At 69.2% G+C, this 55521-nt stretch carries 55 protein-coding genes and 1 pseudogene (1 of these 56 cut by a window edge); 29 read left to right on the top strand and 27 right to left on the bottom strand.

Going from position 1 to position 55521, the window contains the following annotated elements:
* Nucleotides 1-510: the 3' portion of a TetR/AcrR family transcriptional regulator gene (locus ACFOWZ_RS20800; RefSeq protein WP_382374844.1), read on the top strand. 108 nt of this gene lie to the left of the window's left edge; only the last 510 of its 618 coding nucleotides appear in the window; its start codon lies beyond the left edge, outside the window; its stop codon occupies nt 508-510.
* Here ACFOWZ_RS20800 and ACFOWZ_RS20795 read toward each other — a convergent pair.
* The 4 genes from ACFOWZ_RS20795 to ACFOWZ_RS20780 form a co-directional block, all read right to left on the bottom strand.
* Entirely contained in the window at nt 461-1126 is a 666-nt protein-coding gene (locus ACFOWZ_RS20795) for a hypothetical protein (RefSeq protein ID WP_382374842.1), read from the bottom strand. The genes ACFOWZ_RS20800 and ACFOWZ_RS20795 overlap by 50 nt on opposite strands.
* 243 nt (nt 1127-1369) lie before the next feature.
* Nucleotides 1370-2233 carry a sucrase ferredoxin gene (locus ACFOWZ_RS20790; protein WP_382374840.1) on the bottom strand — a complete coding sequence of 288 codons (864 nt, stop codon included), beginning with the start codon at nt 2231-2233 and terminating at the stop codon, nt 1370-1372.
* Between the two features lie 98 nt (nt 2234-2331).
* A complete protein-coding gene (locus ACFOWZ_RS20785; protein WP_382374838.1) occupies nt 2332-2655 on the bottom strand; it encodes a hypothetical protein in 324 nt (107 codons plus the stop codon).
* A complete protein-coding gene (locus ACFOWZ_RS20780; protein ID WP_382374836.1) occupies nt 2652-3239 on the bottom strand; it encodes a PadR family transcriptional regulator in 588 nt (195 codons plus the stop codon). Before ACFOWZ_RS20780 ends, ACFOWZ_RS20785 begins: the two co-directional genes overlap by 4 nt.
* Before the next feature lie 49 nt (nt 3240-3288).
* Between ACFOWZ_RS20780 and ACFOWZ_RS20775 the strand changes: the two genes are divergently transcribed.
* Together ACFOWZ_RS20775 and ACFOWZ_RS20770 are read left to right on the top strand one after the other, a co-directional pair.
* On the top strand, nt 3289-3987 hold the full coding sequence (locus ACFOWZ_RS20775; protein WP_382374834.1) for an SDR family oxidoreductase: 699 nt from the start codon (nt 3289-3291) through the stop codon (nt 3985-3987).
* Nucleotides 3988-4063: 76 nt separating this feature from the next.
* Nucleotides 4064-4693 (top strand): class I SAM-dependent methyltransferase, encoded by a 630-nt coding sequence (locus ACFOWZ_RS20770; RefSeq protein WP_382374832.1) that lies wholly within the window; start codon nt 4064-4066, stop codon nt 4691-4693.
* Here the strand turns inward: ACFOWZ_RS20770 and ACFOWZ_RS20765 are convergent.
* The 4 genes from ACFOWZ_RS20765 to ACFOWZ_RS20750 are packed head-to-tail and all read right to left on the bottom strand — an operon-like array spanning nt 4690 to nt 7876.
* Entirely contained in the window at nt 4690-5046 is a 357-nt protein-coding gene (locus tag ACFOWZ_RS20765; protein WP_382374830.1) for a VOC family protein, read from the bottom strand. The two genes, ACFOWZ_RS20770 and ACFOWZ_RS20765, sit on opposite strands and share 4 nt — an antisense overlap.
* 12 nt (nt 5047-5058) lie before the next feature.
* A complete protein-coding gene (locus ACFOWZ_RS20760; protein WP_382374828.1) occupies nt 5059-5985 on the bottom strand; it encodes an isopenicillin N synthase family dioxygenase in 927 nt (308 codons plus the stop codon).
* Between the two features lie 41 nt (nt 5986-6026).
* A complete protein-coding gene (locus ACFOWZ_RS20755; RefSeq protein ID WP_382374827.1) occupies nt 6027-6776 on the bottom strand; it encodes a ZIP family metal transporter in 750 nt (249 codons plus the stop codon).
* Nucleotides 6777-6790: 14 nt separating this feature from the next.
* Nucleotides 6791-7876 carry an epoxide hydrolase family protein gene (locus ACFOWZ_RS20750; RefSeq protein ID WP_382374825.1) on the bottom strand — a complete coding sequence of 362 codons (1086 nt, stop codon included), beginning with the start codon at nt 7874-7876 and terminating at the stop codon, nt 6791-6793.
* Between the two features lie 52 nt (nt 7877-7928).
* Here ACFOWZ_RS20750 and ACFOWZ_RS20745 point away from each other — a divergent pair, with 52 nt between their 5' ends.
* The gene (locus ACFOWZ_RS20745) at nt 7929-8873 is read left to right on the top strand and encodes a helix-turn-helix transcriptional regulator (RefSeq protein ID WP_382374823.1); all 945 of its coding nucleotides are present in this window, start codon (nt 7929-7931) and stop codon (nt 8871-8873) included.
* A gap of 180 nt (nt 8874-9053) precedes the next feature.
* On the opposite strand, the gene ACFOWZ_RS20740 is transcribed toward ACFOWZ_RS20745, so the two are convergent.
* The gene (locus ACFOWZ_RS20740; protein ID WP_382374821.1) at nt 9054-12002 is read right to left on the bottom strand and encodes an NACHT domain-containing protein; all 2949 of its coding nucleotides are present in this window, start codon (nt 12000-12002) and stop codon (nt 9054-9056) included.
* Between the two features lie 29 nt (nt 12003-12031).
* Nucleotides 12032-12580 (bottom strand): cadmium resistance transporter, encoded by a 549-nt coding sequence (locus ACFOWZ_RS20735; protein ID WP_382374819.1) that lies wholly within the window; start codon nt 12578-12580, stop codon nt 12032-12034.
* Nucleotides 12581-12675: 95 nt separating this feature from the next.
* Here ACFOWZ_RS20735 and ACFOWZ_RS20730 point away from each other — a divergent pair, with 95 nt between their 5' ends.
* Nucleotides 12676-13548, top strand: coding sequence for an SDR family NAD(P)-dependent oxidoreductase (locus tag ACFOWZ_RS20730; RefSeq protein WP_382374817.1), 873 nt, complete (start codon nt 12676-12678; stop codon nt 13546-13548).
* 9 nt (nt 13549-13557) lie between these two features.
* The gene (locus tag ACFOWZ_RS20725; protein WP_382374815.1) at nt 13558-14118 is read left to right on the top strand and encodes a TetR/AcrR family transcriptional regulator; all 561 of its coding nucleotides are present in this window, start codon (nt 13558-13560) and stop codon (nt 14116-14118) included.
* A 174-nt stretch (nt 14119-14292) separates the two neighbouring features.
* Here ACFOWZ_RS20725 and ACFOWZ_RS20720 read toward each other — a convergent pair whose 3' ends face one another.
* Nucleotides 14293-15099, bottom strand: coding sequence for an LLM class flavin-dependent oxidoreductase (locus ACFOWZ_RS20720; protein ID WP_382374813.1), 807 nt, complete (start codon nt 15097-15099; stop codon nt 14293-14295).
* 36 nt (nt 15100-15135) lie between these two features.
* Nucleotides 15136-15642, bottom strand: a complete 507-nt coding sequence (locus ACFOWZ_RS20715) for a DinB family protein (protein WP_382374811.1) — start codon at nt 15640-15642, stop codon at nt 15136-15138.
* Nucleotides 15643-16265: 623 nt separating this feature from the next.
* Between ACFOWZ_RS20715 and ACFOWZ_RS20710 the strand changes: the two genes are divergently transcribed.
* From ACFOWZ_RS20710 to ACFOWZ_RS20690, 5 genes are all read left to right on the top strand, one after another.
* Nucleotides 16266-17243, top strand: a complete 978-nt coding sequence (locus ACFOWZ_RS20710) for a tyrosine-type recombinase/integrase (protein WP_382374809.1) — start codon at nt 16266-16268, stop codon at nt 17241-17243.
* 129 nt (nt 17244-17372) lie between these two features.
* Nucleotides 17373-18194, top strand: a complete 822-nt coding sequence (gene ku, locus ACFOWZ_RS20705) for a non-homologous end joining protein Ku (RefSeq protein WP_382374807.1) — start codon at nt 17373-17375, stop codon at nt 18192-18194.
* The gene (gene ligD / locus ACFOWZ_RS20700) at nt 18195-19640 is read left to right on the top strand and encodes a non-homologous end-joining DNA ligase (RefSeq protein WP_382374805.1); all 1446 of its coding nucleotides are present in this window, start codon (nt 18195-18197) and stop codon (nt 19638-19640) included. It begins immediately after the preceding gene.
* The gene (gene ligD / locus ACFOWZ_RS20695; RefSeq protein ID WP_382374803.1) at nt 19630-20502 is read left to right on the top strand and encodes a non-homologous end-joining DNA ligase; all 873 of its coding nucleotides are present in this window, start codon (nt 19630-19632) and stop codon (nt 20500-20502) included. The genes ligD (ACFOWZ_RS20700) and ligD (ACFOWZ_RS20695) overlap by 11 nt, the downstream gene beginning before the upstream one ends.
* Before the next feature lie 33 nt (nt 20503-20535).
* Complete coding sequence (locus ACFOWZ_RS20690; protein WP_382374801.1) at nt 20536-21609, top strand: GrpB family protein; 1074 nt, start codon at nt 20536-20538, stop codon at nt 21607-21609.
* Here ACFOWZ_RS20690 and ACFOWZ_RS20685 read toward each other — a convergent pair.
* The gene (locus ACFOWZ_RS20685) at nt 21548-22531 is read right to left on the bottom strand and encodes a helix-turn-helix domain-containing protein (protein ID WP_382374799.1); all 984 of its coding nucleotides are present in this window, start codon (nt 22529-22531) and stop codon (nt 21548-21550) included. The genes ACFOWZ_RS20690 and ACFOWZ_RS20685 overlap by 62 nt on opposite strands.
* Before the next feature lie 52 nt (nt 22532-22583).
* Between ACFOWZ_RS20685 and ACFOWZ_RS20680 the strand changes: the two genes are divergently transcribed.
* The 4 genes from ACFOWZ_RS20680 to ACFOWZ_RS20665 all read left to right on the top strand — a co-directional run bounded on the left by ACFOWZ_RS20680 (nt 22584) and on the right by ACFOWZ_RS20665 (nt 27445).
* A complete protein-coding gene (locus ACFOWZ_RS20680; protein WP_382374797.1) occupies nt 22584-22979 on the top strand; it encodes a cupin domain-containing protein in 396 nt (131 codons plus the stop codon).
* A 29-nt stretch (nt 22980-23008) separates the two neighbouring features.
* Nucleotides 23009-25822, top strand: a complete 2814-nt coding sequence (locus ACFOWZ_RS20675; protein ID WP_382374795.1) for a BTAD domain-containing putative transcriptional regulator — start codon at nt 23009-23011, stop codon at nt 25820-25822.
* 499 nt (nt 25823-26321) lie between these two features.
* The gene (locus ACFOWZ_RS20670) at nt 26322-26624 is read left to right on the top strand and encodes a hypothetical protein (RefSeq protein ID WP_382374793.1); all 303 of its coding nucleotides are present in this window, start codon (nt 26322-26324) and stop codon (nt 26622-26624) included.
* A 32-nt stretch (nt 26625-26656) separates the two neighbouring features.
* The gene (locus ACFOWZ_RS20665) at nt 26657-27445 is read left to right on the top strand and encodes a hypothetical protein (protein WP_382374791.1); all 789 of its coding nucleotides are present in this window, start codon (nt 26657-26659) and stop codon (nt 27443-27445) included.
* A gap of 786 nt (nt 27446-28231) precedes the next feature.
* Here the strand turns inward: ACFOWZ_RS20665 and ACFOWZ_RS20660 are convergent.
* Genes ACFOWZ_RS20660 through ACFOWZ_RS20645 form a run of 4 tightly spaced genes read right to left on the bottom strand, consistent with a single transcriptional unit; the run spans nt 28232 to nt 33352 of the window.
* A complete protein-coding gene (locus ACFOWZ_RS20660; protein WP_382374789.1) occupies nt 28232-29809 on the bottom strand; it encodes an ATP-binding cassette domain-containing protein in 1578 nt (525 codons plus the stop codon).
* A gap of 4 nt (nt 29810-29813) precedes the next feature.
* On the bottom strand, nt 29814-30653 hold the full coding sequence (locus tag ACFOWZ_RS20655) for an ABC transporter permease (RefSeq protein WP_382374787.1): 840 nt from the start codon (nt 30651-30653) through the stop codon (nt 29814-29816).
* On the bottom strand, nt 30650-31600 hold the full coding sequence (locus ACFOWZ_RS20650; RefSeq protein ID WP_382374785.1) for an ABC transporter permease: 951 nt from the start codon (nt 31598-31600) through the stop codon (nt 30650-30652). Before ACFOWZ_RS20650 ends, ACFOWZ_RS20655 begins: the two co-directional genes overlap by 4 nt.
* A complete protein-coding gene (locus tag ACFOWZ_RS20645) occupies nt 31601-33352 on the bottom strand; it encodes an ABC transporter substrate-binding protein (protein WP_382374783.1) in 1752 nt (583 codons plus the stop codon).
* Nucleotides 33353-33397: 45 nt separating this feature from the next.
* Between ACFOWZ_RS20645 and ACFOWZ_RS20640 the strand changes: the two genes are divergently transcribed.
* Both ACFOWZ_RS20640 and ACFOWZ_RS20635 read left to right on the top strand, forming a co-directional pair.
* The gene (locus tag ACFOWZ_RS20640) at nt 33398-34225 is read left to right on the top strand and encodes a M55 family metallopeptidase (RefSeq protein ID WP_382374781.1); all 828 of its coding nucleotides are present in this window, start codon (nt 33398-33400) and stop codon (nt 34223-34225) included.
* Between the two features lie 129 nt (nt 34226-34354).
* Nucleotides 34355-35641 carry a M20/M25/M40 family metallo-hydrolase gene (locus tag ACFOWZ_RS20635; RefSeq protein WP_382374779.1) on the top strand — a complete coding sequence of 429 codons (1287 nt, stop codon included), beginning with the start codon at nt 34355-34357 and terminating at the stop codon, nt 35639-35641.
* On the opposite strand, the pseudogene ACFOWZ_RS20630 reads toward ACFOWZ_RS20635, so the two are convergent.
* From ACFOWZ_RS20630 to ACFOWZ_RS20615, 4 genes and pseudogenes are all read right to left on the bottom strand, one after another.
* Nucleotides 35633-35767 (bottom strand): annotated as a pseudogene (locus ACFOWZ_RS20630) (pyridoxamine 5'-phosphate oxidase family protein); the annotation flags it as partial. The gene ACFOWZ_RS20635 and the pseudogene ACFOWZ_RS20630 overlap by 9 nt on opposite strands.
* 149 nt (nt 35768-35916) lie before the next feature.
* Nucleotides 35917-36492, bottom strand: coding sequence for a pyridoxamine 5'-phosphate oxidase family protein (locus ACFOWZ_RS20625; protein ID WP_382374777.1), 576 nt, complete (start codon nt 36490-36492; stop codon nt 35917-35919).
* Nucleotides 36485-37138, bottom strand: a complete 654-nt coding sequence (locus tag ACFOWZ_RS20620; RefSeq protein ID WP_382374775.1) for a DinB family protein — start codon at nt 37136-37138, stop codon at nt 36485-36487. The genes ACFOWZ_RS20625 and ACFOWZ_RS20620 overlap by 8 nt, the downstream gene beginning before the upstream one ends.
* Nucleotides 37139-37143: 5 nt before the next feature.
* Complete coding sequence (locus tag ACFOWZ_RS20615) at nt 37144-37887, bottom strand: class I SAM-dependent methyltransferase (protein ID WP_382374773.1); 744 nt, start codon at nt 37885-37887, stop codon at nt 37144-37146.
* A 104-nt stretch (nt 37888-37991) separates the two neighbouring features.
* On the opposite strand from ACFOWZ_RS20615, the gene ACFOWZ_RS20610 reads away from it, so the two are divergent.
* The gene (locus ACFOWZ_RS20610) at nt 37992-39647 is read left to right on the top strand and encodes a M14 family metallopeptidase (protein WP_382374771.1); all 1656 of its coding nucleotides are present in this window, start codon (nt 37992-37994) and stop codon (nt 39645-39647) included.
* Nucleotides 39648-39676: 29 nt separating this feature from the next.
* Here ACFOWZ_RS20610 and ACFOWZ_RS20605 read toward each other — a convergent pair whose 3' ends face one another.
* Nucleotides 39677-40888, bottom strand: a complete 1212-nt coding sequence (locus ACFOWZ_RS20605; protein ID WP_382374769.1) for an FAD-dependent monooxygenase — start codon at nt 40886-40888, stop codon at nt 39677-39679.
* Nucleotides 40889-40973: 85 nt separating this feature from the next.
* Between ACFOWZ_RS20605 and ACFOWZ_RS20600 the strand changes: the two genes are divergently transcribed.
* The 3 genes from ACFOWZ_RS20600 (at nt 40974) to ACFOWZ_RS20590 (ending at nt 42863) form a co-directional block, all read left to right on the top strand.
* The gene (locus tag ACFOWZ_RS20600) at nt 40974-41513 is read left to right on the top strand and encodes a TetR/AcrR family transcriptional regulator (protein WP_382374767.1); all 540 of its coding nucleotides are present in this window, start codon (nt 40974-40976) and stop codon (nt 41511-41513) included.
* A 44-nt stretch (nt 41514-41557) separates the two neighbouring features.
* Nucleotides 41558-42016, top strand: a complete 459-nt coding sequence (locus ACFOWZ_RS20595) for a hypothetical protein (protein ID WP_382374765.1) — start codon at nt 41558-41560, stop codon at nt 42014-42016.
* Between the two features lie 82 nt (nt 42017-42098).
* Nucleotides 42099-42863, top strand: a complete 765-nt coding sequence (locus tag ACFOWZ_RS20590; RefSeq protein WP_382374763.1) for an alpha/beta fold hydrolase — start codon at nt 42099-42101, stop codon at nt 42861-42863.
* On the opposite strand, the gene ACFOWZ_RS20585 is transcribed toward ACFOWZ_RS20590, so the two are convergent.
* The 3 genes from ACFOWZ_RS20585 to ACFOWZ_RS20575 form a co-directional block, all read right to left on the bottom strand.
* Entirely contained in the window at nt 42860-43402 is a 543-nt protein-coding gene (locus ACFOWZ_RS20585) for a TetR/AcrR family transcriptional regulator (protein WP_382374761.1), read from the bottom strand. The two genes, ACFOWZ_RS20590 and ACFOWZ_RS20585, sit on opposite strands and share 4 nt — an antisense overlap.
* 355 nt (nt 43403-43757) lie before the next feature.
* Nucleotides 43758-44546, bottom strand: a complete 789-nt coding sequence (locus ACFOWZ_RS20580; protein ID WP_382374759.1) for a pentapeptide repeat-containing protein — start codon at nt 44544-44546, stop codon at nt 43758-43760.
* A gap of 10 nt (nt 44547-44556) precedes the next feature.
* Nucleotides 44557-45552: a LacI family DNA-binding transcriptional regulator gene (locus ACFOWZ_RS20575; protein ID WP_382374757.1), complete on the bottom strand. Its 996-nt coding sequence runs from the start codon at nt 45550-45552 to the stop codon at nt 44557-44559.
* Nucleotides 45553-45695: 143 nt separating this feature from the next.
* Here ACFOWZ_RS20575 and ACFOWZ_RS20570 point away from each other — a divergent pair, with 143 nt between their 5' ends.
* From ACFOWZ_RS20570 to ACFOWZ_RS20555, 4 genes are read left to right on the top strand one after another with little or no spacing between them, the layout of a single operon-like run.
* Nucleotides 45696-47009, top strand: coding sequence for an ABC transporter substrate-binding protein (locus ACFOWZ_RS20570; protein ID WP_382374755.1), 1314 nt, complete (start codon nt 45696-45698; stop codon nt 47007-47009).
* Nucleotides 47006-47980, top strand: coding sequence for a carbohydrate ABC transporter permease (locus tag ACFOWZ_RS20565; protein WP_382374753.1), 975 nt, complete (start codon nt 47006-47008; stop codon nt 47978-47980). Before ACFOWZ_RS20570 ends, ACFOWZ_RS20565 begins: the two co-directional genes overlap by 4 nt.
* On the top strand, nt 47970-48812 hold the full coding sequence (locus tag ACFOWZ_RS20560; protein WP_382374751.1) for a carbohydrate ABC transporter permease: 843 nt from the start codon (nt 47970-47972) through the stop codon (nt 48810-48812). The genes ACFOWZ_RS20565 and ACFOWZ_RS20560 overlap by 11 nt, the downstream gene beginning before the upstream one ends.
* Nucleotides 48809-50284 (top strand): argininosuccinate lyase, encoded by a 1476-nt coding sequence (locus ACFOWZ_RS20555; RefSeq protein WP_382374749.1) that lies wholly within the window; start codon nt 48809-48811, stop codon nt 50282-50284. The genes ACFOWZ_RS20560 and ACFOWZ_RS20555 overlap by 4 nt, the downstream gene beginning before the upstream one ends.
* Nucleotides 50285-50299: 15 nt before the next feature.
* Here ACFOWZ_RS20555 and ACFOWZ_RS20550 read toward each other — a convergent pair whose 3' ends face one another.
* A complete protein-coding gene (locus tag ACFOWZ_RS20550) occupies nt 50300-51526 on the bottom strand; it encodes a hypothetical protein (protein WP_382374747.1) in 1227 nt (408 codons plus the stop codon).
* Between the two features lie 558 nt (nt 51527-52084).
* Here ACFOWZ_RS20550 and ACFOWZ_RS20545 point away from each other — a divergent pair.
* Nucleotides 52085-52705: a hypothetical protein gene (locus ACFOWZ_RS20545; protein WP_382374745.1), complete on the top strand. Its 621-nt coding sequence runs from the start codon at nt 52085-52087 to the stop codon at nt 52703-52705.
* A gap of 114 nt (nt 52706-52819) precedes the next feature.
* Here the strand turns inward: ACFOWZ_RS20545 and ACFOWZ_RS20540 are convergent, their stop codons facing one another.
* Nucleotides 52820-53191, bottom strand: a complete 372-nt coding sequence (locus tag ACFOWZ_RS20540) for a hypothetical protein (RefSeq protein WP_382374743.1) — start codon at nt 53189-53191, stop codon at nt 52820-52822.
* 399 nt (nt 53192-53590) lie between these two features.
* Here ACFOWZ_RS20540 and ACFOWZ_RS20535 point away from each other — a divergent pair, with 399 nt between their 5' ends.
* From ACFOWZ_RS20535 to ACFOWZ_RS20525, 3 genes are read left to right on the top strand one after another with little or no spacing between them, the layout of a single operon-like run.
* Entirely contained in the window at nt 53591-54010 is a 420-nt protein-coding gene (locus ACFOWZ_RS20535) for a SixA phosphatase family protein (RefSeq protein ID WP_382374741.1), read from the top strand.
* On the top strand, nt 54010-55047 hold the full coding sequence (locus tag ACFOWZ_RS20530) for a M4 family metallopeptidase (RefSeq protein WP_382374739.1): 1038 nt from the start codon (nt 54010-54012) through the stop codon (nt 55045-55047). The genes ACFOWZ_RS20535 and ACFOWZ_RS20530 overlap by 1 nt, the downstream gene beginning before the upstream one ends.
* The gene (locus ACFOWZ_RS20525) at nt 55023-55361 is read left to right on the top strand and encodes a protealysin inhibitor emfourin (RefSeq protein WP_382374737.1); all 339 of its coding nucleotides are present in this window, start codon (nt 55023-55025) and stop codon (nt 55359-55361) included. Before ACFOWZ_RS20530 ends, ACFOWZ_RS20525 begins: the two co-directional genes overlap by 25 nt.
* Nucleotides 55362-55521: the final 160 nt, after the last annotated feature.

Here is a 55521-nt window from a genome sequence, read left to right as displayed (position 1 = left end):
GGCACGACGAAGAACTACTTCCCGACCCGCGAGGCGATCCTGACGGCCGCCGCGGCCCGCATGACCGCCCTGCACCGCGCCGCCGTCGACCGCCTGCGCGAGACGACACCGGCCGACATCAGCGCCTCCGACGTCGCCGAGCTCTACCCGGCCCTGCTGCGCCGCGCGGTCGCCGACGACCCGACCCAGATGCTCGCGATGGTCGAGCTGTACCTGGAGGCCGTGCGCCGTCCGGGGGTGCGGGAGGCGTTGTCCGGGATGGTGCTCGCCAACGCCGAAGCGGCCGCCGCCCTGCAGCAGGCGGCGGGCCTGCCCTCGACCGTGCGCGACACGGGCCTGCTCGACGCCTACTTCCTGGGCGTGGCGATCTCACTGCTCGCGCTGCCGCTGGACACGCTCGAGACCGTGGGCCTGGACGACCCGTACGCGTTGGGGATCGGCGTGTTCTCCGCGACCGCGCCTAGTCCGGGCGAGGCGCCAGCAGAACGGCGATCAGCAGAATCCCGGTGATCACGGCGGTCGCGAAGCCCACGACCGCGAACATCGCGAGCCCGAAGTGAACGGCGCCCTCGCCCTTCGGCGTGGTGGCGAACACCCACGCTGCCGCACCCGCGCCACCCGCCCCGGCCAGGGTGATGGCGCTCATCGCGCTGACGAGGGCTGCGCGGCGTTCGCGCTTGGCCCGGTGCTCCAGGGCGTCCGAGCGGTGCTCGAAGAGCGCGTCGTGGATGGCGAGGCTGTCGTCGGTGTCGGATCCCGAGAAGCTGATCAGCTCGTCGTCGTCGAACCGGACGGCGCACATCAGGTCGGTTCCCCGCGTGGTCACGTCGATCGCGCGGACCTGGTCCCACGTCCAGGCCTGCCGCACACCCGCCCTGACGCGGGCCAGCCCGCCCTCGTGCAGCTCGAAGGTCTCCTTGATCCGGGCGTTGCGCAGCATCACCACGGCGGCGGGCACCGAGATCAGCATCGGGTACGCGGCAGCCAGCAGCGCGAGCTCGGCGCCGCCGAAGTCGAGGACGAACGCCAGGACGATCAGCAGAGAGCAGAACAGCGACACGACCAGCGCGGCCACGCCGCCGAAGTGTCTTCGCGCGACCGGATGCGTGCTCAGCAAGGGACCCATTCGATCAACCTACCTATGGGGTCTGACACTCCCCGAGGATCGCGATCAGGGTTTCGTATGTCTCGTCGACGCTGGTGTCGGCGGTCTGGATGACGGTGGCGTCCGGGGTGAGGTAGGCGGCATCAAGGCTAGGGCCCGTGTCGAAGTCGCCCCCGAGCGCCTGCTGTTTGGCGCGAAAAGCACGTTCGGGCCGATAGATGGCCCGAACGTGCTTTTCGCGCCAAAAAAATATGTCCGGTTTGGCTAGTGGTTGACCTTCACCAGCTGGTCGATCGCGGTCGCCACGAGTGCGATGGCGATGTCGGGTGACTTGCCGCAGCTGGCGGGCCGCGGCGGCACCGGCTTCTCGGTCAGCGTCACCCGCCACTCCCGGCCGTCGGTGTGCCGCACGGTCGCGGCGTCGTGCGTCTCGCCGACGACGGTGAGCACATCGCGGGTCTCACCGAGCTGCTGCCGCACGGCGACCTCGGCGACCTGACCACGCGGGGTGAAGCAGGAGCGGCCCCGGCAGCGGTCGGCGACGATGCCCTCGGTGAGCACGCGCTCGGCCAACTGGTGGTCGAGTCGCCCGTACAGGTGACCGGTGGGCAGCAGGACGCCGGTGGGGGCGAAGCGGTGCCCGCCGGTGTGCGTGCACTCCCACAGGTTCAGCGCGGTGGCGATCGGGCGGCCGTACAGGGCGCAGCACACGTCGCGCTTGCTGTTGGTGCAGATCAGCAGCAACGGGTCGTGGACGGGCGTGCCGAACGCGGTCGAGCGGCCAGCGCCCAGTGCCTCGAAGTCGAGCTCGAGTGCTTCCTCCGGCGCGGCGAGGTCGGCCTGCTCCAGCCAGGACGCGCCGGGTTTCGTCGAGGCCAGGTACACGCGGCGCGTCGCGGGCTGGTGGTCGTCGGCGTGCTTGCCGGGGCGGCGGATCAGCAGGATGCGCACCCCGGTTCCGGCGGCGCGGCGTTGCAGTTCGGCGCCGAGGTCGGGGTCGAGGTGGCTCTCCAGCAGGGCGTCGCGGCCCCACGGGCCCGGCTGCTCCAGGCACAGCCACGCCGTCGCGGTCGCGGCCGTGCCGGCCAGCGGTTCTCCCGCGAACTCGGAGAGTATCGAGCACCTCATCTACACACTCTATACGGCCGTTCGGGTGATGGATTAGGTCACCCTTACCTTCAACGTCCTGAACGGGGTTCACGAAGATCGCCCGCTCAAAACAAGGCTCAGCGTTCGAGTTCGGCGATCCGCTGCCGCAGTGCGGTCTCGAGCCGGGCCCGGTAGCCGATGAACAGCTTGTTCGCGAGGTAGGGAGCCCAGTTGCCCTGTGGTGCGATGTTGTAGACGCGGTGCACGAGCAACGCGCCCTCAGGATGCGGGTGCAGCGAGTCCTCGCCCCGGTACCACCAGTCACCCCAGGTGGCGATCACACCGGCCTCGCGGTCGACGAGCCGGTGCGACCCGGACTCGCCGGCGTCGGCGAACAGGCGCTCACGAACGATCTCCAACGGCGCGTGCACCACGCCGGACACTTCGAACAGCAGTCTCATCGGTGCTTGTCCTCCCAGGCGGTGTACCCGCCGACGGTGCCGTCGCGGGTGGCGGTGGCGAACCAGGTGAGCCAGGCGCGTTCGGCGCGCAGCATCGCCATCCGGTAGTCGAGCTCGATCCACGCCAGCTGCGGCAGCCCGATCCCGGCGAGCCGCTCCAGCAGCACGGCCAGCGCGGTGAGCTGCTCGTCGACCGCCGCGCTGCGCTGCTCGACGGCGGCGAGCGCGTCGTCCGGCGACATGAGGCCGACCAGGGAGATCCCGGCCTCGAACCGCCGGTACTCCTTGGCGGGCACGGCGATGAGCTCGCGCAGCCAGTCGTGCAGCTCGGCGGTGCCGGTGTCGGTGATGGCGTAGACGGTGCGTTCGGGGCGGTTGCCGGCTTTCTGGGTGGCGCTCGCGGTGATCAGCTCGTGGCGGTGCAGCGACTCGACGACGGTGTAGAGCGAGCCGTAGTTGAGCTTGATGACCTCCTCCTGGTGGCGTTCCCGCATGGTCTGCGCCATCTCGTAGGGGTGCATGGGCCGCTCCGACAGCAGCGCCAGCACCGCCAGTGCCAGGGGGTTCGTGCGCTTGAAAGACATACCCGCTCCCGAATACTCGGTACCGAATATAGCGGTTAGGGTGGCGGTCATGACAACGGTGATCACCGGGGGAAGCCGGGGCATCGGTGCCGCGACCGCACGCAGGCTCGTGCGCGACGGGCACCGGGTAGTGATCAGCTATCGCCAGGCCGCGGACGAGGCGCGCCTGCTGGAGAAGGAGCTCGGCGTGCTGGCCGTGCAGGCCGACACCGCGAACGAGGACGACGTGGCGCGCCTGTTCGACGCCGCGGGCGACGACATCACCGGCGTGGTCAACAACGCCGGCATCACCTCACCGTCGGGCCCGCTCGCGGACCTGCGGACCGAGGACCTGCGCCGGGTCGTGGACGTCAACGTCGTCGGCGCGTTCTTCGTGGCCCGTGAGGCGTCGCGGCGGATGACGCGCGGCTCCATCGTGAACGTGTCCTCGGGCGCGGCGACGCTGGGCAGTCCGGGGGAGTACGTGCACTACGCGGCGACCAAGGCCGCCGTGGACGCGATGACGATCGGCCTGGCCAAGGAGCTCGCGCCGCGCGGAATCCGGGTGAACTGCGTGCAGCCGGGCACCATCCGCACCGACATCCACCAGCTCTCCGGTCAACCGGACCGCCCGGACCGCGTCGCCGGGCGGGTGCCGCTGGGGCGCCCCGGTGAGGTCGACGAGATCGCGAACGCCATCGCGTGGCTGCTGTCGGACGAGGCCTCGTACACGACGGGCGCGATTCTGCGGGTGACCGGCGGGACGTGACGGCCGCGGGCCCTCGTGAACGTGCGGACTTTCGCCTCTGAAACGCCCGCACACGAGGCCCCTAAGCTTCTCCGTCATGTCCGCGCCCACGCTCACCGAGTTCGTGCTCACCCACACGACGCTGACCCCGGTGCCGCTGGTGCCCGAGGTCGTCCTGCACAGCGCGGTCGAGGCGATGGACCTGTGGGAGCTCACCCGCCACGACCAGCCGCCGTTCTGGGCGTTCCCGTGGGCGGGCGGTCAGGCCCTGGCCCGGCACCTGCTCGACCACCCCGGCCTGGTGCGCGACCGGAAGGTCTTCGACCTCGCATCGGGGTCCGGGCTGGTCGCGATCGCCGCGGCGCTGGCGGGCGCGGACTCGGTGACCGCCAACGACATCGACCCGCTGTCGCTGGCGGCGGTGGAGCTCAACGCCGCCGCCAACGGCGTCGCGGTCCGCACGCTGGAGGGCGACCAGCTCGACAGCGACGCCCACGGCGCGGACGTGGTGCTGGCCGGTGACGTGTTCTACGACGCGCAGATCACCGCGCTGGTGCTGCCGTTCCTGACCAGGGCCGCCGCCCGTGGCGCGCTCGTGTTGCTCGGTGACCCGGACCGGGCGCACCTGCCGCGCGACCGGTTCGTCCGCAGGGCCCGCTACGACGTGCCGGTGCCGCTGACGCTGGAGAGCACCGAGACCCGCAGCGCCACGATCTGGCGCGCCTAGCTCGTCACCAGGCAGAACGGGTGCCCCGCCGGGTCGGCGTACACGCGGCACCCGGAGTTCTTCACATGCAGCAGCTTCGCGCCCAACGCGAGCACGAGCGGCTCGGACTCGTCGAGGTCGGTGACCATGACGTCGAAGTGGATCTGCTGCGGGTGCTCCTGGCCCGGCCACTGCGGCGCCGAGTAGTCGTCGACCTGCTGGAACGACACCCGCGCGCCGGAAGGCATGCGCAGGGTCACCCAGTCCGGGCTGGTGTCGGCGATCTCCCCGCCGACGACCTTGACGTAGAACTCCGCGAGCACACCGGGTTCCGGGCAGTCGATCACGACGTCGTACAGATAGCCCACCGCCACGGCGGGGTCCCCCTATCCGATCGAGATGGCCTCGAGCTTGGCCTTCAGGTACTCGCCGCCCACCACCTCCGGGTAGCGGCCGTCGAGCGAGACTATCCGGGCGTCGCTGTTGGTGTTGTAAAAGAAGATGAGCGAGACCAGGTCCTCGTCCGGGGCGGAGGCGTCGGGCGGCAGCACGCGGTGCGGGGTGGAACGCCAGCGGTCCGACACCCAGCGGGCCATCAGGTCGCCGATGTTGACGGTGAAGGCGGCGGGGTCGAACGGCGCGTTCTCCCACACGCCGTCGAGGGTGCGGACCTGCAGCCCGCCCACGCCGTGCTGACGGTCCAGGATCGTCACGGTGCCGAAGTCGGTGTGCTCGCCGATGCGGAACTGGCCCGGCCCGGCGGGCCCGACCTGGCGCAGCGGCGGGTAGTGGTTGACGTTGAGCGTGTAGGAGGACCTGGTGGTGTGCCGGGTGAACAGATCGTCGGTCTCACCAAGCGCGACGGCGAAGATCGTGAGCAGCTCGTCGGCCAGCGCCCGCATCCGCCGCACGTACTCCGCCACCGCGGGTTGCAGCCCCGCCACCTCGGCGGGAAAGACGTTGGGGCGGAAGAAGAACGGGTCGTCGCCGGCCGGGTCGTCCGAGCCGAACGCCAGCGTCTCCTTCAGGTCCGGTGGCGCCATCGCCCCGTCGGCGCGTCCGGTCGCCTGCTCGTCGGGCGGCATCCAGCCCCGCCCGCCCGTGCGCACCGCGTAGGGCTGCTTGGCGGTCGTGGGCAGGGCGAAGAACTCGCGGGTCAGCCCCCGCACCCGTGCACGCAGCTCGTCGGGGACGCCGTGCCCGGTGATCAGCAGGAACCCCGACTCGCGCAGCGCCGCGTCCACCCGCGCCGCCACCTCGGCACGCCGCGTGCCGTCGAACCACCCGGACAGGTCCACCAGTGGAACACCCATGGCTGCACTCCTACCGCCACCACGCGACGGGCGCCAGCGATCTAGCCCAGTCGTTCCACCACGAAGGCGGTGAGGAACCCGGCGGTGGTGCACAGCCCGGTGTAGAGGCGGGCGCGTTCGTAGGCCTCGGGGATCATCGTGTCCGCGATCATCGCCAGGATCGCGCCCGCGGCCACAGCAGTGATCACCGCGATGACCTGCGGCGACGCGGCGTCGAGCAGAACGTTGCCCAACGCGGCCGACACACCGCCGGCCACGGCGATCGCACCCCACACCCCGAACACGTACCCCGCCGAGCGGCCGGCCTGCTTCATGCCCGCGACGCTGGACAGTCCTTCCGGGACGTTGGAGATGATCACCGCCGCGAGCATCGCGACCCCGATCCCGCCACCGCCCAGCAGCGACACACCCAGCACGACGGACTCGGGCACGCCGTCGAGCAGCGCGCCGACCGCGATCGCAGTGCCGCTGCCCGCCTGGTCCTGTTCGGACGGCTGGTCGCGGCTGCGCTTGCGGTGTCGGGCACCGCGACGGGCCAGGAGCACGTTGGCCAGCACGTAGATCACCGCGCCGCCGAGAAACCCGGCCGAGGTGGCGAGCAGCCCGCCGTTGCGCTCCGCCTCGTCCATCAGCTCGAACGCCGCGGCCGCCGTGAGCACACCCGCACCGAACGCCATCACGACGGCGACCACGTCCCGCGGCACCCGCACGAACCAGGCGACGAGCGCGCCCAGCACGAGCGCACCGCCGCCTGCCAGTCCCCACAGACCCGCTTCCACCCACTGTGCCATTGCCCGGGGATGTCCTAGATCTTGGCGAAGTACACCTTGAGATCATCGGCGAGCAGTTCCGGCACCTGGTGGCCGGAGTAGTGGCCACCGCTGTCGAACTCCGACCAGTGCACCAGGTTGTGGTGGTCGCGCTCGGCGAAGCGGCGGATCGTCTGGAAGTCGTCCGCGAAGATCGCCACGCCCATCGGGAACGTCGTCGGCTCGGTCGGGGTGCCCTCGCGGTGCGCGTCCTCGAAGTACAACCGCGCCGAGGACCCCGCGGTGCCGGTGAACCAGTAGATCGCGACGTTCGCGAGCAGGAAGTCCTTGCTCACGGCCGGTTCGCCCATCAGCTGCATCGTCCACGCCAGCTGCCCGGCGGGGGAGTCCGCGAGCGCGAACGCGACGTTCTGCGGCCGCGCCTGCTGCAGCTTCGCGAACCCCGACAGGTTCTCCCAGAAGTTCTGCAGCACCCCGAGCCGCCGGAAGTCGTCCTCGGTCAGGCCCTCCATCTCGGCCGGATCACCCGAAGGGAACGAGAAGATCTGCGTCACGTGCACCCCCGCCACGTGCTCGCCGTCCACCCGCCCGATCTCAGGCGCGATGATCGACCCGCCGTCGTTGCCGTGCACCCCGTAACGCCCGTACCCCAGCCGTGCCATCAGCTCCGCGAACGCCCTCGCGACGCGCCCCGAGTGCCAGCCCGTGGCGGTCGTCGGCCCGGAGAACCCGAAACCGGGGATCGAGGGGATCACCAGGTGGAAGTCCTCCCGCAGGTGCTCGATCACGTCCACGAACTCCATGATCGAGCCCGGCCACCCGTGGATCAGCAGCAACGGCAACGCGTCCGGGTTCGTGCTGCGCACGTGCAGGAAGTGCACGTTCGTCCCGTCGATCTCGGTGACGAACTGTGGGAAGGAGTTCAGCCTGCGCTCGACCGCCCGCCAGTCGAAGTCCTGCGCCCAGTACCGTGCCATCTCCTTCACGTCCGCGACGTCGTCCCCGTACCGCGAGCCCGCCCCCGGAACCTGGTCGGTCCACCGCGTCCTCGCCAACCGGAACCGCAGCTCCTCGACGTCGGCGTCGTCGATGGCGATGTGGAATTCCCTGATCTCCGTCATAACACCGAGGCTAGTGGGCATTGCGGCCAGCCTCTGTCCTAAAGTCTGCGCCATGTTGGAAACCTCGGCACGCCTGCTGCGCCTGCTCGCCCTCCTGCAGTCCCGCCGCGACTGGCAAGGCAGCGAACTCGCCGACGAACTGCAGATCAGCCCCCGCACCGTCCGCCGAGACGTCGACCGCCTGCGCGAACTCGGCTACCCCGTCAACGCCACCACCGGCAGCTTCGGCGGCTACCGCCTCGGAGCCGGCGCCGAACTACCCCCACTCCTGCTCGACGACAACGAAGCCGTCGCCGTGGCCGTAGCCCTGCGCACCACCCCCGTCACGGGCCTGGAAGAAGTCTCCCTGCGCGCCCTGCTCAAACTCGAACAGGTCCTGCCCTCCCGCCTGCGCCACCGAGTCTCCGCCCTCGAACACGTCGAGCAGGTACCCCGCGACACCCAGGCCCCGGCCATCGACCCCGACCTGCTCTCCACCCTGGCCGCCGTCTGCCGAGACCACGAAACCATCCGCTTCGACTACAACGCCCACGACGGCACCCCGTCCCGCCGCCGAGCCGAACCCCACCGCCTCGTCAACTGGGGCCGCCGCTGGTACCTCGTCGCCTGGGACGCCGACAAGAAGGACTGGCGCAGCTTCCGAGTCGACCGCATCACCCCACCCACCCCACCCCACGGCCCCCGCTTCACCCCACGAGACTTCGACGCCACCTCCTACGTCGCCTCACGCGTCTCGTCCGCGGCCTGGCGCTTCCAAGCCCGAGTCCACGTCCACGCCCCAGCCGACGCCGTCGCCGCCCGCATCAACGCCGCCGTCGGCACAGTCGAAGCCGTCGACGAGACCTCCTGCGTGCTCGTGACAGGCGCCGACTCCGTCGAAACCCTCGCCGTGTGGATCGGCATGCTCGGCTTCGACTTCGAAGTCACCTCACCACCGGAACTCGTGGCACACGTTCGCTCTCTTGCGGCCCGCTACGCCCGCGCCGTACAAGACTGACCATGGCCATCACCGGACGGGACATCGAGCACCTGCTCTACACCGACACCCCCGACCCGATCCTGGTCCTGCACAACGGGAAACCCGAGATCGTGGCCGCGGCCCGGCTGGGCGGGTTCACCGGCGCGGTGGTGGTGTGCTCGCGGTCGGAGATCCTGCGGAGGGTGGGGGAGAGGGATCTCAGTGAGGAGGATCTTGCGAGTCTGGCTGCCAGTTTGGCGGCGGCCATTCAAGACCCAGCTCAGCGGCAGCCGCTCTGGCCCGCTTGACCAGGTCCGGTCTGAAGGATCTGCTGGTTTCGCGCACGACCGTTCGAAGATCCAGGTGCGCCATGTCCGACGTCACGTCGAGTCCTTGCTCATGCAGCCGCAAGTAGGCATCAAGCACCCACTCGACCTGCGCGCCGTCGAACTCGCCCCCGAACTCGACCAGCAACTCACGATCGTTCCCGCCCGTTCCCAACCGGGCGAAGAACTCACGCTGGAAGACGTCGCTGTCGTCGCGGCCCACGGCCTTCCGCAATCGGACAAGCGCAGGCAGGTATTTGTCCGCAGGCGCCGCCATCAGCCCGATCAACGCCGCCGCTACCTCGACGTCGTGCATGGACACCAGCGGTGTCATCGCGTCCCGCAACGTCACAGCGACCTCGTCCAAGGTCACGTAAGGCTCCGACATCAGCAGCCACTCGGCCTGCGCCTCGCGCTCGCGGTTGCTCAGGCTCACCGCGAAGTGCCGGTAGGCGTCGCGCTCCATCCAGAACCACAGCACCACGCTCGCCCACTCGCTCGACGACAGCCGCGACTTCCAGAACAGCGCGAGCCGTTGCCAGTCGTCCACGCTCAAACCCAGCTCATCGGCGTAGACCTTCTGCCGCAACACCAACGCCAGCACAACCAGGTTCAGGGAGTACTTGGCGTCCCGTTCCGAATCCGTCAGTGTCGCCGGCACGTACCCGCCGCGTGATCCGCGGGTCTCATCCCGCACCGCGAACAACCTCGACACCAAGTCGAACAACTCGTCCGGATCGGGCTTCCCGGCGAACTCCCGCAGGAAGTCCAGCACCGGCTTGCTCGTGGTCAGCGCCATGAACGACAGCACCGAGTACAGCTCGGTGTCATCCACTGTGGACTTCCGCTTGGACCGTGCCGCATCTTCCTTCCGCAGCTGGGTCAGCCTGTCCCAGACGAACCGCGCCACCAGGTACTCGCCGAAGGTGGCGTGCAGGAACTCGTAGGTCCGCAGCTTGGTCCGGTCCTCCCGCACCGCCTCCGTCTTCTGCACGAAGAAGAACCGCCCCAGCACCGTCTCACCAGCAGACAACCGGGTCTGCGCTCCGACCATCCTTTCCGGCGAGTCGACACCCAGCAGCTGCACCAGGTCTGCGGTCACCTCGTGCTCGGCGACCCACTGCACGCCGCGGTTGAACATCGCGAGCGCCACCACCGACAACCGTTCCAGCTCGTACTCGACGTCCTCGTCCAGATCGGCCTCGGACCGGTCGGTGCCGGCCTTGGTCACCTCACGCCGCGCGAACCGCTCGAGCAGACGCTCATACAACTGACCGCGGCTCATGCTCAGGTGGTCGCGCTGGAACGAGCTGTCGACCGCGTCGTACAACGCCAGCATCAACAGCAGCAGGGGTTGTGTCGCGAGATCCGGGTACTGCAGCACGGTCTCGGCGGGCAGGGGAGAGTTGACCGAGTTCCACACGTCGAGCCAGGCCCGCACCTGGTCGTCGGAGAACGGCATCAGCCGCAGCACGTGCGTTCCCAGCGGCAACTCCAGACCAGCGCACACGCTCAGCCTGCTGGTCACCACGAACACCGCGGGCCTGCCCATGTCCTGAAGCTCCTGCTGGAACTCGGAGATCTGGGTGAGATACCGGGTCTGGCTCACGCCGGTGGCCTGCAACAGCTCGTCGAAGCCGTCCAGCACCACCACCGGCACCGCGCCGCTGTTCTGCTTGGTCTGACGGGAGAACTCGGCGAAGGTCACACGCTCGTGCAGCAGCCTGTGGAGCCCGTGCTCGATCTGCCGCACCAGATCGGCATCGGCAGGTGTGCTGCGCAGCTCCACCCGCACCACGGCGAAGTCCGACTCCGGCAGCCTCGCCGCCAGCATCTCGGTGAGCACCGACTTGCCCGAGCCGGGGTCGCCCAGCACCAGCAACGGGGTCGCGAGTGCCTGAGGTGAGGTCAGATAGCCGGCCAGATAGGCGTAGAGATCGTCGCGAACGTCGACGTCGTCCCACCACGCCTGCAACGACGGGGCTCCGCGCCGCTCGGTACCGACCACCACCTGGAAGCGCGGATCCACATAGGCGTCGGCCAAGGTCGGGACATGGACGTCCTCCGGCACCTCGGACGGGTTCACCAAGGGGCGGTTGAGCGCTCCCCGGTACTTGCCCGCCAGTTCCGCAAGGCGCGTCTCCGGCGTGAGGTCCGTCGTGGTCTGCGCGAGAACGTCCTCCAGCCGCGCCAACGCGGCGCGGACCAACCGACCGTCGTGGACCGAACACCAGAACCTGATCTCCGGATACTCGGCGGCGAGCTGGCCGAGCAACTCCTCGTAGCGCTCCACCGCGCGCTCCGGGACAGAGCGCATGACCGCGATATTTGCCCGCTCACGTTGGGTCTCGTTGAACTCGTCCCACACGGCCAGAGTCGTCAACGCCTCGAAAAGGGTGCTGCCGAGAGAGAAGTAGAGCGCTCGCAGGTCCTGGAGATTGTCCTCGTACGGGCGACTGACCGAGGGGAGTGGCAGGTCCAGCCTCCACGGGTTGTAGCTGATGGCGAGTTCCCGGTCCTCGGCGGTCAGCTTCACGCCGAGTCGCTGTTCCTCGAACGCCTCGAAGAACGCCGTCATCACCAGCACCGCGTGCGCCGCGTGCAGCTGCTGCGTGCGCGTGTAGCGGCTCACGCCCCGGCGCTTCTCCGACACCCACGAGATCAGCTGGTTGCTCAGCTTGAGGAAATCCGGCTTGGCGTCGAACAGGTCCAGCACCTGCCACAGCCCCAACGAGCCCGCCAGCAGCGCGCCGTTCAGCAGCTTGTCCATCTTGGCGACGATCGGGTGCTCGCGGCCGCCGAGGATCTTCACGGCCTCGTTGTAGCTGTAGGTCTTTCGCACCCGAAGTGTCTACCTGACCGCGGGCCCGTTCAGCCCGAGAACAACACCAAAAGACCAATCGTGATCAACACCACCGGCAACGCGATGTGGCCCCACTTGGCGAGCGCCTGCGCCACCGGGCGGCGGGAGGCCAGGAACCAGCCCGTCAGGCACCACACGCCCACCAGGACCAGGAACACCGCCACGTAGACCCACAACGAGTCGGCGACGGTGAAGACCGGCACGTAGACGCCGATGTTGTCGCCGCCGTTCGCCAGCGTCACGCCGGCCACCGCCAGGACGCCGGGGGCGGCATCCGGCTCGTCGTCATCGCTGTTGCGCCACAGGGACCAGGCCGCCTTGAGGCCCAGCGCGAGGGGAATCAGGCCCAGCCACGGCCGGAACTGCTCGGGCAGCAGCGATGCGCCCAGGGTGCCGACCACCGCGACGGCCAGGATCCCGGCAAAGCCCAGGTACTGACCCAGAACCACCTGGACAGGCCTTTGCGCTCGCGCGAAGAACAGCGCGAGGAGCACCAGGTCGTCGACGTTCGTCACCGCGAACATGCCCGCCGCCTGGCCGATCACCCCAAGATCCACGGCGGGCATTCTCCGCCACGACGAAGCGGATAGTGCATCCGTATTTGTGCTAGCGTCGTGGGTAAGCGGATCAACTATCCGGATTGAGGTTTGTCATGGCACGCAGAGCAGTGGTCACCGCGGGAACCGGCGGCATCGGGCTCGAGACCGCACTGGGACTGACCCGCGCCGGATTCGCCGTCACCGTCGTCGGCCGCAACGCCGAACGCGGGGCGCGAGCCGTCGAGACCATCAACGCAGGGGGAGGGGAGCCCACACGATTCCTCCAGGCCGACCTCGCCTCACTCGACGAAGTACGCGCCTTGGCCGAACACATCGCCGGCGAAGGCGAGCTCGACGTCCTCGTCAACAACGTCGGCGCCATGTTCGCCGACCACACCGAACTCGACGGAGTCGAAGCCTCCTTCGTCGTCAACCACCTCTCGCCCTACCTCCTCACCGAACTCCTCCTGCCCGTCCTCACCGACCGCGTCGTCAACGTGACCTCCGGAGCCGTCACCCTCGCCAAGAAGACCTTCAACGCCGTCGAACCACCCGGCGGCTACTACGGCTTCCACTGGTACGGCCGCGCCAAGCTCGCCAACCTCACCTACACCCTCGACCTCGCCCAGCGACTCCACGACACCAGCGTGAAAGTCCTCGCCGCCGACCCTGGCGGCGCCGCCACCGACATGACCGACGGCACCATGCGCACATCCAAAATCGTCTCGCCCGCCCTGCGCGTGCTCTGGCCACTCGTGCGCCGCAGGTTCGAACGCGCCACCTCCGGACCCGCCTCGCACGCCGCACGACCCTCGATCAGAGCCGCCACCGACGACACCCTGCCCACCGGCACCCTCATCGGCCCGCAAGTCACACCCACCACACCCATCCGCGCCGCCACAGACCCACGCCTCATCCACGCCGTCCGCACACTCAGCGAGAGGCACGCACCACTCGCACCGGTACCGGATGGGATATCCAATTAGGCTGAACCCATGACGCCGCAGCGGAAGGACGCCGCCCGCAACTGGGACCGCATCACCACCGTCGCCAGGGAACTCGTCGACGAAGGCACCCCGCTGCAACTCAACGACGTCGCCCGCCGCGCAGGACTCGGCGTCGGCACCGTCTACCGGCACTTCCCGACCACCGAAGCACTCCTCGAAACCGTCGCCACCCCCTGCCTCGAAGCACTCACCGACCACGGCCGCCAGGTGCTCGCCCACGACGACGCCTGGCACGCCTTCTCCACCTTCCTCACCCAGCTCGTCGAAGCCCAGGTCACCGACCCGGCACTCGCCAAGGTCTCCGCCGCCGCGAGCGACGTCCTGCCCCGCACCACCGAGCTCAAGCGCCAGATCATCGCCATCGGCACCGAACTGCTCACCCGCGCTCGCGCAGCCGGCACCGTCCGCCCCGACCTCGCCGACGGCGACCTCGTGCCACTCATGTGCGGCATCTCCTACGCCACCTACGTCCACAGCGAGACCCCGGCCGACCGCCTGCCCACCGCGCGCCGCTACCTCGACACCCTCCTACGAGGCCTCAGCGCCTGAACGGCGCGGGACCGGCCGCAGCTCGAGCACCGCACAGAGCGTGACCCTGACCGCCGCACCGGCAATCCGTGGTGCTCACGCCGGCGTTCGACCTCACCAACGCCATCACGACCGCGCCGCCCAGCCGCTCACGGCGGTGATGAACCGCAGCCGGCCACTCCCTCGACACCCCTCCTACGAGGCCTCACCACCCGAACGCGGGGGACCGGCCGCCACGAACGCCCGCAGCTCATCCAGCGCCAGCGCGCCACCGTCGGTCAACATCCACGTCACCCCGGCGTCTTCGTACTCCTTCAGCTCCTCGGGCAACGCCGCCCCCCCCCAGATCACGACATCACCCTCAGCCGGCCCACCCGACGCCACGAAGTCCGCCTTCAACCGCGCAGCCTCGTCAGGCGACAACACCACCAGACCGTCCGGGCCGAACGTCGCCGGCACCACACCCGACGCGTGCTCCGCCGCACGGAACGGCGTCTCCCGCGGCCAGTTCCCGCCGACCCAGATCGGCACGTCCACCGGCGCGAACCGCACACCCGACGCCTGGAACAACGGCCCCCGGTGATCCACCTCCTCACCCGACAGCAACGCGCACAGCAGCCCCACGCCCTCCGACATCGCCTCAGCCCGCGAGACCCGCTCACCGAAAGGGGAGTAGTCCTGCGGCACACCGGCACCCACCCCCAGCACCAACCGGCCGCCCGACAACCGCTGCAGCGTCGACGCCTCCAGCGCCACCTTCCACGGACGCCGACGCCCCAGCGACGTCACCAACGGCCCCAGGCGCAACGACGACGTCCGCGTCGCCACCGCACCCAACGTCACCCACGGATCCGCGACAACCGGCTCGTCCGGCACCACCACGTGGTCCCACAGGAAGAACCCGTCCCACCCCGCCGCCTCCGCCTCCACGGCGAGCGACACCAGCACCGACGGATCACCGAGCGACGAACCGAAGCAAGGTACGTAGATCGCACAACGCATGCCCCGAGTGTGGCAAGCACCCCCGACAAGATCGTTTCAACGCGCCCTGCCAGGCGAAACACCCGTCGCGCCGTCGATCTGCTCCCGCAGGATGTCCGCATGCCCCGCGTGCCGACACGTCTCCGTCAACACGTGCACCAACACGTTGAACAACATCACGTCAGGACGCGGCCACCACGGCACATGACCAGGGGAGTCCACCGCAAGAGAGGAAATCGTCGCGTCCGAATGCGCCCACACGCGCCGATAACGACCAACAATGTCCTCACGCGACTCCTGCTCGGTCGCCCGCATGTCCGAACCACGCGCGGCGACGTCGTCCCACCGCGGCATCGGTTCGGGGAACGGCCGGCCGAACACCTCACCGAAGTACCGCGACTCCGACAACGTCAGGTGCTTCACCAGACCCAGCAGGTTCGTGCCGGAAGCGGTCAACGGACGACGTATGTCCGCCTCGGACAGACCGTCGAGCTTCCACACCAACGCTTCGCGCACCTCACGCAGATCCGAGTGCAGGTACTCCTTGGCGAATTCATCGATCATGAACTCGAGCTTGCCACGCAGGCACATCGCCCCGTATCGCCACGGTGACGAAAGCGGGGAGCGGCCAGGTGGTGGAGCGGGCCCGCAAGAAACCTCCAACGGACCCGCCGAGAGAACGCCACAGCGCCTCGTGCGTCATCGGGATGCCAACCGAGCGCACGGGGCGCCGCCGCACGAGGACGCCGTCGGACATCCGTGCACCGGCCGAAGCACGTCACGGAAAAGCCGGGACTCGGCGAAGCAACGTCACGGGAAGGTCAGGAGAGGCCGTCCAGGCGAGGCCAGATCTCCGTTACTTGACATAATGTAGATTATCGGCGAAACGGTGACCTGCGAAGATCGTTCCCAGAAGAGGTCAAAACCCGTGTTGGCGCGTCTGCAAGCGTCGGCCAACGGGCAGGTCGGCCGGGCTTGCAGACGCCACAACATCCCACACCCTCAGCGGTGCCGGAGCGCGGTCGACACCGACGAGTCATCAGTGAGACGTACGTGGCGGGGCGCCATTACGCTCACAATCCCCGGCAAGTGACGCCACCTGGTCCAGCGCCCGGCGAACTCGGGCGAAACGGACATTTCATGCATAATCGCCATTATCCAGCACGGAACACGGGATTGTCGGTGCCGTGCGGTACAAGATCCATATGCACGTGCTCGCCGCCCAGGACGCCTTCTTCCTCGCTCGCCGGACGCGCAAGGACTCGCCGCACACAACAGCGGCCTACCAGCGCGATCTCGCCGGCGTGAACACACTCCTGGCCGAGACCCTCCTCTCCCCCGTCGAGGACCTCACCACCGCCCACCTCACCGGGTCCAACCTCCGCCGAGCCTTCGGGCTCTTCGCCGACACCCACGCCAAGAGCTCCGTGCTGCGGGCGTGGTCAACGTGGAACCAGTTCCTGACGTTCTGCGTGGCCGAGGACCTCATCGCCGGCAACCCGATGGGCGCGGTCGCCCGCCCCAAGACTCCGCCGCTCGTCCCCAAGCCCCTGCGTGGTGAGGACACGCCTGAACAACTGCTCACGGCGGCCGCGGAAGGCGCTCGGAAGGGGCGTGACCCGTGGCCGGAACGGGACGTGCTGGTCATCGCACTGGGTCTGGTCGCGGGCCTGCGAAGTGCGGAAATGCGCACTCTGACTCTCGCGTCCATCGTCGGACGGGAGGGTGACCGCAGGCTGCACGTGAAGGGCAAGGGCAACCGGGACCGCAGTGTGCCCATCGAGCCGCCGATGGAGCGGATCGTCGACGCGTACCTCAAGAGCTGCAAGCAGCGTTTCCCGCAGGGGCGGTTCGACCGGGACAGCGCGTTGCTCAGGGACCGTCACGGTGAGCCGATCGGCCGTGGCGGGCTGGAGTACCTGGTGAAGTCGTGTTTCCGGTGGGCGGGGCTGAACGACCGCGTTCCCACGGGCGCGAACCTGCACGCGCTCCGGCACACGTTCGCGACGCGGCTGGCCGAGGACGGGGCGAGCGCGAGCGAGATCATGGCGTTGCTGGGGCACGCGAGTCTGGCGACGAGTCAGAACTACATCGAGGCGACGGCGCGGGAGCGGCGGGCGGCAGTGGCGAGCAATCGGACGTACCGGGCGCTCAAGGACATCTAGCGGGGCTCCACCGGTGTGCGGGACCCTCGGTTGAAACGCGAGTGTCGGGGGTCGCTCAGTTGCCGGATCGTTAGGCCAAGTGGGTGACCTGATGGTGCGAAAACCGCATTTCAGGGGTACCCAATGAGAATGAGATCCGTGTGGCGTGGGGCCATCTCCTTCGGGTTGGTGACGATCGCCGTGCGCCTCTACACGGCTGTCGAGGAGCACGACTTCCGTTTCAACCAGGTGCACCGGGAGGACGGCGGGCGCATCAAGTACAAGCGCGTCTGTTCGGTGTGCGGCAACGAGGTGGAGTATTCGGAGATCACCAAGGGCTACGAGTTGGACGACGGCCGCATGGTGATCATGGAGAACGAGGACTTCGAGAAGCTGCCGGTGAAGACCGACAAGTCGATCGACGTTCTGGAGTTCGTGCCGGCGGAGGAGATCGATCCGATCTTCTTCCAGAAGACGTACTACCTGGAGCCGGACAAGGCTGCGGCGCGTCCGTACGTGCTGCTCAGGGACGCGTTGGTGAAGACGGGCCAGCTGGCGGTCGTGAAGATCACGATTCGGCAGAAGGAGACGCTGGCGACGATCCGGGCGCGGGATGACGTGCTGGTGATGCACACGATGTTGTGGCCGGACGAGATCCGCAAGGCGGAGTTCGACTTCCTGGACCAGAACGTCGAGGTGCGGCCGCAGGAGTTGAAGATGGCGACGTCGCTGGTGGAGTCGATGGCCGGTGACTTCGATCCGGACACGTTCACCGACGACTACCGGGATGCGCTGGAGAAGGTCATCGCGGCGAAGGCGGAGGGTGCGGAGTTGCCCGAGCAGCCCGAGGCCGAGGACAAGGGTGATGTCATCGATCTGATGACGGCTCTGGAGCGCAGTGTGGAGAAGGCGAAGGCGGGACGTAAGAGCGCGAAGAAGGCTCCTGCGAAGAAGAAGGCTTCGTCGGCGTAGATGGCCGGGCTCGACGAGTACCGGCGCAAGCGGGATCCGGGGAGGACTCCGGAGCCCGTGCCGGCTGCTGCGGACGAGCTGCCGAAGGGCAATGACGACACGTTCGTGATTCAGGAGCATCACGCGAGCAGCTTGCATTGGGATGTGCGGCTGGAGCGCGGTGGTGTGTTGGTGTCGTGGGCGGTGCCGAAGGGTTTGCCGCCTACGACTGATGTGGTTCGTCTGGCGGTGCACACCGAGGATCACCCTCTGGAGTACGCGGAGTTCTCGGGTGAGATTCCGAAGGGTGAGTACGGCGGCGGCGAGATGTTCATCTGGGATCGCGGCCGGTACGAGACGGTGAAGTGGTCTGACCGTGAGGTGGACGTTGTTCTGCGCGGTCATCGGGTTGAGGGTCAGTTCGTGTTCTTCCGTTCGGGCAGGGACGGGAAGAACTGGATGGTGAAGCGGCGGCACGCGCCGGCGCGTCCGGACTGGCAGGTGCTTCCGGAGCAGGTGAAGCCGATGCTGGCGGTGCCTGGTCCCCTCCCCCAGGACGATGATGATCTTTGGGCTTACGAGTTCAAGTGGGACGGCGTCCGGGCGATTTTGCGGGTCGAGGGTGGCCGGGTGCAGGCGTGGTCGCGGCTGGGCAACGACATCACGGTCGCGTATCCAGAGTTGCAGGGTGTTGGCGAGCAGTTGGGGTCCACGGAGGCGTTGCTCGACGGTGAGATCGTCGCGTTGCAGAACGGGCGGCCGAGTTTCAGTGCGTTGCAGAACCGGATGCACGTGAGCAAGTCCGACGCGGCGCGGCGGGCCGCACGGCAGTACCCGGTGACGCTGTTGCTGTTCGATCTCCTGCACCTCGATGGCACTTCGACGTTGCAGCTGCCTTTTCGGCAACGTCGTGAGCTGCTGCGAGAGCTGGAGTTGAAGGGGCCGAACTGGCTTACTCCCCCGTCGTTCGACGCTGATGGTGCGGCGGTGCTGGCGGCGAGCCGGGAGCAGGGCCTCGAGGGTGTGGTGGCGAAGCGGCTGGATTCGCCTTATCAGCCTGGGATGCGGTCGCCGGTGTGGCGCAAGATCACCGATCTGATGGCGCAGGAGGTGGTGATCGGGGGCTGGCGGATGGGTGAAGGCAAGCGGGCCGGGGTGATCGGCGCGTTGCTGCTGGGTATTCCTCAGGACGGCGGTCTGGCGTTCGCGGGTTCGGTGGGTACCGGGTTCAACGACGCGGAGCTGGCGGTGTTGACGCCGCGGCTCAAGGCGTTGGCGCGCAGGTCGTCGCCGTTCGTGACGGAGATGCCGAGGGAACGGGCGAAGGGCGCGAAGTGGGTCGAGCCGGAGCTGGTCGCCGAGGTGGTGTTCCGGCAGTGGACGCCGGACGGGCGGATGCGGTTTCCGGCGTGGCGTGGTTTGCGGCCGGACAAGTCGCCCGAGGAGGTGCGTCGGGTTGAGCAGTGAGGCGACGGTTCGGGTCGAGGGCCGGGTGTTGAAGCTGACGAACCTGGACAAGGTGTTGTATCCGGGGTTCGGGTTCACCAAGGGTGAGGTGATCGACTACTACACGCGGATCTCGGGTGTGCTGCTCCCCCATCTGAAGGATCGTCCGGTGACGTTGAAGCGGTATCCGAACGGTGTGGACGGGAAGTGGTTCTTCGAGAAGAACGCGCCGGAGCACCGTCCGGAGTGGGTGCGGACGATGCGGTTGGAGTCGCCGGGCAGCTCGAAGGGCAACGAGACGGTCAACTACGTGATGGTGGACGAGTTGGCGACGTTGGTGTGGCTGGCGAACTTGGCGGCTTTGGAGTTGCACGTGCCGCAGTGGACGGTGGGTCCGCGTGGGGGCAAGCGGGATCCTGATCTGCTGGTGTTCGACCTGGATCCGGGTGCGCCGGCGACGGTGGTGGAGTGTTGCCGGGTGGCTGAGCTGGTGCGGACCGTGCTGGATGACGACGGTGTGGACGCGTGGGCGAAGACGTCGGGGAACAAGGGGATGCAGGTGTACGCGTACGCGCCGGCGAAGGACACGTCGGAGTACGCGAAGGAGGTCGCGCAGCGGTTGGCGAAGGAGCATCCGAAGCTGGTCGTGGCGACGATGGCGAAGGCGGCGCGGACGGGGAAGGTGTTCATCGACTGGTCGCAGAACAACCCGGCGAAGACGACGGTGGCGCCGTATTCGTTGCGGGCTCGGGAGCGGCCGACGGTGTCGACGCCGGTGACGTGGGACGAGGTCGAGGACTGCGAGGTCGTGGAGGACCTGGTTTTCACGGCGGACGAGGTGCTGGAGCGGGTGGATTCGGCGGGTGACCTGTTCGGGAGTTGATATTCTGGCCGACTGCCTACGTGGGGGTTTGCCGTGAATGTCGAGTTGTCCGATTACGACGTTGCCTGGCCGGGTCTGTACGAGCGTGAGCGCTCGAGGATTTTGGGTGTGTTGCCGGGTGCTGAGCTGGAGCACATCGGGTCGACGTCGGTGCCGGGGTTGTGTGCGAAGCCGGTGATCGATCTGTTGTTGGTGGTGGAGGATCCGGACGACGAGGCGGCGTACGTGCCGGCGTTGGAGTCGGCGGGGTACTGGGTGCAGGTGCGGGAGTCGGACTGGCATCTGCACCGGATCCTGAAGGGTCCGGACACGAACGTGAACCTGCACGTGTTCGGTCGTGGGTGTGCGCAGGTGCGGCGGCATGTGCTGTTCCGGGACTGGTTGCGGGCGGGCGACGGCGATCGTGAGTTGTACGCGCGGACGAAGCGGGAGCTGGCGGCGCGGGAGTGGGAGCGGGTGCAGGACTACGCGCGGGCCAAGAGTGCGGTGGTGCTGGAGATTCTGTCGCGGGCGTACGTGGGGTCGCGGTTGCCGAGCGATGTGGAGTACGTGACGCCGTCGCAGGTGGGGAACGTGCGGATCACGTTGGAGGAGCACAACCCAGAGTGGGCTGCGTGGTATGCGAAGCAGGAGGCGCGGATCCGGGGTGCGCTCGGGGATCGGGTGTTGCGGGTGGAGCACGTGGGGTCGACGTCGGTGCCGGGGCTGGCGGCGAAACCGTTGATCGACATCGTGCTGGTGGTGCCGGATTCGCACGACGAGGACGCGTATGTGCCGGCGTTGGTGGAGGCCGGTTATTACCTGCGGTTGCGGGAGCCGGGCTGGTACGCGCACCGGTTGCTGAAGGACCACGGTCCGGAGGTGAACCTGCACGTCTACTCCCCTGCGTGTGAGGACGTGGAGCGGATGCTGGTGTTCCGGGACCTGTTGCGTGGTGACGAGGCTGCGCGGGCGGAGTACGAGGCGGTGAAGCGGGACTTGGCGGCGCGGACGTGGGAGCGGGGTCAGGACTACGCGGACGCGAAGACGCGGGTGGTGGAGCGGCTCATTCTGCGGGGGCTGGAGTCGGCTGAGGCCCGAACCTGCGCCGGTACGCCGAGGGGGTGAGGCCGGTTTCGCGGCGCATCAGCGCGCGGAGGTTGGCGGTGGTGCCGAGGCCGGTGCGTCGGGCGACGACGTCGAGGCGGTTCTCTCCCAGTTCGATGAGTCGGCGGGCGAGGGTGATGCGTTCGGCGGTGAGCCACGCGAGTGGTGTGGTGCCGAGCTGAGTTTGGAAGCGGCGGTGCAGGGTCGCGGGGCTGACCGCGGCCCGTGCCGCCAGCTCGGCGACGGTGAGCGTGGTGTCGAGGCGTTGCTGGGCCCAGGCGATCAGGGGTGCGAGGGACTCGTCGGGCAGATCGGGGACGGGGCGTTCGACGAACTGGCGTTGGCCGCCGTCGCGGTGGGCGGCGAAGACGAGTCTTCTGGACACGGAGTTGGCGATCTCGGCGCCGTGGTCGCGGCGGACGACGTGCAGGCCGAGGTCGAGGGCGGCGGCGCTGCCGGCGGAGGTGAGGATGTCGCCGTCGTCGACGTAGAGCACGTCCTGTTCGAGGTGGACGGCCGGGAAGCGGGCGCGGAAGGTGTCTGCCCACTGCCAGTGCGTGGTGGCGCGGCGGCCGTCGAGGACTCCTGCTTCGGCGAGCGTGAAGGCGCCGGTGCAGAAGCTGACGAGGCGGGTGCCGCGGGTGTGGGCGCGACGGAGGGCGTCGAGGACGGCGGGGTCGCGGGGTGTGTCGAGGTCGGTGCGGCTGGGGATGATCAGGGTGTCGGCGGTGTCGGCGACGTGCAGGCCGGCGACACCGGTGAGCATGAAGAACCCGTCGCGCATGGGGGTGTGCGGTTGGGGCGAGCAGAGCCTGTAGTCGTAGAGGTGTCCGCCGATCTCGGGGCGGTGCAGGCCGAAGACCTCGGTGGCGCAGCCGAGCTCGAAGGGGTTGGAGTTCTCTTCGACGATCACGACGACGCGGTGAGAGGATTCTTGCGGCATGTGCGATTCCTAGCACTCACGGTCGTGGTGCGGTAGCGGCGAGGCTGGGTGGGTGAACAGTGAACCCCTTGCCCTGGGCCAGGCTCTGGCCTCGTTCGACGCGTTGTGGAGTCCTCGGATCGTCACGCGGGTGAACGACTACGACGTGCGTGTCGCGAAGGTCTCCGGTGAGCACGTGTGGCACGTGCACGACCACACCGACGAGTTCTTCCTGGTGCTCGACGGCGAGCTGCACATCGCGCTGCGTGAGGCCGCCGGGGAACGGACGGTGGTGCTCGCGCGGGGTGCGGTGTTCACCGTGCCGCGCGGGACGTTCCACAAGCCGTCCGCGCCGGGTGGTGCGTCGATCCTGATGTTCGAGCCGTCGGGCACGGTGACGGTCGGCGATCGTCACGACGAGGTCCCGGCGCACGTGGACGCGACGACCGGGCACGAACTGGCCTCCTGAGGTCGCGCGTTGCGGAACAATCACGCGCTGTGTGGGTCGGGGTGCTGGGGCCGGTCGAGGTGCGGGACGAGTCGGGGGCGCAGGTCGTTCTCGCCGCGCCCCGGCAGCGGGCGTTGCTCGCGATGCTGGCGCTGGAGGCGGGCCGGATCGTCGGTCACGAGCGGCTGGTCGACGGCCTCTACCCCGAACCGCCGGCGGGTGCGGTGAACGCGGTGCAGTCGCAGGTGTCGCGGCTGCGGAAGGCCGTGCCGGGGCTGGTGGTCGAGCACCACCCCGCCGGCTACCGCCTGGTCGCTTCTCCGTCCGAAGTGGACTCGCTGCTCTGCGTGGAGCTGCTGGACGCCGGACGTGGCGCTGAGGCGTTCCGGTTGTGGCGCGGCACCGCGTTGGCCGACGTCAACGCCCCTTTCGCAGCGGACGCTCGGTCCCGGCTGCGTGAAGTGCTCATCAAATGCGCACTTTCCGGCGGGACCGAAAAAGACCTGCACGACCTGCTCGAGCAAGATCCACTGCGGGAGGACGTGCGGGCGGGGCTGATGCTGGCCCTGCACCGCGACGGCCGGCAGGCGCAGGCGCTGGAGGTCTTCGCGCGGGGCCGGGAGCTGCTCGCGGACGAACTGGGGGTCGACCCCTCCCCCGTGCTCGCCGCCGCCCACCAGGAGGTGCTGCGGGCCGCGGCGCCGCACAGGGGCGTGCCTGCGCAGCTGACGAGTTTCGTGGGACGGGACGAGGATCTGCGCAGGGTCGGCAAGTGGCTGCGGGACAACCGCCTCGTGACGCTGATCGGGCCTGGTGGCACCGGCAAGACGCGGCTGGCGGTCGAGGTCGCGCACCGGGAGCCGGGCGAGGTGGCGTTCGTCGATCTCAGTGCCACCACTGACGTCGCCCGCGCGCTGCTCGACGGCGTCGGGGTCCGTGAGGCCGGGCTGCTGTCGGCGGGGGCGGTGAGCGTCGAGGACCGGTTGCGCGCCGCGCTGGCGAACCGTGAGGCGCTGCTGGTCGTCGACAACTGCGAGCACGTGATCGACGAGGCAGCCCGCGTGCTCGGCGGGATCCTGGCCGCGTGCCCTGACGTGCGGGTGCTCGCGACGAGCCGCGAACCGCTCGGCATCACCGGCGAGACCCTCAGCCCGGTCGCCGCGCTGGACGACGAGGCCGCCACCAGGCTGTTCCTGGACCGCGCGCAGGCGGTCCGGCCCGGGTTCACCGCGCCGGCGGACGTCGTCGCCGAGGTCTGCCGGCGTCTGGACGGGATCGCACTCGCGATCGAGCTGGCCGCCGCGCGGGTGCGGTCGTTGCCGATCGGGGAGATCGCGGCCCGGCTCACAGCGAGAATCGATGGTCGCTTCGGGTTGCTGTCCAAGGGCAGCCGCACCGCCGCGCCCCGGCACCGCACGTTGCACGCCGTGGTGGAGTGGAGCTGGGGCCTGCTCACCGAAGCCGAACGCGACCTCGCCGCCCGGTTCACCGTGTTCTGCGGCGGGGCGAGCCTGGCCGCGGTCGCCGGCGTCACGGGCTCCACGGTGTGTGACTCCACTGGGTTTGATTCCAGTGGGTTTGATTCCACTGTCTCTGATTCCACTGGCGACACCCTGGCGTCGCTGGTGGACAAGTCGCTGGTCGAGATCGCCGGTGACCGCTACCGGATGCTCGACACCGTCCGCGCGTTCTGCGCCGCCCACGCACCGGATCTGCGCGAGCGGCACGCGCGCTGGTTCCTGGCGCGAGCCGTGCAGGCCGAGCCGCACCTGCGCGCGCACGAGCAACTTGTGTGGTTGCGCGAGCTCGGTGCCGACCACGACAACCTCACCGCCGCGGTGGCGTGGGCCACCGGTCACGACGTGGAGCTCGCGCTGGAACTGGTCGCGGCGCTCGCGACGTACTACTGGTGCCGCGGCCTGCGCACCGAGGCCGCCCGACAGGCCGAGGCGGTGCTGCGCGCGTGCGGCGAGACCCCTCCGGCGGGGCGGGAGCAGGAGTACGCGATGTGCCTGCTGATCGCGTGGCCGGTGGCGACCGGTGACCAGTCGGCGCGGCAGCGGCAGGCCGACGCCTTGCTGGGCGAGCTGGAAGGGCCGCCGCGATATCCGATCCTGACGATGATGTGGGGCATGGCGCTGGGGGCACCGGAGACCCAGTCGCAGGCCTGGCTGCGTCGTCACCGGCTCGTCGGGTCCGATCCGTGGAGCCTCGCGCTCTCGTTGGTGGGCGACGGGCTGATGGCGTGGCAGCAGGGCGATCCGGGTGAGGCCGCGGAGCTGCTGCGCGGGGGTGCGGAAGCGTTCGAACGGGTCGGTGACCGCTGGGGCGTGGCGCTCGCGGTGAACCAGCTCGCCGAGCACGCGCTGGCCGCGGGCGACGTGGACACGGCACTGGTGCACATCGACCGCGCGTGTGGGCTGCTCGAGGAGCTCGGCGCGACCGAGGACACCGCCGAGGTGATCGTCAACCGTGCCAGGGCCCGGCTGCACCAGGGCGATTCCGGCGGGGCGCGGGCCGACTACGCCGACGCGCTGCGGGCCGCCCGGCGGGCGGGTGCGCCGCTGGTGGAGGCGAACTGCCACCTCGGGCTGGCCGTGCTGGCCCGTCTGGACGGTGACCTGCGCACCGCGTGGCAGGAGTGCGAGCGGGCGTGGGAGCTGTGCCCGGGAGGCTGGTACGGGCCGGACGAGATGCGCTGCCACATCGCGGTCGAACGCGGCCGTGTCGCGAAGGCCTCCGGTGACCTCGGCCAGGCGCGGCAGCACTTCGACGACGCGCTGAGGCGGGCCGCGGGGCAGCGCAACGCCGTGACCGAGGCCACCGTCCGCGCCGAACTCGCCGCCCTGGCCACCTCGTTCTGAGTTCGGGCCTGCGTCGGTACGTCGAGGGGTGACACCACTTTGTCGTGGTCTCCGCGGAGGATGCATTCGCTCCGCGCAGTGACCGGAAGGAAATGCCACCTGCTTCGACCAGGTGGCCAAACCGGCTTCACGCCGAGTTCTGCGCACTCAACGCATCAGAACTGCGTCGACCGCTGCTCTTTCGGGGGAATCGTGATTGCGCATTCTCGAAAGGTCCTCGATTTCGCCAATGTCGGATTCTGGGGGCGGTTTCCGGTCGACCGGCAATAATTGCATTCGTGTCAGGTGAGCAGCGGTGCCCCCTTTGTTTTTGCCGAAACGGGTTCTCATTTGATGAGAAAGAACAAGGTTGTTTTCGCTGGTTTTGCCGCGGCCGCGCTCGTGCTGACCGCGACGCCGATGTCGGGGGCAGTGGCGACGCCGGTCGTGTCGTACGAGCACGCTGTTCCCGGTCTCGCGCCATCGGGCGCGATCGGCGGTGTGTACACGGACGAGAGCGGTGTCGGGCCACGGCTGGTGGAACAAGGGGAACTGCACCAGCGACACCGCCACGGTCAAGACCTTTCTCTACGAGTACTACACCGACGGCACGTGGCGCCGGAAAGCCTGTGGCGAGAACGGCAATCTCAAGCCAGGTGGGGGTAGCGTCAGCCGCGTGCCCGCGCGACGTGATTGCGACACGACGGAAATGACGTCCTGGCGCAATCACGTGGATGTCGACGTCAATTGGGAGGTTGACAGCGGGGAGGTGCGGTACCGTCAGGCGGACGTGGTGTGCCGGATGAATGGGCCCGACCAGTGAGCTGACCCGATTGTGACCAGGCGAGTGGTGAAGTGACGAGCAACCGTGAGGAAATCGGGCCTGGCCTGGTCGAGGGTGCCCGCGGATTCGCGGGCACCCTGTTCGCGGCCCTCTACGGCGATCTGGTCCCCCACGCGTGGCTCGCACCGGACTCGGACCGTGACCTCTACCGGGTGTTCCACGAGAGGTCGGCCGCGCTGGGGTGGCTGCACGAGGCAAGTCCGGCAGGGCTGTGGCAGATGAACGACGCGGGCCGGCAGCACCCGCTTGCCGAGGCGTCTCTCGCCGGGTGGTTCCAGGTCGAAGCCGCACCGGTGCCGGGCGATCGGCCGTTGCCGCTGCAGCCGTTCCTGAGTTGTGCGGGTGACGCGCTCGCCCGCGTCGGTGCTGTGGCGCTGGACGCGGTGCAGGTGCTGCTGCCCGTCCAGTGCCTGGACACGACGTCACGGCCCGAAGCGAGCCGGTCTCCGTCGCTGCTGACCGCGGCCTGGTTCGACGACGTCGACCCGGCGTTGCGAACGCCCGTCCGCGTCACCCTGGACGGCGGGCAGTCCCCAGCCGTCCTGGCAGTCGCCGACCGGCTGGCCGTGATCGACCAGGCGGTGTTCGCCTACGAGGCACACACGACAGACCACACGGGCATCGTGCCGCCGTTCGACGACAGCTTCTGGAACGGCCCGCCCCAGCACGCGATCACCTTCCACGGGACACTCGCGGAATGGTCACTGGACGCCATCGGCTGGTTCGCCGGCCTGCTGGCCGACCTGAGCGCCCGGCACGGTGTGGCCACGCCGCTGCTGTTCACCGCGAGCCGGACGTGAGTGCGCGTCGAGGAACAACGCGGACGTTTCCCCGTGCCCTGAGCGCAACGCCCTAACCGAGGCCGCCGTCCGCGCCGCACTCGCCGCCCCAGCCGTGCCGTGATCCGCCGCCACCACAGCCACGCCGGCAGCTTGTGGTGGGCGATGAACGTCCACAGGTCGTCCTCGGCCACCTCGTCCGGGTAGCGCCGCAGCACCTCCAGGCACTCCCGCGACACCACGCCGTGCAGGCGCGCCACGTGGGCGAGCGCCGTCGCGCCCTGCCGGCGCACCTCGATGCGGTTGTGGTCGAGCGCCCGTGCGACGCGGTGCAGCACGACCAGCGGGTCCGGGTAGGACATCGCCAGGCCGATCACCGACACGCCGACCATGTCCTCGCCGCGGTCGAACGCCGCGTCGACCTCCTCGGGGCGGTCGGTGCCCATCAGCGCCGAGTAGCTGCGCCAGTCCATGCCCTCACCCCGCATCGCCCGGTCCAGCAGGAAACGCTGCCTGCCGTCGGAACGCTCCCCCGTGCGTTCCCAGTCCGCGGCTAAGTACCGCCACACCGCGGCGGTGTCGGCACGGGAGGTGGATGCCAGGATCCGGCACAGCGCGAGCACGTGCTCCGGGTCGGTGGCCTCGGCGAGCTCGCCCAGGACTCCTGGTGGGCGTCCCAGGTCGTTCCACGCCAGCCAGGCCAGCGTCGGCACGTCGTCGACCTCCACCCAGCCGTCGGCCCCGCCCCGTCCGATCTCGGCAGGCGTCAGCGAGGCCCGGTAGCGGGCGTGTTCGATCGGGATCACGTCAGACCTGCGGCACCGCGCGCACCAGGGCGCGCGTGTAGTCGTGAGTCGGGTTGAGCAGGACTTGTTCCACTGAGCCTTGTTCCACGATCTTCCCCTGGTGCATCACCGCGACCCGGTCGGCGATCTGCCACGCCAGCCCTAGGTCGTGCGTGATGATCAATGAAGCAAGGCCCAGTTCGCGGCGCAACCGGAGCAGCAGCGCCACGATCTCCCCGCGCACCGAGGCGTCGAGCGAGGCGACGGGCTCGTCGGCCACCAGCAGACGGGGGTGGAGCACCAGTGCTCCTGCGATCACCACCCGCTGCTGCTGACCCCCGGACAGCTCGTGCGGAAGCGACTGCAGGTACTCCCTCGCCGGACGCAGCTCCGCACGTTCGACAGCGGCCGCGACCAGGGATTCCTCGTCGCCGGGCATGCCGTGCACGCGCAGTCCCTCGGCAACGGCGTCGATCACCTTGTGCCGCGGGTTCAGGGCGCTCGCCGGGTCCTGCAGGACGAGCTGGACCTGCCGGCGGAAGGCCTTGAGCGCCCTGCCCCTGCGGGGCACCTCACGACCGTCGAAGATCACCCGACCGGAGGACGGATTTCGCAGCCCCATTATGGTACGGGCGAGTGTCGTTTTTCCGGAGCCGGACTGCCCGACCAACGCCACGATCTCACCGCGCCCGATCGTCAGGTCCACCCCGTCGACCACGCGCGTCCGACCGTAGTCCACCCGCAGGTCCCGCACCTGCAGCAGCGGCGCCGCCGACGGCACGCGGGGCCCTTGCGTGCGCTCCTGGAGTACGAAAGCTCCCCGCGTACTCTCGCCGGGGCCGGCGAGGCGGTGGTTCGGGTCGCCGATCACCGGGAACGCCGCCGCCAGCGCCGCGGTGTGCGGGTGCCGCGGGTTCGCGATCACCTCCCGCGTGCCGCCGCGCTCCACCAACTCGCCGCGGTGCATCACGGCGAGGTCGTCGCACGTCTCGGCGAGCACCGACAGGTCGTGGCTGATCATCAGCAACCCGAGGTCCTGCTCGGCCACCAGGCGTTTCACCAGACCCAGCACCTGGGCCTGCACCACGACGTCCAGCGCCGTCGTCGGCTCGTCGGCGATCACCAGGCGCGGCCCGCACGCCAGTGCCATCGCGATCATCACCCGCTGCTTCTGCCCGCCGGAGAGCTCGTGCGGGTAGGCGCGGGCCTTGTCCTCGGGCAGCTCTACCTGGTCCAGCAGCTCGGTCACGCTGCCCGGGGTGCCGTGCAGGCGCATCGGTTCGGCGATCTGGTCACCGACGCGCCGCACCGGGTTGAGCGAGTGCATCGCGCCCTGGAACACGATCGACGCCGACGCCCACCGCACCGCCCGCAGCCTGCCCCACGACATCGTCCGCACGTCGTCGCCGTCGAGCAGGATCTCGCCGTCCACCCGCGCGGTCCTGGGCAGCAGGCGCAGCACCGACATCGCCACCGTCGACTTGCCCGACCCGGACTCCCCGGCCAGGCCGAGGGTCTGTCCCGGTGCGAGCGCGAGGCTCACGTCGCTGACGACGCGTTTGTGTCCGTAGTGGACGGTGAGGTTCTTCAGCTCCAGCAAGCGTTCACCTCTCCGGCGTCACGACGGCTTCGAGGGCGCGGCCGACGAGCGTGAACGCCAGCACGACCACCACGATCGCCGCCCCCGGCGGCAACAGGAACCACCACGCCCGCTGCGGCACCGCGCCGTGCAGCTGGGCCTGGTGCAGCAGCGCGCCCCACGAGATCCGCGTCGGATCTCCCAGGCCGAGGAACGCGAGCGTCGACTCCGCCACGATCGCCGACGCCACCGCGAGCGTCGCGTTGACCAGCACCAGCGGCACCACCGACGGCATCACGTGCCAGGCGATGACGTGCCCGTGGCCACCACCCAGGGCTCGGGCGCGTTCGACGAACGGCCGCGCCTCGATCGTCAGCGTCTGCGCCCGCACCACCCGCGCCGTCGACGGCCAGCTCGTCAGGCCGATCGCGAGCACGATCGTGCCCAGGCCGCGGGGCAGCACCGTCGACAGCACGATCGCCAGCACCAGCGCGGGCAGCACCAGGAAGAAGTCCGTGATCCGCAGCAACGCGCCCGCCAGCAGGCCACCGAAGTGACCGCTGACGATCCCCACGAGCATGCCGATAGCGACCGAGAGCACCGCCGCCGTCAAGCCGACGAACAACGACGTTCCCGCGCCCTGCACCATCAGCAGCGCGATCGAGCGTCCGGTGTGGTCGGTGCCCAGCCAGTGCCCCGCGCCCGGTGCCTGCCACGGCGCGTCGGTCACCCGCGTGACGTCCAGCGCGTCCGCCGGGATGAGCAGCGGCGCGACCACGGCGACGAGAGCGGCCACCGCGAGGATCGCCGCTCCCGCCACGCCCGCCTTGTGCTCCAGGAACCTCGCTGTGTTGAACCTCTTCATACGGCCTTCACCCGCGGGTCCAGGACACCGTGCAGCAGGTCGGCCAGCAGGTTCATCACCACGACCGCGCCCGCCGTCACCAGCAGGAGCCCCTGCAGCAGGAAGTAGTCCGGGCCGGTCAGCGCGTCGTAGAACAACAACCCCAGACCCGGCCACGAGAACACCGTCTCCGTCGTGATCGCACCCGCCACCACGAGCCCGAACCGCAGGAACACCAGCGTGATCGCCGGCAGCACCGCGTTCGGCACGGCGTGGCGGCGGCGCACCAGGTCGTCGCGCAGGCCCTTCGCCCGCGCCGTCACCAGGTACGGGGCGTGCATCTCCTCCAGCAGCGACGACCGCATGATCAGCACGTACTCCGCGCACACCACCGCGACCAGCGTGATCGACGGCAGCACCAGGTGGTGGGCGACGTCGAGGGCCTGCGAGACGAAGTCCGGTGCCGTGTCGGTGTCGCGCATGCCCCGCGACGGGAACAGGTCACCCGTCACCATCATCAGCAGCATGCCGAGCCAGAACGTCGGCACCGCCCACAACGTCAGCGACACCCCCGTCGTGGCCCGGTCGAACACCGAGTCGCGCCGCCACGCCGCCCGCACCCCAAGCCACAGGCCCAGCCCGACCGCGATCAGCGTCGCCGTGCCCACCAGCAGCACCGTCGGACCGAGGCGTTCGCCGATCACCTCCGCGACCGGGCGGCGGAACGTGAACGACGTGCCCAGGTCACCGTGCAGCAGCGAGGAGACGTAGCTGAAGAACTGCTCGTGCAGCGGACGGTCCAGGCCGAACTGCGCCCGCAGCTCGGCCTGCATCGCCGCCGTCGTCGGGCGGCCGCGCGTCATCGAGACGACGGGGTCGCCGGGCACCACCCGGAACAGGAAGAAACCCAGCACCGCCACCATCACCAGACTCAGCGCGGCCCCACCCAGCCGACCGGCGAGGCGCACCTACTCGCGCTCCCCGGCCGTCGCCTGACGCCGGGCCGCGCGCGCCATGGCGACCACCGCCACCGACACGACCCCGGCGAAGAGGACACCCCACCCGACCCACGACGTGGCCGACGTCGCCCGAACCACCGGCTCGGCGCCGTAATAACCCCACATGCCGTTCTGCGCCATGATCACGCCGCCCTGCGCGGGCTGGGTCGTGAACCTGGCGAAGCGGTCGGAACGGTAGGCCTCCAGCGCGTTGTCGTACGCGAGCACCACCGACGGCACCTGGTCGTAGAACCGCGCCTGCATCTGCTTCACGATCTCCACCCGCTTGCCCTCGTCGAACTCCGAGAGCTGACGCGCGTAGAGCTCGTCGTAGGTCTTGTCGCAGAAGTAGGAGTCGGTGGTGCCGCCCTTGCCGTCCGCGCCCGGCCGCTGCGCGCACGTGTGCAGCCCGAGGACGAAGTCCGGGTCGATGTTGGTCGCCCAGCCCGAGAACGCCAGGTCGTAGGCCCCCGCCGTGGTCGCCTCGTTGAGCTGGTTGTCCGACACCAGCCGCACGTCCAGCGGGATGCCGATGTCACCGAGCTGCCGCTTGAGGTACTCCGAGGCCTGCTCGTCGTAGGCACGCCCCGCCCGGCCGGTCAGCCGCAGCGGGAACCGCGTGCCGTCGGCCTTGCGCGGGAAACCGGCGGCGTCGAGCGCGGCGTTCGCCGCCGCCGGGTCGAACTTGCGCTCCTCGGAAGGGCTCGGCTGCCAGTGCCACTTGCCGAACACCGGCGGCACCAGCCCGGAACCCTTCTCCGCGTAGCCGAGGCTGACCCGCTGCACCAGCGCGTCCAGGTCGATGGCCTGCGCGATCGCCCGCCGCACCCGCACGTCCTTCAACGCCGGGTTGCCGTCACCGATCGGCTCCCCGGCGTTCGTCTGCGCACCGGGGTTGATCAGCAGCTCGGTGAACCGGCGGCCCTGCGCCTTGTTGCGCGCCACGTCCGCCTTGTCCCGCAACGAGTCGAACTGCGCGGGCGCCATCCGGTTCACCAGGTGGACCTCACCCTTGCCCAGCGCCTGCACCGCGGCGTCGGAGTTCTGGAAGTACACGAAGTGCAGCTCGTCGATCTTCGCCGCGCCGCGCCAGTAGGTGTGGTTGGCCCTGAGCTTGATGAACTGCCCCGGCACGTGCTCGGTCAGCACGAACGGGCCAGAGCCCACGACCGGCATCTGGTCGTTGGCGTAGTCCTTGATGTTGCCGACCTTCTCCCACACGTGCTTGGGCACGATCGGGATGTCCAGCGCCAGCATCGTCACCTGCGGCGCCTTCGTCTTGATCACCACGGTCTGGTCGTCGGTCGCGGTGATGGACGAGAAGTTGGTGACGAAGCTGCCGTTCGCGGTCCGGGCGACCTCATTGGTCAGCATCAGGTTGTAGGTGAACGCGACGTCCTGCGCCGTGATCGGCTCCCCGTCGGACCACGCCTTGCCCTTGGGAACGGTGAACGTCCACGTGAGCTTGTCGGCCGAGGGCTCCCACCTGTTCGCCAGACCCTCGGTGACCCGCTGGTCGTCCGCGGCGTAGGCGGTCAGGTAGTCGTACATCAACCGGCCGATCTCGGTACTCGACTGGAACACCGCGAGGAACGGGTTCAACGAGTCGATCTGCTGCACGATCGCGACCTTCAGGATGTCCGGCCCCTCGGCCGTCGCAGGAGGTGTCGCCAGCCCCAGTGTCGCTGCTATGGCAAGCAACGCGCACAACTTCACCCGCACGAAATACCCCTCTTCCCCAGCAGCCCACCGCTAACTTACCGAGATGTGCGGATCCTGATCTCGGCAGACATGGAAGGCGCCACCGGCGTCACCTGGACCGGAGACGTCGTCCCCGGTACTGAGCAATGGCAACGGTTTCGGCGCCTCTTCACAGGAGACGTCAACGCCTGTGTGGAGGGTTTGGTTGCAGGCGGCGCGACCTCTGTGATCGTCAACGAGGCCCACTCCTCGCAACGCAACCTCCTGCTCGAAGACCTCCACACCTCGGCCCGCCTGCTCACCGGCAGGCACAAGCCGCTGTCGATGATGCAGGGCATCGAGTCCGATGTGGACGGTGTCGTCTTCCTCGGCTACCACACCGGCGCCGGCTCACCCGGCGTGCTCGCCCACACCTACCTCGAGAACTCCATCACCGGCGTGTGGCTCGACGGAGTGCACGCCTCCGAGGGACGCCTCAACGCCGCACTGGCCGCCGAGCACGGCGTGCCCGTGCTGCTGGTGACCGGTGACGACCTCACCTGCTCCGACGCCGAGTCCTACGCGCCGTCGGCGCGCTCGGTCGCGGTGAAGGAGTGCGTGTCACGCTATGCCGCCGTGTGCCTGCCACCGACCGTGGCTTTTTCACACATCACAGAAGCGTCGGCCGCCGCGATGACTCAGGCCGGACGCGTCGCCGGTGCCGTGGCGCCACACCGCATCGAGGTCGAGTTCGACGCCACGCACCTGGCCGAGGCCGCCGCGGTCGTGCCGACCGTGGAACAGGTCGACGTGCGCCGGGTCGGGTTCGACGCGGCGTCGATGACCGAGGCGATGAAGGCGTTCAAAGTCGTCACCCACGTCGCCGCGGGAGCGATCGAGGGCATCTACGGCTGAGGCGGCCAGGCAAACCGCTGTCTGCGGCCTTCCTCGGTGAGGCCATCGCCCAGCGACCGCGGCGAAGCGGAACGGCCTCCGGCGCGGGCTGTGACAATTCCACCCGACACCGCCGGATACGGTGGCCTCATGACGCTGGACGTGGCGCAACTGTGCGCGCAGCTCATCCGTTTCGACACCACCAACCGCGGTGGTGGTGACAGCGAGGGCGAACGCGAGGCCGCCGAGCACGTGGCGGCGATCCTGCACGACAACGGCGTCCCGCCCACGCTGCTCGAACCCGCGCCACGCAGAACCAACGTCCTGGCCCGCGTCCACGGCACCGACCCGTCGCTGCCCGCCGTGCTGGTCCAGTCCCACCTCGACGTCGTGCCCGCCGACGCGCGCGAGTGGAGCTTCGACCCGTTCGCCGGCGAGATCCGCGACGGGTTCGTGCACGGCCGCGGCGCCGTGGACATGAAGGACATGGCCGCGATGACGCTGGCCGTCCTCAACCGCTGGCACACCGAAGGCCGCCGGCCGCGCCGCGACGTCGTGCTCGCGTTCGTCGCCGACGAGGAGGACCAAGGCGTCTACGGCGCGCACTGGCTCGTCGACCACCACGCCGCGCACTTCGCCGGTGTCGAGGCCGCGATCAGCGAGTCCGGCGGGTTCTCCTACGACGTCGACGGGGTGCGGCTCTACCCGGTCGGCACCGCCGAGCGGGGCACCTCGCACCTCAAGCTCACCGCCACCGGCCGCGCCGGGCACGGGTCGCGGCGCAACCCGCAGAACGCCGTCACCGCGCTGGTCACCTCACTGGCCCGCATCGCCGCGCACCAGCACCCGGTCCAGCTCACCCCGACCGTCGAGGCGTTCCTCGTGGGCGCCGGCAAAGCCCTCGGCGTGGAGGTCGACCTCGACGACGTCGACGGCACCATCGCCCGTCTCGGACCCGCCGCGAAACTCGTCGAGAACACCGTGCGCTGCTCGACCACGCCGACCATGCTGCAGGCCGGTTACAAGGTCAACGTCATCCCCGGCACCGCCACCGCCCAGCTCGACGTCCGCACCCTGCCCGGCGCCGTCGACGAGCTCATCGCCACCGTCGACGCGCTGCTCGAGGACGGCGTGACCCGCGAGTTCCTCGAACACCAACCGGCCGTCGAAGCCCCGATCGACACGCCGTGGTTCACCGCGATGGCCGAGGCGCTGCGCGACGAGGACCCCACCGCGACCGTCGTGCCGTACTGCCTGGGAGGCGGCACCGACGCCAAGGCGTTCAGCCAGCTCGGCATCCACTGCTACGGCTTCTCACCGCTGCAGCTGCCCGCCGGGTTCGACTACCGCGCGATGGCCCACGGCGTCGACGAACGCGTCCCCGTCGCGGGCCTGGAGTTCGGCGTGCGAGTGCTGGACCGCTTCCTGTCGAGCTGACCGCTGCGCCGCCAGCTCCTGCACGGCACTGGGCAGCGTGGTCTCGAAGTCGATCAGCTTCGCCCACGCCGGCGTCACCACGATCCGGACCATGCCGTCGTAGAGCGAGCGGACCTCGCGCTCCAGCCGTGCGATGTCCCTGGCCAGCAGCTCCTCGCTCCACGGCCGGTTCAGCACCTCGGTGATCTCGCTCTGCCGCATCGCCGTCTCCTTCGTCGTCATGCCCGGGAGACGGCACCGTCACGACGTTCTCGACATCGACCGGCCGAGATCTTTCAGCGGGGCGGCAACGGCAGCGGAACCGCGGGCAGGCCGTCGATGCTCGCGATGTTGTACGGCTTCTTGTTCGTGTACTCGCGGAACTCCTCGTCGGTCTTGCGCCCGAAGTAGTCCACGTGCAGCTCCCGCTCGCTGCGGTAGTCCATGAACGGCACCGCGAACCCGCACGAGTCACTGATCAGCTCCGCGGTCACGACGATCACCGCCCGCAACGCGGGCCCGTCCGCCTCACCGAACCCCGCCACCAGCTCCGCGAAGCGCGGATCGTCCCGGAACACGGGCTCACCACGGCCGTGGACGCGCACGATGTTCGGCGGCCCCTCGAACGCGCACCACATCAACGTGATGCGTCCGTTCTCCCGCAGATGCGCGATCGTCTCGGCGTGGCTGCCGCCGAAGTCGAGGTAGGCCACCGTGCGGTCGTCGAGAATCCGCAGCGTGCCCTGCCGCCCCTTGGGCGAGAGGTTGACGTGCCCGTCCCCGGCCAGCGGAGCGCTGGCCACGAAGAACACCTTCTGGCTCTCGATGAACTCCCACAGCCGCGGCTCGATGCGCTCGTATTCCTTACCCATGATCGGCAGTATCGATGGCGCCGCCGCCCCTGTCAGCCGTGATTCCCAGCTCCTGAACGGCGGCCTGCCTCTCCGCCGCCTGCCGCGCGGCCTTCTCCACCCTGTCCCGGTACTCCGCCCAGTCCAGCTCCGGCAGGTTCGAGGCCTCGGCCCGCAGCCCCGCCTCCCCGTCCAGGCTCTCACGCAGGATGTCCGCGTGGCCGGCGTGCCGGTTCGTCTCCGCGATCAGGTGCACGAGCAGCACGTGCAGCGTCACGTACTTGCGCTCCTCCGGCCACCACGGCACCACGCCCGGCGCGTCCAGCGGCAGCTCGGAGATCACGGCGTCGGAGAACGACGCCACACGGGCGTAGAGCGACAGGATGTCCTCACGCGTCTCGTCCGCGGTGGCGTACATGTCCGCGTTCGGGTTGTTGTCCTCGTCGTCGAGCCACGGCAGCGTCTCGGGGAACGGGCGGCCCATGCACGCACCGAAGTAGCCCTGCTCGCAGCTCGCCAGGTGCTTGATCAGCCCCAGCAGGTTCGTGCCGGTCGGGGTCAGCGGCCGCCGCGCGTCGTACTCCGACAAGCCGTCGATCTTCCAGAGCATGGTCTGCCTGGCGGCTTTGAGATAACGGTGCAGGTCGGCTTTCGGGTCTGAGGCCATGCCGGTCAGCCTTGCAGAGAGCGGGGTGCGCCGACCGCGATTTTCTCCAGCACCAGCAGATCCAGGTGATCGACGACCGGACCGGTCTCCACCGCGGCCGCCTCGAGCAACCGCGCACGGCCCGCGGCGAACTCCTCAGCAGACAGCGATCGCAGCAGCGTGTCGGCCTCCTGCCGCAGCGTGGCAGCCTTGTCCGCCAACGACGACGCGCTCACCTGAGCCACCGCCTCCAGCCGCGACACCGCGAACCCCGTGCCGGACGCCACCTCGGACACGGTCGGGAACCCGGACAACGCGCGCACCGCCTCCGGGAAGAAGCGGAACAACCCGATGCCCGAATGCCGCTCCCGGAACAACGACCGCAACACCACCACTCCGCCCGGACGCAGCACCCGCCGCAGCTCCGCGCCCGCGGCGGGCAGGTCGCGCACGTGGTGCACCACCGTCGACATCCACACCACGTCCACCGACGCGTCCGGCAGCGGAATCTCGTACGCCGAACCGGCCAGCATCGGCAACCCCGACGCCGCACGCATGTCCGCCGACGGCTCCACCGCCACCACCGGCACGTCCGGGAACCACTCCCGGAACGCCCGCACGAACAACCCCGTGCCCGCCCCCAGGTCCAGCACCGTCCTGCCCGGCAGCAGGTACGGCTCCAGGACCTCCCGCCACGACTCCAGTCCGGCCAGCGAGATCTCCCGGGCCACTCGGTAGGAAGCGGCCTCCACAGCGTCGTAGCGCGTCATCCCACCAGGTAACCCCATACGGATGGCGGGATGACAGTGAGCCTTAACACGGACTACACAGAGCACAGCCATGTCCCTGCCGTGGTCCGAAAGGGTTGCCCTGCATGCGAAAGACTCATCTCAGACCCCTGATCGGGGTCACCGTCGCCGCGAGCGTCGTGTTCGCGATGGGAGGCGTGCCCACCGGTGCTGCTCCCAGCGCTCAGGAAACGTCGACGAACTACCAGGTCAGCGACGTGCGCACCGCTGAACAGCGCTCGAAGCTGGCCAAGTCCGGTGCCGCCATCGACTCGGTCGAGGAGCACGGCATCGTCGTGATCACCGCGACCGAACGCGAGGTCCGCAACCTCAAGGCTCAGGGTTTCGACGTCACCGAGCTGCCCAAGCGGATGGAGGCCAACGCGGAGATCGGCCCGTTCGACTTCCCCGCCGCGGACTCGAACTACCACAACTACGCGGAGATGACCGCCGAGATCAACACCGCGGTCGCGGCCTACCCGAACATCCTGAGCAAGCAGGTCATCGGCAAGTCGTACGAGAACCGCGACATCGTCGCGCTCAAGATCAGCGACAACGTCGGCGTCGACGAGAACGAGCCGGAGGTGCTGTTCACGCACCACCAGCACGCCCGTGAGCACCTCACCGTCGAGATGGCGCTGTACCTGGTCAAGGAGTTCACCACCAAGTACGGCTCCGAAGCGCGTCTCACGGACCTCGTGAACACCCGCGAGATCTGGATCGTCCCGGACGTCAACCCCGACGGCGGCGAGTACGACATCGCGACCGGCACCTACCGGTCGTGGCGCAAGAACCGGCAGCCCAACGCCGGTTCCAGCAACGTCGGCACCGACCTCAACCGCAACTGGGACTACAAGTGGGGCTGCTGCGGCGGTTCCTCCGGCAGCACCGGCAGTGAGACCTACCGCGGCCCGAGCGCGGCGTCCGCACCCGAGGTCAAGGTCGTGTCCGACTTCGTGCGCGGCCGCAACGTCGGTGGCAAGCAGCAGATCACCGCGTCCATCGACTTCCACACCTACAGCGAGCTCATCCTGTGGCCGTGGGGCTGGACCTACGACGACATCGCGCCGGGCCTGAACCAGGACCAGCTCGACACGTTCCGCACCATCGGCCAGTCCATGGCGGCGAGCAACGGCTACACGCCCGAGCAGTCCAGCGACCTCTACATCACCGACGGGACCATCCCCGACTGGCTGTGGGGCACGCAGGGCATCTTCGCCTACACCTTCGAGATGTACCCCGGCAGCTCCGGTGGCGGCGGCTTCTACCCGCCCGACGAGGTGATCCCCGCGCAGACCTCCCGCAACAAGGAGGCCGTGCTGCAGCTGCTCGAACGCGCCGACTGCCCGTACGAGGCCATCGGCAAGGAGGGGCAGTACTGCGGTGTCACCCCGCCGCCGGGCAAGTACTTCGAGAACGCCACGGACTTCCAGATCGGCGACAACACCACCATCAACTCGCCGATCGCGGTGTCCGGGGTGACGGGCAACGCCCCGTCGACCCTCAAGGTCGCCGTGGACATCAAGCACACCTACCAGGGTGACCTGAAGGTCGACCTGGTCGCCCCGGACGGCACCGTCTACACCGTGCACAACCGCTCCGGCGGCGGCACGGACAACATCAACACCACCTACACCGTCAACGCCTCCAGCGAGGTCGCCAACGGCACCTGGCAGCTGCGGGTCAACGACAACGCCGCCCAGGACACCGGGTTCCTCGACAAGTGGAGCCTGCAGTTCTGATCGGTCCTGCAGTTTGATCGAGTGAGCCGTCAGGGCGCCGGTACGCCGGCGCCCTGACGCTCGTAGTCCTTCACGTCCATCGAGTCGTGCAGCCGGATGCCCTTCGAGTTCAGTTTCGCGATCGGCCGCACCATCCACGACGGCAAGGACGTCACCAGCTGCATGCCGCGCACCAGTGCCGTCACACCGAGACGGGTCGTGGGGATCAGCGTCTTCGCCACCCCCAGCGCGAACGCCCTGCTGGCGTGCACCAGGTCCCGCATCTCGTTCTCGTAGCGCGCGAACGCCGCCTCGTGGTCCCCGCCCGCCGCCAGCTCACCGGCCAGCACGTAGGCGCCCAGCACCGCGAGGCTCGTGCTGCCGCCGATCGCCGGGCCGGGGCAGTAGGCCGCGTCGCCGACCAGCGCCACCCGCCCGCGTGACCAGGTGTCCTCCCGCAGCTGCGTGATCGAGTCGAAGTAGAAGACGCGGTCGCTGTCGAGGTAGGTCATCCACTCGTCGACCTGCGGGTGCAGCCCGGCGAACGCCTCGCGCAGCAGCTGCTTCTGCCGCGGCACGTCCCGGTGGTGGTACTCGAGCTCGGGCGAGCGGAACAGGAACACCGCCCGCGCGTCGTCGATGTGCCGCGCCCCGTACACCTGCGCGCTGCGGCCCGGCCCGATGTGCCCGCTCATCGCTCCCGGCACACCCAGCTCCCGCGGCACCGACAACACCGCCAAATAGGCGCCCACGAACGTCTTCGCGACCTCCCCGAACACCAGCCGCCGCACGTTCGAGTGCAACCCGTCCGCGCCGATGACCAGGTCGAACCGCCGCGGCGCACCCACCTCGAACGTCACGTCGCCGTCCTCGCCGACCGAGGTGATCGAGTCGCCGAACACGTACTCGGCGTCGGCGCGCCCGGCGTCGTAGTAGATCTCGCTCAGGTCGTCGCGCATGACCTCGACGTGCCGGTCCGACGCGGCCGCGAAGATCTTCGTGACGTCGCCGGTGATCGGCTTGCGCGTCCCCTCGCGCAGGAACGACAGCTGCTGCGTGCCGGTGGCCAGCGACTCGATGCGCGGCAGCACGCCCATCTTCTCCGAGATGTCCATCGCCGGCCTGAACAGGTCCACCGCGTGCCCGCCGGTCTTGCGCAGCACCGGGGAGCGCTCCACCACCGTCACCTCGTGCCCGTACCTGGCGAGCCAGTACGCCAGCACCGGACCTGCGATGCTCGCCCCTGAGATGAGAATCCGCACGTCAAAGCCCCTTACTTAACGGTCGGTAAGTCCCCTGCCGCGAGCCTACACCCAGTTTTACCGACTGTTAAGTAAGATTTGGCCCGTGGTCAGACCGTCCGACACCAAGCAGCGGATCCTCCAGACCGCGCGCGAGCTGTTCGCCGCCAAGGGCGTGCAGCAGACCAGCCTGCAGGAGATCGCCGACCGCCTCGGCATCACCAAACCCGCGCTCTACTACCACTTCTCCTCACGCGAGGACCTCGTCCGCAGCATCGTCACGCCGCTGCTCGACGACAGCGAGGCGTTCATCGGGCGCATGGAGGCACAAGACGACCTGCCGCCGGCCATCGAGATCATCGAGGGCTTCTTCGACTTCCACCACCGCCACCGCGGCGACGTGCTCCTCATCCTCACCTCGATGACGACACTCGCCGAGCTGGGCGTCATCGACGTCGTGCTGTCCTGGCGCGCCCGTCTCACCCGGCTCGTGTACGGCCCGGCCCCCACTCTCGAACAGGAAACCCGGGCGGTGCTGGCATTCGGCGGCATTCAGGACGTCACCATGCAGTTCCCCGACGCGCCCGTCGACGAGCTGCGGGCCGCGACCATCCGTGCGGCGCTGGACGCGCTCGGGATCGGCTGATCGGCCTCTGCCGATCAACGCCCCGATCGACGACCATCACGCGAGTGCCCCTCCGCCACGCCTGGGTGCTGCCGCTGACACCCACCGCCGTCGTGCTGCTCCTCGCGATCGCCCTGATCCCGGTGACCGCCACCGGTTCCGACGAGCGCCCGTGGCTGCTCGGCCTCCTGATCACCGCCGCCGTGCTCGCGGCCGCCGTCGGAGGTGCGGCCGGACGACTCTCCGGAGAACCCGCAGGACGGCCGTGGATGATCGCCGCGGCGACCGGACTTCTCACTGCCGCAACACCGTTCGCGGTCAGCGGCCTGCTCGGCGGACCCACCGGCGCACTGATCGTCCTCCCGTGGCTGATCTTCGGACTGGGCGCCGCCTGCTGGCAGCTGCACCTGTGCGAGGGCACGCGATCACGACCGCTGCACGCCGCCATAGGATTCAGCTACACCTTCGTGTTCACCGCCGTGACACTGCTCCTGGCAGTCGTCTCGGCACGACTCGTCGACTAGTGAGAACCCTGTCTCGAAACCGGTCTCGCTTCACGCCGGACGCGGGGTAGGGTCCGGACACCGAAATCACGCGGGGAGAGAAATGCGCGCCGTCGAGATCAGACCTGGGGTTCGGATCCGCTGGGTCGAAGTACCGGGCGCCTCGCCCGCCCGCGTCTACCTGCACGGCCTCGGCGCCTCCTCGGCGCCCTACTACGCGGAAGCCGTCGCGCACCCGCTGCTCACCGGCCGCCGCAGCCTCATGATGGACCTGCTCGGGTTCGGCATCAGCGACCGGCCCAGCGGCTTCGCGTACTCGCTGGAGGGCCACGCCGACGCCCTCGCCGTCGCGCTGGCCAAGATCGGCCTGCGGCGCAGCGAGATCATCGGCCACAGCATGGGCGGCGCCGTCGCCATCGTGCTCGCCGCGCGCCACCCCGAGATGGTGCGCTCGCTCGTCCTCGTCGACCCCGACATCGACCCCACCACCCCCGCGCTCGGCGCTCCGGGCAGCCGGGGCATCGCCGCCTACGGCGAGGCGGACTTCCTCAGCCACGGCTTCGAGCGCGTGCTGCGCGACGTCGGCCCGCACTGGGCCGCCACCATGCGCATGGCCGGTCACGAAGCCCTCTACCGCAGCGCCGTCGACCTCGTCCGCGGCACGTCGCCGACCATGCGCAAGCTGTTGCTGGAACTGGAGATCCCGCGCGTCCTGCTGCACCCCGAGGACGCACCGCCCACCGGCGGCCGCGAGCTCGCCGCGGCCGGTGTCCAGCTCGTCTCCGTCCCACACACCGGCCACAACATCATGATCGACAACGTCGAGGGCTTCGCTCGCGCGGTCGCCCAGCAGCGCCTGTCGGTCTAACCGAGCTCACGGCCGATCGCGCCGGCCAGCAGCTCCCGCGCGCGTTCCAGCGTCAGCGACCCGCTGTGCCAGCGTTCGCTCAAGCCCTCGACGAGCGCGGTGAGGCGTTCGGCGGCCGCGAGCGCGTCGAGGCCGGGATTCGCTTGGCGGACAAGGGCTGCGACGTCGGCGTTCCACGTGTTGGTGGTCGCGAGCAACGTCGGGCGCAGCTCCTCGTGGAACGCCGCGCTCGCCCGCAGCTCACCCCACACCACGCTGGTCTCCCGCACGACGCCGGTGTCCTGCAGCTCGCCCAGCAGCATCTGCTCCAGCTGCGTGCGCGGGTCGTCCGACGTCGTGTCGGTGCAGGTCTGCGCGCGGTGGTTCACGTGCTCCAGGGCGGCCCGCAGAATCCCGGCGCGGTCCTTGAAGTGGTAGTAGATCAACGCCGTCGACACACCGGCCTCGGCCGCGAGCTTCTCGACGCGCAGCCCGCGCACACCGTCCTGGGCGATCACGCGAACGGTCGCCTCGAGCATCTGGATTCTGCGCTCCGACACGAAGTCCTCACCGTGTAGTTCTCGGGGTAGTTGTCATCGGGGTTGCTGCTGGGTCGTGCAGTGGATGCCGCCACCGCCCGCGAAGTCCTCGCGGCCCGACCGCACCTGCGACGGGGCTTCGATCACCTCGACCCGCAGCGGCTGACTGAAATTTCAGTCAACGCATTCTCGCTGGTCAGCGCAGCTTGGTCGTGTGGGAGCTCCCGCCGTCCTCGTCGTTGAGGCCGCCGACGAGTTGTCGGCGTGCGCGACGCCGGGAGCGAGCACGCCCGCCAGCACGCCGACGACGACCAGTAGCGCCTTCTTCATGATCAGCACTCTGACAGCGGGCGCTGACACCGCCCTGACAGGCAGGTCAGCGCCGTCGCGCGGGAACCGCCGTCCAGTGCGCCGGACGCGACAGCGCGGCCGGCAGCTTCGTCCGCGCGGTGCCGCGCGCGGCGTTGACCTGCGGCTGCGTGAGGAAAAGGCAGGTGCTCAGGTCCGCACCCGACAGGTCCGCGCCGCGCAGATCAGCACCGATCATGTCCGCCCGCGACAGGTCGGCGTTCGTGAGGTCGGCGCCGATGAGGTAGGCACCGCGGAAGTCCGCGCTGCTCAGGTTCTTGTTGCGCAGGCGCGCGCCGATCAGGTCCGCGCCCCGGTAGGACTTCGCACTGCTGCGCAGCCGTTCGCTGGTGCGCAGCAGCAGCACGTTCACCTTCGCCCGGATCTCCGCCACGTCCAGCCGCAGGATGTCGTCCGGCTCGGCCGTGGTGTGCCGCTCGACCTCGCCGTAGGCCGCGCCGAGGTCGTCGTGCGGGTCGAGCCGCCGCGCTTCGGCCAGGTACCACAACAGCTCGTGCAGCTGCCGGACCACGGGGAACACCGCGAACATCTTCTGCCGCTCACCCGTGCGCCAGTCGGCGCCGCGGAACACCGTCTGCGACACCCGCTGTCCGGCACCGAAGCAGTCGTAGACCGTGCAGCCGGGATATCCCTGCTGCCGCAACTGGTCGTGGATCCCGCACCGGTAGTCGGCCAGCAGGTTGCGGCACGGCGTGCCGGCGTCCTTGGTGGCCGCGAAGTCGGCGGACTTCGCGAACGGCAGCGCGACGCAGCACAACCCGAAACAGTTGGCGCAGTCGCCTTTCAGCTCGTCCATCGCGATCAGCCTACTGCGCCGCACCGACCGGGATCTCGCCTGTTCCGCGCCGGACGACCGTGCTGGGCAGGGTGACGGTGCGGGGAGGACGGGCGGGGTCGCTGATCCGCTCGATGGCGAGCCTGGCCGCGTGCCGGCCTATCTCCTGCGGATCGCGCACGATCGCCGACACCCCGAGACCGATCGACAGGTCGTGCTCGTCCAGCGCGATGAACGCGTACCGCCGCTGCCCGGCGATGCGGTCGAGCAGGACGCCGGTGCTGATCCCGAGGTTGAGGGCGAGCACGGCCGTCGGCGGGGCGGGCAACGCCGCCAGATCGGCCATGACGGCCCGTGCCTGCCCGGGACTCGTCAGACCCGCGACGACGAGGCCGTCGTCCGCGGTGACACCCCGGCGGGCCAGGCCCGCGTGGAAACCGGCCAGCCGCTGTTGCGCGCGAAACGAGTCCGGACGGCCCGCCAGCACGGCGATCCGCGTGTGCCCCAGATCCACCAGGCCCGCGACGGCCTCCTCGACGGCGCGGTCGTCATCGGTCATCACCACGTCCGCGGCGAGGCCGTTCGCCGGACGGCCGACGAGCACCACCGGCGTGCCGAAGAGGTGCTCCGCAGCGAGAAAACCCCGCTCGTCACCGTCGGGCATCATCATCAGGGCGCTGACCCGGCGGTCCACCATCGCGCGCGCCAGCTCCGGTTCCCGTGCCGGATCGTCCTCGGTGGAACCGATGAGCAGCTGCAGACCGGCGCCGCGCAGCTCCCGTTCGGCGCCTGCGGCGACGCCGGCCTGGAACAGGTTCGTGAACCCCGCCGTCACCAGGCCGACGGCACCCGCCGGACGCCCGTGCCGCAGCTCGCGTGCCATCGGGTTCGGCGTGTAGCCCAGGCGCTTGACGGCGTCCATGACGCGCGCGCGGGTCTCCGGAACGACACGAGGCGAGTTCTGCAGGACGCGGGTCACCGTCGCGGTGCTCACCCCGGCTTCCTTCGCCACCTCGCGCAGAGTCACCCGCTGATGATCGAACTCGCTCAACCCGTGCCGCCCTCCCGCGCGCGTTACGCCTGTCGCCTCCGAATGTAAACGTTGACATGGCCAGAAGTCATATCCACAATCGCCCATGTTGACGTTTACATGCAGGTAAAGGAGATGACATGGGCGCACGCTTCTTGGCGGTGATCCTGGCGGCCGCCTCCGCAGCGGCCGCTCTGACAGGCTGCCAAGCCTCCAGCGGTGCCAACGCGAACCCGAAGGTGCTCACCTACTGGGCCTCGCAACAGTCACCGAGCCTCGACAGGGACAAGCAGATCCTGGAGCCCGAACTGCGCCGCTTCACCGAGCGCACCGGGCTCAAGGTCGAGCTGGAGGTCATTCCCTTCACCGACCTGCTCAAACGCATCCTCACCGCGACCACCAGCGGCAAGGGACCCGACGTGGTCAACATCGGCAACACCTGGACGCCGTCCCTGCAGGCCACCGGTGCTCTGCTGGAGTGGGACGGCGCGATGATGGCCAAGATCGGCGGCGCGGACCGGTTCGAGAAGGTCGCGCTGGAGACAGCGAGCGCGGAAGGGACCACGCCGGTCGCCGTCCCGCTGTACACGAAGGTCTTCCAGCTCTACTACAACAAGAAGCTCTTCGCCGAAGCCGGAGTGGACAAGCCGCCCGCCACCTGGACCGACCTCGTCGACGCCGGCAAGAAGCTCACCAAGGACACCACCGGTGACGGCAAGCCCGACCAGTGGGGCCTGGGCCTGCGCGGTCAGGCCTACACCACCGCGCTGCACTACGCCTACATCCTCGGCTCGGCCCGCGGAGCGCGGTACTTCACCGACGGCAAACCCGCGTTCGACTCCGCCGAGGCCGTCAGCGGGATCGAGCAGTACCTGTCCTGGATGGGCAAGGACAAGATCGTGAACCCGTCCGACGCCGAGAACGCCGACTGGGCCGACGTGTACGAAGCGTTCTCCAAGGACCGCGTGGCCATGATGCTCGTCCAGACCCTGGGGCAGACGCTGAAGGACTACGGCCTGTCCGAGGACCGCTACGGCGTCGCGCCCGTGCCCGCGGTCACGCCGGGAGGCAAGGACGTGGCGTCGTTCCTGGGCGGCACCAACGTGGCGATCTTCAAGAACACCGACAACCTCGACGGTGCCACCGAACTGGTCCGCTTCCTCACCAGCGTCGGCGAGCAGACCGTCCTCAACACCGCCTACGGCACCATCCCGCCCGTCAAGGACGCGGGCGACGCGGCGTTCCAGACCGACGAGGCGAAGGTCGCCCGCCAGACCATGGCCGATCGCGCGATCCCGTTGCCACGCGTGGCGCAGGAGGCGCAGTTCGAGACGCTCGTGGGCAACGCGGTCACGTCCTGGCTGGCCGCCACCGCCACCGGCAAGCAGCCCAGCGCCGAGCAGATCCGGTCCGAGCTCGCGTCGCTCTCGCAGAGGGTGGCGTCGGGCGGATGAGCATCAGGACCGACGTGAAGCCGGAGACCCGCCGTCCCCCGACGGCCTCCACCCCGGCCCCGGCACCACGCCGCCGGCGGACCTGGAGCCCGTACCTGTTCCTGCTGCCCGCACTCGCGCTGGAACTCGTCGTCCACTTCGGACCGATGCTCGCGGGCCTGGTGATGAGCCTGCTCAAGCTCACCCAGTACCAGCTGGCGCGGTGGTGGGAAGCGCCCTGGACCGGGTTCGGCAACTTCGAGGTCGTGCTGGACGTCGACCAGCCGGTGGGCGCGTCGCTGCTCAGCTCGTTCCTGATCACCCTCGCCTTCACGGTCATCGTCATCGCGGTCTCGTGGGTCATGGGAACGGCCGCAGCGGTGTCGCTGCAGAACGCGACGGTCGGACGAGGTGTGCTGCGCACGCTGTTCCTCGTCCCGTACGCGCTGCCCGCGTTCGCGGCGGTGATCACCTGGCGGTTCCTGTTCCAGCGCGACAACGGGATGGTCAACCACGCGCTGGTCGACCAACTCGGCGTCCTCGACGAGAACGCGTTCTTCCTGCTGGGGTCCAACGCGTTCTGGGCGCAGTGCGTGGTGGCGGTCTGGCGGCTGTGGCCGTTCGCGTTCCTGATGCTGATGGCCGGTCTCCAGTCGATCCCGGGCGAGCTCTACGAGGCCGGCACGCTCGACGGCGCGGGCCCGTGGCGCCAGTTCCGCGAGATCACCCTCCCGTTGCTGGCACCGGTGAACCAGGTGCTGGTCCTGGTGATGTTCCTGTGGACGTTCAAGGAGTTCGAGACCCCGTTCGTGCTGTTCGGCGGCAGTGCACCCGAACAGGCACGGCTGATCAACGTCGAGATCTACCAGAACTCGTTCGTGACCTGGAACTTCGGTCTCGGTGCCGCGATGAGCGCCGTGCTGCTGCTGTTCCTGCTGCTGGTGACCGGCGTCTACCTGCTCGCCACGAGGAGGAAAGTCCATGAGGCGTGAGACCTCCGGCTACCGGATCTTCCGCTGGAGCACCCTGACCGTGCTGACGATCTTCGTCTGCGCCCCGCTGTTCGTCATGGCGAGCACCGCGATCAAACCGCTCAACCAGGTCCAGAGCGACTTCACCTGGCTGCCGGCCGAACCCACGCTCGCACCGTTCGTCGACATGTGGTCCACCGTGCCGCTGGCGCAGTACTTCGCGAACTCGATCATCGTCGCCGGCTCGGCCACCGTGTTGTCGGTGACGGTCGCGATCCTGGCCGCGTACGCCATCAGCAGGTGGCGGTTCCGGGGACGCGAGGCGTTCCGGCTGGCCGTGCTGTCCACCCAGATGTTCCCCGGCATCCTCTTCCTGCTGCCGCTGTTCCTGCTGTTCGTGCTGGTGGACCGGTACACCGGTCTCGGCCTGGTCGGCAGCCGCACCGGACTGACGATCACGTACCTGACGTTCTCGCTGCCGTTCGCGATCTGGATGCTCGTCGGCTACTTCCAGACCATCCCCCGCGAGCTCGACGAGGCCGCGAAGATCGACGGAGCAGGACCGCTGCGGTTGCTCGTGGGCATCCTCGTCCCGGCGGCCAGGCCCGCCATCGTCGCGGTGTCGATCTTCTCGTTCATGGTGGCCTGGGGCGAGGTGCTCTTCGCCTCCGTGCTCACCGACGAGCGCACCCGCACGGTCGCGGTGGGGCTGCAGGCCTACGCCAGCGAGTCGAACGTCTACTGGAACCAGGTGATGGCGGCCTCGCTGGTCGTGTCCGCCCCCGTCGTCGTGGCGTTCCTGCTGCTGCAACGACACATCGCCTCAGGAATGACCGCGGGAGCCGTGAAGTGACCCTGACCGATGGCAGGCTGGGCGCACGCCCGGCCCGATCGCTGGTGGACCACGTGAACGCCGTGGAACTGACCGACGAGCTCGACGCCGTGCGCGAGTTCGTGCTCATCGACCTCGCCCACGCCCTCATGCTCACCCAGCAGGACGTGTTCACCCGCCACCACGGCCGATCCGTCGTGGCGGCACTGCTCAAGCTGCTCGACCACGACCCGCGGACCCTGCTGGCGTCCGACCCGGCGATCGGCACGATCACGTTGCAGCTGGAGCGCTACCTGCACGACGAGTGCGGCCCGGCCGGGCTCGACATCCAGCGGGCCCGCAGCCGCATCGACCAGAAGGCCACCGGTGTGCGCATGGCCGACCGCCGGGCGCTGCTGGAGGTCGTGACCGAACTGCTGCGACTGGCCGAGACGCTGCTCGAGTGCGCGGACAGCTACGACCAGGTGATCGTCCCCGGCTACACCCACCTCCAGCACGCCCAGCCGACATCGCTGGGCCACTACCTCAACGCCCACTACTGGACCACGTCGAGGAACCTCACCCGGCTGCTGCAACTGCACGAACGCCTCAACGAGTGCCCGCTGGGCGGCGCGGCCTACAGCGGCACGGCCTGGCCGATTGACCGGGACGCGACCGCCGCCTACCTGGGGTTCTCCCGCCCGGTGCGCAACGCCCGCGACGCCGGGCTGGCCTCGATGGACACGTCCGCGGAGCTGGCGGGCGTCCTCGGGCTGGTGCTGTCCGGCCTGAGCAGGTGCGCGTCGGACCTGTACTACTGGTCGTCCTCCGAGATTGGATCGGTGCGCCTGCACCCGTCGCTGTGCGGAACGTCGAGCATGATGCCCCAGAAGCGCAACCCCATCGTGCTTGAACGCATCCGCGGCCTGGCGGGCGACGCGGCCGGGTGGGGCGCGAGCAGGTTGGGGCTGCTTCACTTCGCCACGTCCACCGACGCCGACCAGGGCTACGTCCACAACCGGATGCCCGAGTACTGCCGGGAAACCGCGGGCGCGGCGGGTCTGCTGCGGGAGGTGCTCGCCACGCTCGAGGTCGACGCCGAGAGGCTCGAGTCCTCGGCGGGGCGTCACTGGTCGTCGGCGAGCGCGCTCGCCGACGACCTCGTGAGCACCCGCGACCTCAGCTTCCGCGCCGCCCACGAAGTCGTCGCCAGGTTCATCGCCGCACACGAGGCCGCCGGTGTACCGGACGGTGCCGTGCGGCCCGAACTCGCCGAGGAGCCGTTGCGGCAGTACTCCGCCGCACGGCTTTCGTCCGTCCTCGACGCGCGGTCGTTCGTGGAGAGCAGGACCAGCGCGGGAGGCACCTCCACCGCTCGCCGGCGAGAACTCGCCGCCGAGGCCGCCGCCGACCTCGACGGGCACCGGTCCAGGGTGAACGCCCAGCTCAAGGGCATCGACCAGGCGACGCGCCGACTCCTCGCCGACGCCAGGGAGCTGGTGGACAGCGACTGAGGTGTCGCGGGCGGCTCACTTCGGTGTCGCCGCCCGCAACGCCCGCAGCTCAGCCATCGCCTCGTCCAGCTGCCTCTCGGCACGCTCGGCGCGGGTCACCGTCTGCGCCCGCGCGTCCTCCACCGCGGCCAGGGCTTGGCGCACCGTCGCGAGCTGCTCGACGCCCTCCTGCTTGGCCTGCGCAAGCCGCACCTCGAACTCACCGCGCGTCCGCTCCAGCTCGGCGCGGGCGTCGGCGGCAGTCTGCTCGGCACGTTCCGCACGCACGACGGCGGCATCGCGGGCCTTGGCCGACCGGCTGACCGTGTCGGCGGCGTCGGAACGTGCCTGCTCAGCGGCCTGCACGGCGGCGTCGGCCACGGACTTGGCTCGCTCGACCTCGGCACGCGCCTGCTCGATCTCAGCCGCAGCAGCGGCTTCGACCCGTTCGACTTCGGCCGCGGCACCAGCTTTGACCTGGCCGATCTCGGCCGCGGCAGCGGCACGCACCTGCTCGACCTGAGCCGTCGCTGCCGAGTTCGTCTGTTCGATCTCCTTCGCCGCCTGCCTGCGCGCCTGCTCGGCGTGCTTCACCGCATCGGCCCGCGCCTGGTCCGCAGCCTCCAGCGCCTGGCGCACCTTCTCGTCCGCCTCGGCCCTGATCTCCTCGATCACGGCCGCCGCCTGCACCCTGACCTCGGCGATCTCCGCCTCGGCCCGCTCGGCCGCATCCTGTGCGGCCTGCCTGGCCTCGTCCCGCTCGGTCAACGCCCTGTCGGCGGTCTCGTCGGCTTCCTCCGCCGCCCGCACCGCCTGTTCGGTCGTCTCCTCGGCGGCCTTGCGCGCCTGCTCCGCGGCGTGCCGGCGACGTTCGGCGGACGCCAGCTCGGCCTGCGCCTCGGCGACCCGTCGCGCGGCCTCGGCTTCTGCCGCCTGGATGTGGCTCTCAGCGACACTCGGGTCCGCCATCGCGTTCAGCTCGCCGACGGCCCGTCCGAGCGTCTGCGTCATCTGCTCGGACAGCACCCGGAAGCGGTCGAGGAGCTCTTCGGCCCTGATCTTGGCGGTACCGGAGACCCTCGGGAGATTCGTCACGGTGACGACCTCCAGGTTTTGCTCGGGCTCCGTGGCCAGCCGCTGACGCTCCCTCCACGCCCGCCACCGCGTGTGCTCCGGCAGGTCGCAGTACTCCGAGGGCCTGCCCGGCCCGCCACCTCGAAAAACGGGGCGGTCACAGCCGGGGAAGTTGCAGCTCGTCTCCACCGCAATATCGTAGCAGCATTACGTGTGCAGTTACGTTAACCAACGCAACGCTACTCAATTGGGCACCCGAAATCTGACCTCCGATAAGTGAACGTTATCGGCGGTCAGATCCGGCGAGGTTCCGCCGCCGGGTGCACGCTCTACCGGAGAGACCTGCCGCCCGAGCCTGGAATCTGACCGAAGTGCGGCGCGGGTGCCGCGCCTGGCCCATCCCGGTTCACCAGCCACTAACGTCACGGTGACGCCATCTGGCGGAGCGCCGACACGGGTTACGAGACTCCGCCGGGCCGCGGTAGTGACTGTGCAACACATCCGCGTGCTCTTGCGCGGACGGGACCGCGTCGTGCTCGTGTTCACCGCGATCGGGGAGCCGAGGAAGGTCGCCGCTCGCGGCGGTCTTCTAGTCCTCGGATGTCATGATCCGGCTGGATCGTTCACTGACACCTGCGATGCGCACGGGTTCGATGCGCGCCACAGGTTGGCGCTCGGCTGTGCCGGTCATTTGAGGCACGATCAGAACGTGACGACTCCCGAGCTTGTCGGCAGGGACGAGCTGCGATGAACGCCATGAGAACCGTGGTCTCGACGTTCGGTGTGCTGGTAGGTCTGGCCGGCATCGAGCACGGGGTCGGAGAGGTGCTTCAGGGCCCGGTCGGTCCAGCAGGACCGGTCATCCAGTCATGGCCGGACTCGAAGGCCTTCGCCATTCTCGGTGGTGAGCCCGCTCTGACGGTCATCCCGAACCTGCTGGTGACTGGGATCGCCGCCATCGTCGTCGCAGTTGCGGTCCTGACCTGGTCGGTGTGGTTCGTCGATCGGCGACACGGAGGTCTGGTGCTGATCCTGCTCTCGGTGCTGCTGCTCCTGACGGGCGGAGGATTCGGCCCGCCGTTGATCGGAATCATCATCGGCATCGGCGCCGCCAGGATCGGCACCGCACCCCGTCGGCGTCCGGGACGTGTCGCTCACGCGGTGGGACGGGTCTGGCCGTGGGTTCTGGGAGCTGCGGTGCTCGGATACCTGTCGCTGGTGCCGGGCACCATCCTCCTCAGGCAGTTTCTGGGAGTGGAGAACTCCTGGCTGGTGGCGGCGCTCACCGTCTTCTCCTTCGCGGGACTCGTCCTGGCGCTGGCCGCCGCCCACGCTGACGATCACGCGCGAGCCGCCCGCGAAAACTGAAGGGTTCGCCGAGACGATGCGTCTCGACGAACCCTTCGTCCAGCAGGTCCCGCGCGGGGTTCGGGCCGCCTCACAGGGACAGGACGGCGACTCGTCCCCCGCGCGGGTCGGTGACTACCGGTGCGACACCGCACCGTGGAAGACACCGGCGTGGTCAGCGAGTTCGACCATCAGCATCAGCAGGATCGATCCCATGAACACCGCCAGCAGAACCTCCGCGGCCGCGGTCTCGGCCAGGAACAGGGTGACAACGCCCAACGCCAGCACCAGAACCGCCAGCCCCATCTCGGCCCAGCCGAAACGGTCGAGCGCGTCTCCCCACCGCACCACCAGGAAGGCCGCGACGCCGAGCACGAGCCCGACCGCAGCCATCCCCCTCGGATCCTTGACGAACGGCATCTCGCCGTTGATCAGGTACCCGACGTACGGAATCGCGATGAGCGCGACGAGAACCGTCGCGACAACGTCCTTCACTCCGAGCCTCATCGATCTCACCTCCTTCCACAGCACACTCTTCACCCGCCATCCGGCGGCGGGCAGGTGCGCAGTGCTCCTCGTCGTCAGGACCAAGGCCACCGGCTGACCGGGCAGTGCGTAGCGCGTGAGGTGACCAACTCAATGCGTGCGACCCCCTGCATGCCCCGGCAGTACGTCCGCGCCGCATCCTGACCGCGCTGGGACAGCGGAGCCCGTCCGATCCCCCGGACCGTGTCTGCTGTGGAGGCCCGCGAGCACACCGCCCTGGGGCCATCCGTCCCGAGCCGCTGGTCCGAGCAGCATGCGAAGAACCCGGACCCGTTAGGCCGAACGGGCGTCATTGGGGAAATCGGACTAACGCACTGCGGAGGGTGGGCGAGGCAGTAGTACGACAGAAACGGGGGGACCGTGACCACAGTGCTGCTCGTCCGCCACGCGGACATCGACCTGCCGCCGAGCTCCGACGACCCGCCGCTCAACGAGCCCGGCCGCCACCGCGCCGAGTTGCTGGCGCGGATCGTGGCCGAGGCCGGGGTGACCGCCATCGTCACCTCGGTGTTCCGGCGCACCAAGCAGACCGCACAACCCCTCGCATCACGAACACAGCTGCACCCCGTCGTCGCCGGGCCGGGGCTGGCCGACCAGATCCGTTCCGGATCGCTGGGCGAGGTCGTCCTGGTGGTCGGTCATTCCAACACCGTTCCCCCGCTCGTCGGGGAGCTCGGTGGCACGCCGAGCCCGATCGGCGAGAGGGAGTTCGACAACCTCTTCGTCGTCACGGTGGACGCGGGCGGGGTGCGGCTCAAGTACGGAGAGAGGGAACCCTGATGGTCTGCTTCATCCTGCCCACCCACGTCCTGCTGGAACTGGCCGAGGCCGGCGAGATCGACCTCCGCGAGGCTGCCAAGGCCGCCGTCGCCTCCGCGGGCATGCACGCACGTCGTGCCGCTGTGACCGCTCTTGTGCAGAGCCTCGGGGTCGAGGCCGAGCTGATGCCGCCGCCGCAGGAGAGGAAGTTCGTCTTCGACGCTCAGCACGGCGTCGATCTCCCCGGCGTGCTGCGGCGCGGCCCGAACGACGGCCCCCACGCGGACAAGGCGGTCAACGACGCGTTCGACAACGCCGACAGGACCTACGACTTCTACCGCGACGTGCTCGGCAGACACAGCGTCGACGGCAACGGTGCCGACCTCATCTCGACCGTGCACTACCGCCGCAACTTCGACAACGCGTTCTGGGAAGGCACTCAGATGGTGTACGGCGACGGCAGCGGCAAGATCTTCAAGGTCGGCAGCCTCGCCGCCGACACCTCCGTGGTCGCGCACGAGATCACCCACGGCGTCGTCCAGTTCACCGCCGGGCTGGTCTACAGCAAGCAGTCCGGCGCGCTCAACGAGTCGTGGGCCGACGTGTTCGGCTCGGTCATCAAGCAGCACACGCTCGGACAGACCGCCGACCAGGCCGACTGGCTGCTCGGCGAGGGCATTCTCGGCACGCAGCTGCCGGGCAGAGCGCTGCGGTCGATGAAGGAACCGGGTACGGCGCACGACTTCGACCGCCAGCCCGCCCACATGGACGATTACGTCGACCTGCCCGACAACGGCGACCCGCGCAACGACAACGGCGGTGTGCACATCAACTCGGGCATCCCGAACAAGGCGTTCTACCTCGTCGCCACCTCTGTCGGCGGGCACTCCTGGGAGAAGCCCGCCCTGATCTGGTACGACGCGCTGGCCACGAGGTTGCAGCGGAACTCGCAGTTCAAGGACGCGGCGGAGGCCACTGTCGCGTCGGCGAAAGAGCTGTACGGTGACGATGAAGCCGGCATCGTCCGCTCGGCATGGCGGGAGGTCGGGGTCCTCTGAAGGTCACAGTCGTTCGCGGCGGCGGGCTCGCGGGACTCGTGAGCTCGACCGCCGTCGACACCTCCACACTCGCCTCGGCCGACGCCGCGGCGCTGCGAGCACGCGTCCTCCGCGCCTCGCTGGCCGACACCCAGGCTGGCGAGGCGCAGCCGGACCGCGAGCTCGTCGAGATCCTCATCGAGGACGACGAGGGTGTCGTGACCGCGATGAACGCCGACGAGCTCTCCCCCGGCGTGCGCGAGCTCATCGAGTGGGTCGAGTCGGCTCCTGACCGGACCGAGCAGCTGGGCCCTCCGGGACTCGGTCCGGCGTAGGCAAGCGGCGCGCACCGGAACCGTCGCGTCCCAGCACGTCGCGCGGGTTGGTCAGGTCATCGCGAAGCGCGTGCAGCTGCGCGATGCGGGTGTCACCAACGACCAGTGGAGCACCTGCTGCCGTGTTTGGCGCGAAAAGCACGTTCGGGCCGATAGATGG

Source organism: Lentzea rhizosphaerae, from assembly GCF_042649515.1.
GTDB classification, from domain to species: Bacteria; Actinomycetota; Actinomycetes; order Mycobacteriales; family Pseudonocardiaceae; genus Lentzea; species Lentzea aerocolonigenes.
This window is presented reverse-complemented; position numbering and strand designations above follow the sequence as displayed.

Coding starts and splice junctions, on each gene's coding strand:
- ACFOWZ_RS20795 (WP_382374842.1), bottom strand. CDS start 1,126: ATGGGTCCCTTGCTGAGCACGCATCCGGTCGCGCGAAGACACTTCGGC.
- ACFOWZ_RS20790 (WP_382374840.1), bottom strand. CDS start 2,233: ATGAGGTGCTCGATACTCTCCGAGTTCGCGGGAGAACCGCTGGCCGGC.
- ACFOWZ_RS20785 (WP_382374838.1), bottom strand. CDS start 2,655: ATGAGACTGCTGTTCGAAGTGTCCGGCGTGGTGCACGCGCCGTTGGAG.
- ACFOWZ_RS20780 (WP_382374836.1), bottom strand. CDS start 3,239: ATGTCTTTCAAGCGCACGAACCCCCTGGCACTGGCGGTGCTGGCGCTG.
- ACFOWZ_RS20775 (WP_382374834.1), top strand. CDS start 3,289: ATGACAACGGTGATCACCGGGGGAAGCCGGGGCATCGGTGCCGCGACC.
- ACFOWZ_RS20770 (WP_382374832.1), top strand. CDS start 4,064: ATGTCCGCGCCCACGCTCACCGAGTTCGTGCTCACCCACACGACGCTG.
- ACFOWZ_RS20760 (WP_382374828.1), bottom strand. CDS start 5,985: ATGGGTGTTCCACTGGTGGACCTGTCCGGGTGGTTCGACGGCACGCGG.
- ACFOWZ_RS20755 (WP_382374827.1), bottom strand. CDS start 6,776: ATGGCACAGTGGGTGGAAGCGGGTCTGTGGGGACTGGCAGGCGGCGGT.
- ACFOWZ_RS20750 (WP_382374825.1), bottom strand. CDS start 7,876: ATGACGGAGATCAGGGAATTCCACATCGCCATCGACGACGCCGACGTC.
- ACFOWZ_RS20745 (WP_382374823.1), top strand. CDS start 7,929: ATGTTGGAAACCTCGGCACGCCTGCTGCGCCTGCTCGCCCTCCTGCAG.
- ACFOWZ_RS20730 (WP_382374817.1), top strand. CDS start 12,676: ATGGCACGCAGAGCAGTGGTCACCGCGGGAACCGGCGGCATCGGGCTC.
- ACFOWZ_RS20725 (WP_382374815.1), top strand. CDS start 13,558: ATGACGCCGCAGCGGAAGGACGCCGCCCGCAACTGGGACCGCATCACC.
- ACFOWZ_RS20720 (WP_382374813.1), bottom strand. CDS start 15,099: ATGCGTTGTGCGATCTACGTACCTTGCTTCGGTTCGTCGCTCGGTGAT.
- ACFOWZ_RS20715 (WP_382374811.1), bottom strand. CDS start 15,642: ATGATCGATGAATTCGCCAAGGAGTACCTGCACTCGGATCTGCGTGAG.
- ku (WP_382374807.1), top strand. CDS start 17,373: ATGAGATCCGTGTGGCGTGGGGCCATCTCCTTCGGGTTGGTGACGATC.
- ligD (WP_382374805.1), top strand. CDS start 18,195: ATGGCCGGGCTCGACGAGTACCGGCGCAAGCGGGATCCGGGGAGGACT.
- ACFOWZ_RS20685 (WP_382374799.1), bottom strand. CDS start 22,531: ATGCCGCAAGAATCCTCTCACCGCGTCGTCGTGATCGTCGAAGAGAAC.
- ACFOWZ_RS20655 (WP_382374787.1), bottom strand. CDS start 30,653: ATGAAGAGGTTCAACACAGCGAGGTTCCTGGAGCACAAGGCGGGCGTG.
- ACFOWZ_RS20635 (WP_382374779.1), top strand. CDS start 34,355: ATGACGCTGGACGTGGCGCAACTGTGCGCGCAGCTCATCCGTTTCGAC.
- ACFOWZ_RS20625 (WP_382374777.1), bottom strand. CDS start 36,492: ATGGGTAAGGAATACGAGCGCATCGAGCCGCGGCTGTGGGAGTTCATC.
- ACFOWZ_RS20620 (WP_382374775.1), bottom strand. CDS start 37,138: ATGGCCTCAGACCCGAAAGCCGACCTGCACCGTTATCTCAAAGCCGCC.
- ACFOWZ_RS20615 (WP_382374773.1), bottom strand. CDS start 37,887: ATGACGCGCTACGACGCTGTGGAGGCCGCTTCCTACCGAGTGGCCCGG.
- ACFOWZ_RS20610 (WP_382374771.1), top strand. CDS start 37,992: ATGCGAAAGACTCATCTCAGACCCCTGATCGGGGTCACCGTCGCCGCG.
- ACFOWZ_RS20590 (WP_382374763.1), top strand. CDS start 42,099: ATGCGCGCCGTCGAGATCAGACCTGGGGTTCGGATCCGCTGGGTCGAA.
- ACFOWZ_RS20580 (WP_382374759.1), bottom strand. CDS start 44,546: ATGGACGAGCTGAAAGGCGACTGCGCCAACTGTTTCGGGTTGTGCTGC.
- ACFOWZ_RS20570 (WP_382374755.1), top strand. CDS start 45,696: ATGGGCGCACGCTTCTTGGCGGTGATCCTGGCGGCCGCCTCCGCAGCG.
- ACFOWZ_RS20565 (WP_382374753.1), top strand. CDS start 47,006: ATGAGCATCAGGACCGACGTGAAGCCGGAGACCCGCCGTCCCCCGACG.
- ACFOWZ_RS20560 (WP_382374751.1), top strand. CDS start 47,970: ATGAGGCGTGAGACCTCCGGCTACCGGATCTTCCGCTGGAGCACCCTG.
- ACFOWZ_RS20545 (WP_382374745.1), top strand. CDS start 52,085: ATGAACGCCATGAGAACCGTGGTCTCGACGTTCGGTGTGCTGGTAGGT.
- ACFOWZ_RS20540 (WP_382374743.1), bottom strand. CDS start 53,191: ATGAGGCTCGGAGTGAAGGACGTTGTCGCGACGGTTCTCGTCGCGCTC.
- ACFOWZ_RS20530 (WP_382374739.1), top strand. CDS start 54,010: ATGGTCTGCTTCATCCTGCCCACCCACGTCCTGCTGGAACTGGCCGAG.
- ACFOWZ_RS20525 (WP_382374737.1), top strand. CDS start 55,023: ATGGCGGGAGGTCGGGGTCCTCTGAAGGTCACAGTCGTTCGCGGCGGC.